We start from the raw sequence: 49,492 nt of genomic DNA on the forward strand, positions 1-49,492 counted from the left end.
CGGGTTGGGCGTCGAGGCCTCGCCGATGATCAGGCCGGCGGTGGCGCGCTGGGCGTAGTGGGTGACCATCAGGTCGGTCGGGGTGCCGTCGGCCTCCGCGCGGTTGCGGGTCAGCGGCGCCATCACGAGGTGGTGGGGAAGCTCGAGCCGGCCAAGGCGGGCCGGTGCCAGGAAGTCCGTTGTCTGCCTCATGGCCGTACGCTAGAACCTGACATCAGTGTCAGATTCAAGCCCGGACCGAGCGGGGGGCAGTGGCATGCGGATCGGTGAACTGGCCCGGCGCACCGGCGTGAGCGAGCGGTCGCTGCGCTACTACGAGACCCAGGGGCTGCTGCGCGCCGACCGCACCCCCGGCGGGCACCGCGACTACCCGGGGGCGGCCGTCGACCGGGTCATCCGGATCCAGGAGCTGTTCGCCGCCGGGCTGCACAGCAGCAGGATCGCCCAGCTGCTGCCCTGCATGCGGGACACCGACGGCGGCCCCTCCGCCGTCGCCACGCCCCGGCTGGTCGAGGACCTCACCGCCGAGCGCGACCGCATCGACCGCATGATCGCCGACCTCGTCCGCTCCCGCGACACCCTGGACCAGGTGATCGAGGCGGCCCGGGAACGCTGACCGGCACCCCCGTACTCCCGCCGCCCCCGTACCCCCGAACGCACCGCCCACCAGGAAGCCGCTCCGGGTCCGTGCGACGGTGAACCGTACTGCTGATCAGGATCCCGAGCACGTACGGAGACCGCCATGGCAGACCTCAGGGACGAACTGGACACCAGCTCCGAGGTCGGCGGACTCGACGGCCTGCCCGACCCGCTCCCCGCAGAGCCGTCCGAACCGGTCACCGGCCCGGCCGAAGGCTCCGACACCGGCCTCCTCGACCGCGCACATGCCCTCCTCGACGCCCATCCCGTCGCCGACGGCTACAGCGGACTGCCGTCGGCGCTGCGTGACCTCCCAGGGGTCGACCTGGAACTCGGCGAGGGCGCCGTCGACACGGACGTGCCGCGGATGCGCGAAGGCCACGTCACCGCGTTGTTCTGGGCGCTCCACCTGCCCGAGGAACCGGCCGGTGACCGGGCCGTCGCCGCCACGCTGGACCAGCTGGACCTGGTGAAGACCGTCGTACGGGGCCACCCCGAGAGCCTGCGCCTCGCCGACGCCCCGGGGCCGATCACCGACGCCCGCCACACCGGCCGCATCGCCGTCCTGCTCGGCCCCGCCGCGGGCGCCGCCCTCGGCGACTCGCTCGCCATCCTGCGCTGCCTGCACGCGCTCGGGCTGCGCGCCCTCACCCTGTCCGGCACCTCCTGGGCGGGCGAGGCGGGGCTGACCCGGTTCGGCGAGGAGGTCCTGCGTGAGATGAACCGCCTCGGTGTGCTGGCCGACCTCTCCGGCGCCTCCGCCGACACCGTCCGCCGCGCGTGCGCGGTCTCCAAGGCCCCGGTCGTGTGCGCCCGCTCCGCCGCCCGCGCTCTGCGCGCCCACCCGGCCAACCTCCCCGACGACCTGCTCGCCGTGCTGGGCGCCGCACGTGGCCTGTGCCTGGTGCCGCTCACCGCCGAGCAGACCGGCCCGTCCGTCCGGGACGTCGCCGACCATCTCGACCACGTCCGCGAGGTGGCCGGCCCGGAGTGCGTCGGCCTCTCCGGCGCGTACGACTCCGGCACCGCCCACCCCCAGGACCTCGCCGACGCCTCCCGCTACCCCCACCTCATCGCCGAGCTACTGCGCCGGGGCTGGACAGAAGCCGACATCGCGCTGCTGACCTGGGGCAATGTCCAGCGGGTGCTGCGCGAGGCCGACTTCACGGCGCGGGAGGCGCAGCGGCGCCGGGAGCCGTCGACGGCGAAGATCGCGGACCTCGACGGGTAGTGGTTGTCGGTGCCGGACCCCTCGACGGACAGCCGTTGCCGGTGCCGGATCAGGAGTGCTCGATCCGGCAGAGGCAGAACGGATGCCCCGCCGGATCGGCGTACACCCGGAAGTCGTCCTTGTCCTGAGCCTGCAGCAGCCGCGCGCCCAGCCCCAGCACCTTCTCCTGAGCCGCGTCGACCTCCTCCCAGGTGGACCCGGCGTCGAAGTCGAGGTGGAACTGCTGCGAGTTGCGGTCGGCCCGCGGCCACTCCGGCGGGGTGTACCCGGGCGCCGGCTGGAAGGCCAGCCGTGGCCCGTCCGGGAGCTGGAGGACGACCCACTCGGGGTCGTCCTCCTCCGGCGTACCGCCGCCGACGCCGGCGTAGAAGCGGGCGAGGGCGCGCGGGTCGGGGCAGTCGATGACGACGGAACGCAGACGGGTCACGGCGGCCATAGGGTCCTCCCGGCGGTCAAGGCATGATCAGCAGGCGCACAGGCAGAACGGGTGCCCCGCCGGATCCGCGTAAACCCGGAAGGTCCGCGAGCGGTCCTCGGCGTCCAGCGGCTTCGCACCCAGGGCCAGTACCTCTGCCTCGGCCGCGTCCAGATCCTCCACGGTCAGGTCCAGGTGGAACTGCTGCGAGTGATCGGGCGCGGGCCACTTCGGCGGTACGAACCCGGGGGCGGCCTGGAACGCGAGCGACTGCCCGCCGGGCACCTTCAGGTCCACCCAGTCTCCCTCCCCCTCGACGCTGCCGCCGAGCACGCGCGCGTAGAAGCCGGCGAGGGCGCGGGGGTCGGGACAGTCCACGACGACGACGCCCAGTTCGGCAATGGCCATGACTTCCTCCTTGAAGTCCGTGTTACCCATACCGTGCGGCAAGAGGTAACTCCGTTACCGCATACTCCCTCATTGGAGGTAACGTCGCAAGGGGAGCAGCGGGAGGTAGCGTGCAGCCATGAGTGAGCGATCGCCCGCGCCCGGGGGCCTGGAGCTGGTCCAGTCCCTGGTCAACACGCTGGACATCGAGTCGGGCGCCGACTCGCTGGACACGGCGGAGGGCCGGGCACGCTTCGGGCTGGCCGAAGCGGACGTGCCGGGGGCGCGGGAGCTGCGGGAGTCCCTGCGGGTGGCTCTTCTCGCACATGCCGGGCATCCGCCGCACCGGGTGGTGACGCCGTTGGGGGAGTTGCTGAGGGAGGGGCCGTTGGTGGTCGCGGTCGACGCGGCCGACGGCTCGGCCGGCCTCGTCGCCGCGGACGGGGGCTCGCTGACATCCCGGGTGGCGGTGGTGATCGCCCGGGCCCTGGTCGAGGGCTCGTGGAATCGGTTGAAGGCCTGTGAGGCCGTCGACTGCCACTGGGCGTACTACGACCGCAGCCCGGCGGGGCGGGGGCGGTGGTGCTCGATGCAGGTGTGCGGGGCGCGGGCGAAGATGCGGCGGTACCGGGCCAAGGACGCCGGCTAGTCCGCCTCCGCTTCCTCGCGTGTGCGGGACGCCCGCGACCCCACGAGCAGCAGGCACAGCACCGCGACCCCCGCGACGATCCCGGTCAGGACCAGCAAGGGGTCCAGCGGGCGGGTTGTCGACGCGGTGACCTGGGTCCGAGGCGCCGCGGTCGGTGTGGGCGCCGACTGCGGTACGGCCGCCGCCGACGAGGTGGGCGGCTGCCGTACGGAGGGAGAGGGAGACGAGCGGGTGGGGGACGGCGAACGAGTCGGCGCCGTCGGCCGAGCGGGCACGGTCGCATGATGGCCCGAGGACGACCCTGGTCCCGCGTGCTCGTGCGTCGGTTCGGGCGCCGACCTCGTCGGTGCCGCCTCGACCACGATCCGGGCCGTCATGCTCGGGTGGACGGTGCAGTAGTAGGCGTACGTCCCCGGCGTCGTGAACGTGAAGCTCCAGCTGCCGCCCTTGTTCAGCATGGGGGAGTGGAAGGCGGCCGGGGCGGACGTGGTCTTCACGTCGTGCGGGGCGGTGTCCTGGTTGGTCCAGGTCACCGTGGCGCCCGCGGGGATCGTCAGGGTCGCCGGGCGGTACGCGTACCCGCTCATGGCCACCCGGTACGTCGCCGCCGACGCGCTATCGCCCGGCACCGCGAACAACAGCCCGAGCAGGACGGACAGGACGAGTACGGCCCCCTGGACCGCTCGCCGGGCCGCCCTCACGCGAACTCCCCGGCGACCAGCAGCCGCAGCCGGGTGGTGGGACGCAGCCTGCCGAACCGGAAGCCGGTCGCGCGCCGCAGCAGCCGGTACGGCAGCCGGGCCACACCGACGCCGAGCAGCCGGTCGTCGGCGCGCTCGACGACCCGCAGCCGCAGCAGCACGGGGAAGTCGGTGCCGGCGATGGCGAGGTCGCCGGTCAGCTGGACCGTATCGGCGCTCTCATGGGCGTGGTCGAGGGTGAGGACGCCCTTGAGGTGGGCGTCGTCGAACTCGAAGCGGAGGGTGGAGTGTTCCTCGGGGTGTTCTTCGGTGCCCGGCACCGTGAGTGACGCGTCCGCGAGGGTGAGGCGGCGACGGCGTACGGGCAACGGGCCGCACAGGGCGGTGAGTTCCACGAGCGAGCGGCCGGGTGCCACGGTGTAGCGTCCGGGCAGCGGCAGCCAGGGGGCCGGACCGGGCGCCCCGGACGGGGGCGGGTCGACGGGCAGGGTGACGGTTGTCATCCCGGTCTCCTTGAAAGCGGTTCCGGAAGGGCGGCGGTGACGGGGACAATGGGGGGAGCGCCGGTCCGGCCGACTGAGCCTCGGCCGGACCGGCGTCCGTCTTCCGCGCGGGTGATGTCAGCAGCGGGCGGTGTCAGCAGCTGTCGGTCAGGAAGTCCTCGGTGGGGGCGAGCAGGTGCTCCGCCCAGACCGTGTGCATCTGCACGTAACTGTCGGCGTTCAGCAGATCGGCGACCTGCTGCCCGGGCGACTCCTCCAGGTGCGCCTTGTTGATGTGGTCGAGGAGCACGCTGAGCGTGTCGTCGAGGACCGTGCCACCGCCGTCGGTGGCGGGAGTCAGGATGCTCTCGATCCATACCGTGTGTGTCTTGATGTACGCGTCCAGCGCGAGCGCGTCCTGCACCTGCTGACTCGGGGACCGCTCCAGGTGCGCCGCGTTGAGGTGCTGGAGGATCGGCAGCAGCACGTCCCGGGCGCTGGTGCACTGCTCGTCGTCGTCACCGGAGCCACCGCCGGACGTACCGCCCGACGCGCCACCGGACGTACCGCCCGACGAACCGCCGGTAGTGCCACCGGACGTACCGCCCGAGCCGCCTCCGGAGCCGGATCCACCGGAGGAGCCGCCGCCGGAACCGCCCGAGGTACCCCCGGACGAACCGCCCGACGACCCGCCGTCGTCGGCGGCCACGACCTTCACGGACGCGACCATGTCGGGGTGCACCGCGCAGTAGTACTCGTACGTCCCGGCCGTGGTGAAGGTGTACGACCACGAGTCGCCCTGCTCCAGCGTGCCCGAGTCGAACTTCTTCGGCCCCTTGGTCGTGGTGACCGTGTGCGGCACGCTGTCGTGGTTGGTCCAGCGGACCGTGTCGCCGACCTCGACGACGAGCTGCTTCCCGTCGCCGAACTTGTTGTTCATGATGTCGACCTGGTGGTCCGGCGCCGCATCGGCGGCCGGCCGGGCCTGGGCCGCGGCGGCAGCGGGCGCCTGAGCCGCGCCCGCGTCCGCCGTGGAGGTCCCGGAGGCCGAGGTGCCCGAGGCGGCCTGGAGCAGCCCCAGGCTGAGCACCGCGGTCAGTGCCGCACCGAGCCCGGCGACCAGCAGACCCCGGTTGCCCGAGGGCGCCCGGCGGCGTGGTCCCGCGTCGCTCTCATTACGTCGTTTCACCACAACTCCTTTGATTTTCCTGGGAGTTCACTGGCCAGGATTGGTCGTGACCAGCAGACTCGTCACGGCGAGCACGACGAGGACGAGCCCCGTCTCGGCCGCGACCGAGTAACCGAAGGGCCGCACGGTGGCGGCGTCGCCGCGCAGCAGCACGGCGAGATCGAGGCGGGTGCGCACCCACTGACGGCCGGCGAGGGCGGCGAGCAGGACGACCGCGAGCACGGCTGTCTTCAGGAGCAGCAACCGCCCGTACGAGGTGTGCAGCAGGGCGTCGTACGACCCCACGACCTGCCACGCCAGCACCAGCCCGGCCGCGACGATGCCCGTCACGCTGACCGCCGCCAGCCGTGAGTAGCCCGGCACCACCGCGGCCAGCTCACCGGTCCGCCGCCGCGGCAGTACGGCCACCGCGAGCATGACCAGCCCGCCGGTCCACAGCGAGACACCGAGCAGATGCACGAGGTCGGCGATCGCGCCCCAAGTGGGCTCGCTGCCCTCGGCGTTGTGGCCCGCCATGCCGGTCGCCCGCAGCAGCCCGAGGCAGACGGCGAGCGCGCCGACCCGCCAGCCGGGGGAGCGGGAGGTGCGGGGCCCGCCCTGGAGCAGTGCGGCCAGCACCACCGCCGCGAGCACCCACAGCAGGACGCGGGCGGCGAGCACGACGCCGGGCCCGGTGGTCAGGACGTCCGCGTACGTCCCGGCGTGCAGGGCGTCACGCAGGCCACCGAGCGACGCGTAGGCGCCCTGGAGGCCGATGCCCGCCACCGACGCCAGCAGCCCGCACGTCCAGGCCAGGCCCAGCAGCGCCCGGGCCCGCGGCTCGTGCGCGCCGCGCGGCCACAGCAGCGTGACGAAGGCGAGGCCCCCGACGAACAACGCCAGCGACAGATAGCCGGTCCAGCGGGCGGCGACGAGGCCCTTCCGCACCAGGGGGGACGCTGCGGGCGCGGCCTCGTCGCCGCGGTCAGGGGTGGTGGGCACCGCGGAGAGGCCGAAGTCCAGCCGCCCGGACGAGGCATGCCCGTCCTCCTCGTCGACGACCGACCAGACGACGGAGAAGGCCCCGTCCGCCGGGTGCCCGAGGGCGGCCCGAACGACTTTCCCTTTGTGCCCGGGCACGACGGACACCGGCAGCCGGTCGCCGTCCAGGGTCATCACGCGTACGTCGCGGGGATCGACCGGCTCGTCGAAGGTGAGGGTGAGGTGCTCGGGGGCCCGCTTCAGCTCGGCGCCGTTCGCCGGGCTGGACGTGACCAGCTCGGTGTGGGCGGAGGCCTGGGTCGTGCCCGGCAGGACATAGAGGAGCGGGGTGAGGACGAGGAGGACGAGGACTCGGCGCAGGCTCATGGCGTCGCCTCCGGGGAGGGGCCGATGCCGCCGAGGAGGGAGGGCAGCGGGGCGAGCCCGAGACAGGGGGAGGGCTGCGGTTCGGGGGCCTCGGTGTCGTCGTCCGCCGGGTTGAGGAGCCCGAAGACGGGCTCGGTGAGGCCGGTCAGGAGGGGGCGGGCGAGCCGGACCTCGCCGTCCGTACAGGCGGCGTCGTCGGTGGGCGGGGTGGTCCCCGGTGTGGAGGGAGAGGGCGGGGGCGCGGAGCCGGAGGGCGTCGGTGTGGGTGAGCCGCCATGGTCGCCATGGCCGGTGTGGTCGGTGTGGTCCATGCCCGTGACGCCGGGATGGGCGACGCCGGTGACGGGCAGCCCTCCGGCCCCTGCCGCCCCGCTCCCTGAGGCGTCGCCCGGGGTCTGCGGTGGGGCGGTCCCGTCCGGGGACGAGGGTGAGGTGGCCGCGGGCGGCGGGGTGGCGGTCGTGGCGGAGGAGGCGGCCGGGGCGCCGATCCCCGACGCATACCCCAGCACGACCACCACGGCGCCGACGAGCGCGCCCGCGACCAGTTCGTCGCGGTGGTCCTGCGGCCACAGAGCCCGGCGGAACAGGGGCATGATCACTCCTGGCATGGTCCGTTCAAACGGGCGAACGCCGACCAGTGGAGTGGCGCGCGAATTCCGCGCGGCTACGCGTCAGTTAAACGGCTGTTGCGGTGCCTCTCTTTCGGGGGGACCCCCACTGTGAGACCGGCTGAGATCGCCGCTATTCCGCGCAATGCGGCCTGTGGAGAATTCGCGGACGGCCTTTTCTGTTCCCTCACGCTACTCGAATAGAATTCGGCGGCGGGTGGGGATTTCAAGGAGAACGGCATATGTCGTCGCGCGGGCCCGGCAAGGGCTGGGCGTGGGCGTCGCAGGCAGCATTCGGTCCCTCCGCCGAAGGGAGGGGCCATGCGGATGTTGCATTCTCCTGCCGAAGAGCCGGCCGTTTTCAGGCCGTCGGCCGCCCCATCGCCCGATAAGTCCAGCCGGCCTTCCGCCACAGCTCCGGGTCCAGGGCATTGCGTCCGTCGAGAATGACCCGCGCCGCCGCGGCCTCACCGAGCGCCGCCGGATCCAGCTCGCGGAATTCCCGCCATTCCGTCAGATGCAGGACGACATCGGCGCCCCGCACCGCGTCGATCGCGCTGTCGGCGTAGCCGAGGGTGGGGAAGAGACGGCGGGCGTTCACCATGCCCTTGGGGTCGTACACCGTGACCTGGCCGCCCTGTAGGTGGATCTGCCCGGCGACGTTCAGCGCGGGCGAGTCCCGTACGTCGTCCGAGTCGGGCTTGAAGGTGGCGCCGAGCACGGCGACCCGCTTGCCCAGGAAGGGCCCACCGCCCAGCGCCTGCCGGGCGAGCTCCACCATCTGGCCGCGCTGGCGCATGTTGATGGAGTCGATCTCGCGCAGGAAGGTCAGCGCCTGGTCGGCACCCAGCTCACCGGCCCGGGCCATGAAGGCACGGATGTCCTTGGGCAGACACCCACCGCCGAAGCCGATCCCGGCCCGCAGGAACTTCCGGCCGATCCGGTCGTCGTACCCGATGGCCTCCGCGAGCTTGGCGACATCGCCGCCGGCGGCCTCGCAGACCTCCGCCATCGCGTTGATGAAGGAGATCTTGGTGGCGAGGAAGGAGTTGGCGGACGTCTTCACCAGCTCGGCGGTGGGGAAGTCGGTGACGACGAAGGGGGAGCCGTCGGCGACCGGCGTGGCGTACACCTCGCGCAGCAGCTTCTCGGCCCGCTCGCTGCGGACGCCGACCACGATCCGGTCCGGCTGGAGCGTGTCCTCGACGGCGAAGCCCTCGCGCAGGAACTCCGGGTTCCAGGCCAGCTCGGCGTCCTCGCCGGCCGGCGCGTGCTCGGCGAGGTACGCGGCGAGGCGGTCGGCGGAGCCGACGGGGACGGTGGACTTGCCGACGACGAGGGCGGCGTTCTTCAGATGCGGGGCCAGCGAGGCGAAGGCGGCGTCGACGTACGACATGTCGCAGGCGTACTCGCCATGGCGCTGCGGAGTGTTGACGCAGACGAAGTGCACATCACCGAACTCCCCGACCTCGGCCCAGTCCATGGTGAACCGCAGCCGCCCGGTGGACCCCTCGATGCCGGCGACGTGCTTGCGCAGCAGCTCCTCCAGCCCCGGTTCGAACATCGGGACCTGGCCCCGCTGAAGCATCTCGATCTTCTCGGGGACGACATCGAGCCCCAGGACCTCGAACCCGAGCTCGGCCATGGCCGCGGCGTGTGTGGCGCCGAGATAGCCGGTACCGATCACGGTGATCTTCAGGGCCATGGAGACTCCAGAGAACGAGGACGGGGCAGTGCGGGCCTGAGCATAGTCGGCGGGCTTGACGGGCAACTTCCCCGCTGTCGCCAAGCTCACGTATCACTCCCGTGAGCCGACCCCTAAAATTTGAGTTACTTAACGGTAATTAGCGCCAGCATCGCACTTGCAACCCAGCGTCCTTGGAGCGTGAGAGACCTTGGCCGGATCGGCTGACTTCGACCTGTACCGCCCGTCCGAGGAGCACGACATGCTCCGTGACGCCATCCGCTCGCTGGCCGAGGCGAAGATCGCGCCGTACGCCGCCGCGGTGGACGAGGAGGCCCGCTTCCCGCAGGAGGCGCTGGAGGCGCTGGTCGCGAACGACCTGCACGCGGTGCACGTACCCGAGGAGTACGGCGGCGCGGGCGCGGACGCGCTGGCGACCGTGATAGTGATCGAGGAGGTCGCGCGGGTCTGCGCGAGCTCCTCCCTCATCCCGGCCGTGAACAAGCTCGGCTCCCTGCCCGTGATCCTCTCCGGCTCCGAGGACCTGAAGAAGAAGTACATGACGCCGCTCGCCAAGGGCGAGGGAATGTTCTCGTACTGCCTCTCCGAGCCCGACGCCGGTTCGGACGCGGCCGGCATGAAGACGAAGGCGGTCCGCGACGGCGACCACTGGGTGCTGAACGGCGTGAAGCGCTGGATCACCAACGCGGGCGTCTCCGAGTACTACACGGTGATGGCGGTCACGGACCCGACCAAGCGCAGCAAGGGCATCAGCGCCTTCGTCGTCGAGAAGTCCGACGAGGGCGTCTCCTTCGGCGCCCCGGAGAAGAAACTCGGTATCAAGGGCTCCCCGACGCGCGAGGTCTACCTGGACAACGTTCGCATCCCGGCCGACCGCATGATCGGCGAGGAGGGCACCGGCTTCGCCACGGCGATGAAGACGCTGGACCACACCCGCATCACCATCGCCGCCCAGGCCCTCGGCATCGCCCAGGGCGCCCTCGACTACGCCAAGGGCTACGTCCAGGAGCGCAAGCAGTTCGGCAAGCCGATCGCCGACTTCCAGGGCATCCAGTTCATGCTCGCCGACATGGCGATGAAGATCTCGGCCGCCCGCGCCCTGACCTACCAGGCCGCGGCCGCCTCCGAGCGCGGCGACGCCGACCTCACCTACCTGGGCGCCGCCGCCAAGTGCTTCGCCTCGGACGTGGCGATGGAGGTCACCACGGACGCCGTCCAGCTCCTCGGCGGCTACGGCTACACCCGTGACTACCCGTGCGAGCGCATGATGCGCGACGCCAAGATCACGCAGATTTATGAAGGCACGAACCAAGTTCAGCGGATCGTGATGGCGAGGAACCTGCCCTAGCAGGGTTTTTGCAGGTCAGAAGCTGTTTCGAAGGTCCGGAGGGACACCCTCGGCTTTCTGCCCGTTGCGGCCCGATCAAGGCCGTTCCTGGGCGTCATGCTGGGGGAATCCTGGGCAGATGTCGGGCTGAAAACAGCCACTGACCTGCACAAACAACACAGCCCCCGGCGTGCTGCCGGGGGCTGTTGTCGTACGTGGATCAGGCGACCTCTGTCGCCTCCGTGGGGTCGTCCGCGCCGGGCGTCAGCATGGTTGCGATGGCTGCACGGCCGCGCTGCTCGGCCCCTTCGAAGATGTAGTGGTAGTGCTCCCTGAGCACGTCAGTACTGCTGTGGCCCATCCAGTCGGCCACGTCGTTCTCGGGGACTCCGGCGTACAGCAGACGCGACCCGTAGTAGTGCCGGAGCGAGTGAGCCTTGCAGTACTTCACCTGTCCCTTGCCCAGAGCCTCCATCCAGATCTTCGGGTAGAAGTACGACGCGTAGAGGTAGCCAGTCCTCGTCACGTTGGGGAAGAGGAGCCGTTCCGGCCCCCATACGCCGTGGTTCTTGATGTGCCGCCGAAGCTCGAACGCGACGTTCGGCGGGAGGGGGACGGAACGCCCTGGCTCGCCTTCGTCACGAGCCTTGATGTGCCGACGCTGGATCGCGCTGTTCTTCCCCGATGCGGTGTCTCCGTCCTCCGCAATCTGGAAGTCGACGCGAAGCGTCTCGGCCTTGAAGTCGATCTGATCGCGGGACACCGCCATGGCCTCACCCAGCCGCAGGCCGCACCCGGCCATGAGCCACAGCATCGCGCGGTATCGCGGAGGAGCGGCATCGAGCATCGCCAGGACTTCCCGCGTCGTGAGTCGCCGGGCGGTGCTCTTGTGCTCCCGGATCTCCTTGGCGCGGCTGCCCGCGCCCTTGACCTTCTTGCACGGGTTCCGACCGATGATCTCGTTGACGACAGCCCAGTCCATCATCCCGGAGAAGAACGAGAACCGCTGGCGTCGTGTGCGGGCCGAGAGCTTCCGGTCCCGCTCCATCCACAAGAGCCACTGCTCAACGTCGGCAACCTTCAGGGACACGATCGAACGGGCCTTGAAGAACGGCTCAATGGTCGTGTTGAGGATGGATCGGTACTGCTTCTTGGTGCTGTTCTCCAGCTTCCTTTGATTGGTCCACTGCTCCCAGACGGCCGTCACCGGCTGCTTGCCCAACCGATCGTCGAGGTACGTTCCGGCGTCGAGTTCCTGTTCCTTGCGCTTGCGCTGGTCGTCTGCCCGCGTCTTGGTGGCGAACGTCTTCTGCCGTTGCTTCCCGTCAGGGTCGTACCAGAACGTCGTCCACTTCTTCGGATCGTCCTTGGATCGCGCGACCCATGCCCTTGCCACTGAGGCGGCCCCCCTCTGTCGATGACGCACGGACGGCCCGGCGTCGTGCCGGTTGCCCGGCGTGATCCAGTCTGCGCATGGTCCACCCTGGGTTGTCAACACAGGGTGGCTCACCCTGTGTGGTACGTTCGAAAGCGTGGAAGCGAATGAGAGCGGGTTCGAGATCACCCAGGAGCAAGGGGCTTGGGTGATCCGCATGTGGTGGCCGACGGGACCGATCACCGGAGGGCCACAGCGGATCACTGTCGAGGCAGCGGAGGGCTCCGCCACGCGTGACGTGGCGCGTGGGATCTCCACCACTGTTCTGCGGAGGCTCGACCTTGCGGCGGCCATGAAGCTGGCAGAGAAGGCGCCTGAGCTTCAGCAAGGCATGGAGGAGGTGACGGCGAAGGTCGAGGAAGCGGGGTCGGCGGCGGGCCTGTTGCTCACCAACGAAGGTGTGTCAGAGCCGTACTTGGCCATGCTGGCCTCGACTTACAAGACCATGGCCGACCTGGGCGCTCAGGCTCCCGTCCCATGGCTGGCGCGGCTCATCGGCCGCCGTCCCGAAACCGTGAAGGACCATCTCAAGCGCGCGCGAAGAGAGGGCTACCTGACCACAGTTGCGGGCAAGGCTGGCGGTGAACTTACCGAGAAGACCACGCAGGTCCTTGCGGCCTTCGTTAATTCTGATGACGGCCGGAACTGACGTCCGCTACTACTGAAGCAGTACTTAATGAGCCCCCAGGCGACTGGGGGCTTTTCTTTTAGGGGGACCTATGCGCACGAAGCTGATGACCGTTGACGACGTGGCCGACTACTTGAACAAGCCCCGGTCGTTTGTGTACGGCAATTGGAAGGCCCTGAGACTGCCGTTCAGGAAGGTGGGCCAGGCGCTCCGGTGTCGACCGAGCGACCTTGACCGTTGGCTGGACGAGCAGGGGGCCGAGTGAATGAGACGAAGCCTCGCCGGTTGCTCACTGCCACTTACGACGTGAAGGAGGAATGGAGCCGTGCACTCCTTGACGCTTTCGGGCCTGGTGGGCTGATCGCCACCGAGGCTGACGATTTCCGGCGGGAACATTTGCTTTGGGCCTTGGTTCAGCTCCGATGCGTCAACGGCCGAACCGGGGCGATGTTCACGGGAGACACCGAGATAGCTCAGCGGCTTGGCTACAACACCAAGGATCATCCCGGGAAGCGATGCCGGGACGTGCTGACGCGGCTGGGGTTCTTCACTCAGCACGGGAAGAAGGGCAGGGCGGCGAATCTGCGCCTCTCTGCCTCAACTGACATCCTGGCGGATTACCCGACCTTGGCGGAGTCGGCTCATGGCGACGTACTCACCGTTACGGACACCAATCCGCCAAGGGGCAGGGGAGCGCAGGAATTTCGGACCCGAGACACCAAGACACCTCCTTGGGGATATCCCTTGCCGCCTTGGCAGCAAGGTGACCCCTTTGGGGGTCCAATTTCCCCGGTACAGCGGGGACTTAGTTAGTAGTAAGTAGCTCATAGAGCGTAGATAGTAGTGAGAAGGAGGCCCTTCCGTCGGGGCCTCCTCTCATTTCTGAGATCAGGTCCAGGACCTTTGGGGGTCCTGCACCAGCCCAGGCAAGTGGAGTTGGACTCCAACGACACATGAGATTTGTTCCGCCCCAGAGTGCGTGATCTGCACCTCGCCGCCGGCCTGGGTGTCCTGTTTCGGCGCAGAGGACACGTACATACATGGTGAGAGACGTTCTCAAGGAATTCTCTGTACTCGGCCCTGGCCTCCTCTTACCTCGGGAGGCCGGGGCTTTCTCTTTTGGTCACAGATTCGCATCCGGGCAACAGTTCGCTAGGAGAAGCATGTTCAATCGTCATCACTTCACCGCACGTCGTCTTGCTCTCGGTCTGTCTGTTGAGGAACTGGCTGATGAGCTCCAGGTATCGCCCTCAACCGTGTACCGGTGGGAGTCGGGGGCTACCTGCCCGAGCCTGCGCATGCTGGTTCCTGTCACCCGCATTCTTTGCGTTCCTCTCCTTGCCCTCGTCGAGGATGACGGCTCCGAGCATCGGCGCATTGCTGAGGCCCTGGATTCATTGCTTCGACTCGACATGCACAAGGAGATTGAGGCATGAGTGAGAGCAACACGTCAGCTGTGCAGAAACCTTCCGATGCCATCGCGGCCGAGATTCAGCGCGAGTATTCCGGGAAACTGGCACAGGCTGAACTGAAGACTCAAGCCGCCAAAGCCGGTATCACCCTGCCAGAAGGATTCACCGGTTATCTGGATGCCTCCAAGCTCCTCGGAGAGGACGGGCAGCCGTCCACCGAGGCCATAGCCCATGTTCTTGAGCCCTTCCAGCCCCGGACTCCGGGATACACACAAGGGATCGGACTTGGCCGCCAAGGCGATGAGGTTCATATCCCTCAGCGCCACGTTTCCCTTGACGCACGCAATCGATAAGAAGGAGATCCCTCTATGGCTTTCACGTATCAGAATGCCTCTACCCATACCTTTGTTCCTGAGATCTGGGATGCCGAGCTTCTGACCCAGTTCGATCCGCTGCTTGTCTGGGGCTCCCGCCTGGTGAGCAACCGGAAGTATGAGGGCACGATCAGGAAGCAGGGTGACGTTGTCCACATCAACTCGCTTCTGCGTCCCACCGTTGGTGACTACAAGTTGCCCGATGGCATGACCGCACAGCGTCCTGAGACGGTGGACCAGGAACTTCCCATCACTCAGGCGAAATATCTACAGATCTTGATCGAAGACACAGAGCGGGTGCAGCTCGCTTCGGACGACTTCAACTCCCCGATCAATAAGCAGATGATCCGCGCTCTTGCTCGTGAGGCTGACACCTTCATGGGCAATGTGATTGCTTCCGCTGCTACCACGCTTGCGAACCTCGCCCCTGTTGCGGGAAGCATCCCCCAGGCTCTCTACTCGGGAATCCTTGACATGATGCTCGCCCTAGATGACAACGACGTCCCGGAGGATGCCCGTTACGTAGTCGTCTCCCCGAAGGTGAAGCGATACCTCATCGAGCACCCGGCCATTGCGAACGCTGCGGCCTACGGTGAGGGCGGTGTGACCACCAATGGCGTTGTGGCTCGCCTGGCAGGGTTCACGGTGGCTTCCACCACGGCCATGCCCACGGGGGTAGACATCGTGGCTGGGCACAGTGAATTCGCCACCTACGCATCCCAGTTCACCGGCTTCCGTGAGGGTCAGTCGGAAAAGTACAGGGCTGACTACATCGACACCCTGCACCTGTACGGCGGAAAGATCGTGCGATTCCCGGGGATGGACACCAAGAAGACCGACAACAACTTTGACGAGACGAAGCCCACGAAGGGAATCGTCAAGGCCGCTGTTACGTGGCCTGCCTGACGTACCCGAGAACGGGGCCTCTGCCGAAATGGTGGGGGCCCTTTTTCTTTGTTTGTGAGCACAGACCCGAGACGGTCTCTGTCACTCAGCGCCACCAGAGGGCCGCAGCCGGCCCAAGCGGACAGTAATGGAAACCAACGGATGGACCCTTGGAGGCCAGTCATGCCGAAGTTCCGGAACCCCGACTCACCACACAGCCGATACAAGGGGCTGATCGATCTGCCCTGGGAGCACGGCCTTCCAGTGCCCGACATGCCATCGGGCCGGGAATGGACCGAGGCGGAGCGCGAGCAGTGGCGGCAATGGTGGAGCAGTCCGCAGGCCGCTATGTGGGATGAGTCGTTCATCCCGAGTGTGGCTGTGATGCTGACGTACTACAGCAAGATCCTGGACGGCACGGCGACGCGGGATCACCTGACCGAGTATCGCCAGCTTGCCGGAGCCCTGGGGCTCACCGCTGAGGGCATGAAGCGTCTGGGCTGGGCCTTCCAGGGTGATGCGCAGTGAGCGCCCGGCGGGCGGCCAAGGCCGGAGCTGCTGGGACTCATGACGGCGTGCACCGTCCCGGCTTCGAATGTCCCTGGGCTGAACCTCAGTGCTCATCCTGCGTGCGAGAGTTCGCCATTCACATTGGGTGGCAGTTGACGGGCAAGAAACGACCTTGGGGCGACGACTTGCGACACATTCCAGAGCGCTGCCATTCCTGCAAGACGGCGTAACACTTCCACACTCTTGACCGTTCTCGGCGCTTGGGGATTTGATTGGCAAACTTGATGGAAGGAAGGCGCCCCCGGCGGTCCCCATTCCTTTCTAATAGGCATTACCCCCGCCGTTTATAAACATTTGAGTAATGCTTCAGTTATTCGTTAGTTATCGTTCCGTGATAGGAGTGCGGAAGGATGGGGGTCAAGCGAGATGACCGTTAGAGCAACGCTCCGGCCGCTCACTGAGACTTCCGCCCGAACAAAGGAACGCAGCGCTATGCGTAAGACCGTGCTCATGCCCGTGGAAAAGGTTCTGTGCGACGCTCACATAGCGCGTGATGGCAGCGAGGAAGAGGCCAGGGACACTCTGATGCTGGGGAATCACACCTGGGACCTTTGCCTTGAACACTCCATCACCTTCGGGCGGTACCTGATGGACGCTCTTGGTGTGCCTGAGACTGCCACGGGTGCACCGGTTGAGCCTGAGCCCGTACCGGTTGTGGAGCCTGTCTCGGAGCCGGAGCCGGAGCCGGAGCCGGAGCCGGAAGCGGTGTCCGTGGCGGAGTCTGCCCCTGAGCCTGTCCGGTCCGTGATGATCGCTGGTGAGGTCCCGGGGTACGACTGGGACACCGCGCGTGAGGCAGTGCGGAACCTGGGCTACGAAGTGGTGGGCCGTGCCGACGACTCCACTGTGTTGCTGATCCTGGGTGGGGGCGGCGACCGTAACGCCACCAAGCTGCGGGATGCGTCCGAGCGTGGCATCCCCTGCATGGACGTTCGGGAGCCCGGACGCTTCAAGTCGGCCGTCCAGGCAGGTGAGTTGGTCGGTAGTGACCCGCTTCCCGAGCCTGCCGAAGCCGGTCCCAAGGTCATGTCCGAGCGGGAGCGCAACCGCGCTGTACGGGCGTGGGCACGAGAGAACGGCAACGCCGTCCCCACGAAGGGACGCATCCCCATGCACGTGCGGCACGCCTACGAACTGACGCACAAGGAAGTACCGGAGGGAAAAGCGGCAGCGGCCTGAGTGCCGCCCCCGCCAGGCCGGGCGCCGAGTGCGCCCGGCACCCCCGGCCCGAAGCAACCCAACTCACCCTTGACATAGAGACAGAGGCAGCATGAGCACCCCCGTTCTGTATGGTCCCATCGGTCGCAGGGTCCGCAGGATCGCCCCGTTCCTGGAAACGGACCCCTTGGGGGTCTACGTGGCCGCCCTGTCGATGTGGTCCGCCGCCGTCGGCGGCACGGTCAAGGTGTCCTCCCGTGGCAACGCGCGCCCCGTGCTTCTGTGGTCCGCCCTGGTGGCCGGAACGGGAAGAGGCAAGGGAACCGCACTGCGGGCCGCCCATCACGTCCTGGACAAGGCATTGGGGCGGTTCCTGGCAACACACACCACGTCCGGGATCACGTCCGGAGCGAGCATGGTCAACCACCTGTGGGAGCAGCAGGAAGCGACCGCCGAGACCGAGCACGGGCGCGACGTGCGCGCCCTGGTGGTGGAAGAGGAATGGTCGGAAGTGCTCCGCCGAGTGAAGCGGGACGCGTCGTTCACGACCAAGCTGCGGGCGGCATGGGACGGGGCCACGCTGCGCAACACGACCAAGGAAGAGGCGCAGGAAGTGCGCGACCCCGCCATAGTTCTGCATTGCCACGTCACTCCGTCCGACTGGACCAAGTACGTGGGCGAGTCGGAAGCGGCCGGAGGCTCGTACAACCGCATCCTTCCCTTCCTGCTCGGGTCTGTCCCGATGCTCGATGACGACCGGGTGAGCCTGCCGAAGGTGGATGGTTCGGAACTGTCGGACGCGTACGGGTGGGCGACCGCACGGCCCCGAGTGATCAGGCTTGCGGAGGACGCCCGGCCACTGTGGCGGATCGTGCGCCGCTACGCCCGCATCCTGGGTGAGACCCTGCCCGAGGGGCAGGCCGTGTTCATCGAGCGGACCGCAGAGCAGACCCTCAGGGTCGCGGCCTGCCTGGCCGCTTCAGAGTGTTCCGAGCGCATCACGGAAGAGATGCTGTCGGCCGCCTTCACCCTGGTTCGCCGCTCGGTGCAGGACGCCGTACGCATCACCAAGGGGATCACGTCCCCGAAGGTGAAGCGGCAGCCGCTCAGCCTTGAGGACAAGGTTCGGGCCCGGATCGAAATGCACGGCGGACGGGCCACGTCGTCTCAAGTGCTCCCGTACGTCGGAGCGACCGCAGTAGAGGTCAAGGCACTGCCCGGAATCGTCGTGACCCAGGAACGGCAGAGGGTCGGCCGTCCGGCCGTCGTGTTCTCGCTCGCGGACGACAGTGCCCGTGACACAGAGCGCATGAAACCGGAGGTGGTAGCGGCCGGCCAGCGGGCAGAACCGGACGGGACGAGAGCCAAGGTCGTTTCAATGGACGCCTACCGCCCGGAACCGAAGCAGGCCCCCGAGCGCGAGCCCGAACCGCAGCGGTCGGAACCGCTCGCAGACTCCAACCCCTTCCGCGCACTGCTCTAACCAACCAAAGACACAGCCCCGGCCCAAGTAGGCCGGGGCTTCTTTGTTGCTTCGACTACCTGGCAGGACACGCCAGTTCTGGCTTCGAGCGATTCGGGGAACACGTCACCACAGCCAGGGATAGGTACGAGGGGCGTTCGAGGTAGAAGCCGTACGACACATCGGCACCCGAGTGCAGCTGTTCGGCAGCAGCGCTCACCAACTGGGCCAGACGAGGGGTGTCCCGGTCCCTCTCCGACGCGAACCGAGGGACGTACTCGGCCAGCCGTTCACCGAGCCAGGTCGCCGCCTCCTTGGCCCCATCCCATGTGCCACGAACTAAGGAACGCGGCTTGATCAGCCAGTACGCCGTTTCGATGGGCGGTAGGTCAGATGTCGGGAACTCGGCCACCACTTCCCGATAGCGCTTGAGTAGCTGCTCTGCCTTCACGTCATCATCGGACACTGGAGCCGGTGGGGGCTCGGGGTGTGGGGGGCGCCGTAGGGCCTCATTGTCGAAGCGCTCTTTCGGGCCGGTCCATAGATAGCCGTGGTGGTGCACGAGTCGTTCCCGTTTCGAGAAGTGCCAGCCGGGCACGGGCCCAGGGACGGGGGATGGACCCGGCCCGACTGGCGGAGGGGGAGGATCAGACGTTGAGGCCGAACCGCGCCGGGTCGATCCCGGCCGCGTCCAGTTCCTCCGTGGTGAACCGCAGCGGCTGCGCGTCCGGCCGCTTGCTGTCGCCGAGGGCCCAGGCGTCGTCGCCGATCCGGGCGAGGGTCACGCACCCCTCGGTGCAGGGGCCGCCGCACGCCTTCACGAACGAGGCCCCGTCGATGTCGAGCCCGTACAGGTCGGTTCCGTTCAGCATTACTGCACCTTCCTGCTCAACTAATCGCGGCCATGGCTGACCGCCGCCGCCCATGTCGGGCGGGAGTTCATGGAGGAGAGGGAGAGACTTCAGCGCCTGGAACCTTGGCCGCGTTCCGTGCAGCGCCAGCACTCGCATGGCGGCCAAGCGCTTGTGAGCAGTGGCGGAAGATCGTCCGTCGTGGCCACGGCTTGCTCCGGCCCCCAGGTCTGCCCTGAGTCGCGAGAGACCCGCATGGTCATCAGGGGGCGGTCGGCGAAGAGCCTTGAGCCCGTTCCCTTGCTCATGACGCGTGCGCCTCTGCGTGGTGCTGGCGCATCCGTACGTTGGCGTCGGATACGGCGCTGTAGTCGAACGCGGAGCGGGCGTTCTCGCGGGCTACCGATATGGACAGGCAGTCAGCGCAACCGGGTTTGGGTGACGGCTCGCGAGGTGACTCCGACAGGCACGTCCGTACTGTCGTGTGGGTTCCAGGATCGGAAGTTCTCTCTTCGCTCTCCATGGCGCCATCTTCGGCGGGCTACGGATGCGGCTCTAGCCTGTTTCCTGTTCCCGCAAAAAGTCGTCGCGGATACCTTCGACCAGGCCCCGCATGTGGTCACCCGACAATGCCACCCGTTCGAATCCCTCGAACTTCTCGACGTAGAGACCAACGTCCCTTGGGTCCGTTACGACTACCTCAGCGTGGACGGTCTCAACCGTGACCATTCGATCGTCGCGGATGACGAACGCATGATTCGCAATGTCGCGCTGCTGAATCTGCAACGGGACTATGCGGATGTCCACATGAGACAGGCGGGAAATGGAAACGATTCGGTCGAGCTGTGCCGCCATCATCTGTGGTGGGACAATGCGCCACCGCAGGACAGGCTCTGTGATTATGAACCGCAGCGACTTGGCGTTGTCGTAGAGGACCGCTTGACGTTCAAGCCTGCCGTTGATCGTCCGGGAGACAGAGTCCTCACTCAAGTTGTGCCGTTGGAGAACGGCACGGATGTACTCCGGCGTCTGGAGCAAGCCTGGCACCAGGGCCGGTTGGAACAGCCGGAGCGTGGACATCTGGGCTTCAAGGGCCTTGGCGGCTTGCTGGCCCTTGTGGACTCCGATGCGCTTCAACAGGCGCCATGCCGTTGCCTCCGTTGCCGATGCCCGCGCAGCCTCGGTGTACTCCGCCTTGACCTCATCCGAGACCCCGATGGCGGTCAGGATGCGCTCTACGTCCGTCGCGCTGGCCGCGAGCTTCGCGTTTTCAATCTTGGACAGCTTGGACGGAGACATGAGGGCGCTGCGGGCCACCGCTTTGGCCTCCTTGCCGGAAGCTACTCGCAGGGCCCGCAGCGCGGCCCCAAGCTGTGCTCTGTTCACGCCCCGTACTTGGCCCACCATTCCGTGAACGGCTCCGCGTGGGTGAGTGCCGCGTCACGATGCCCAGCGAATTCCGCCGTTCGTTCCGATGACAGAACTTCCGAGCCCAGGTACTTTCCGGCGCCGTCGTAGTTCATCACGGCCACGGACTCGGAGTCGAAGAGCCAGAAGTCAGGTACATTCTGCAGGGGGTTCGGCCTGTCAGTGATGTCCAGAATGAAGAACTCCTCACCCCCAGACATGTTTTTCTGGTACCCCCACCCGAGTTCGAACCTAAGATAGTCCGTGAGCGGGCGGCGCAGAATGTGAACCCGGTAGACCCGTTTCCCTTTTCCGGTGTGTGAGCGGAGTTCTTCGACCCAGCCCGCGTTGTAGTCGTCCGGCTGCGGCTCCCCGGCCAGGAAGGCGTGATAGGCATCGACGTTCCCCGACTTGCTGTAGTCGTCGAGGGTTTCGAGCCGGAACGCCTCACGCTGGAACGTGTCGAAGAGGTCGCCGAGGGTCCTAGATGAGGTTGTCACGGATGGCCTTCTGGATCAGTTCCATCGGGATCTCGACCAGGGTTTCGTGAGCGGGAATCTGAAGCCCGTGGTCGGTCGGAGTCTCCCCCTGAACCAAGAGCGTGCCGCGATCCGTCGCGTAGATCGTCGGGCAGTCCTTGATGTCGCACGTGCTGACCAGCTTGGTGACCTTCATGGTCTGGGTTCCCCTCTCCCGTGCTGCTGCCAGTACCCCGCATCTGGGTTGATGCTCCCGAGGCCAGGGCGCGCGGGTCAAGCGATCACGGTTGACGGAACGGGAAACCGCGTAACCTCCCCGGAGCCTGCCGCTCCTCCGGCCGCTCGGGGAGCCTGCCGCCAGTACGGCGCCCACCTGGACAGACTCCTGACGATCATGGGGAAATGCTGGGGAGGGCAATACCAAGAGGGGTGTCCGTGCAGGTCAGCGCGGTATGACCTGTAAAGCACGCAGATCTACGAGGGCACGAACCAGGTCCAGCGCATCGTCATGGCCCGCAACCTGCCGTAACGGCCGCTGAGCCGAGTACTGAGGGGCGCCACCCACCGGGGGCGCCCCTCACTCGTCTCCGAACCTCGGTCCTCAGGCCTCAAGCCCAGCCCTCAGTCCGGGCCTCAGTCCTCGAACCCCTCCGCCAGCCGCTTCTCCCGCAGCTCCTTGATCGCCCGCCGTCGCGCCAGCCGGTGCGTCCGCCTGATCTGCGCCTCCTGGTACCGCCGCTTGTCGCGCTCGGTCTCCGGTATCACCGGCGGCACCCGGCGCGGCTTGCCGTCGGCGTCCACCGCCGCGAACACCAGGTAGGCCGAGCCGACCTGGGTGGGCGGCGCCGACTCGTTCCAGCGCTCGGCCAGGACCCGTACGCCGACCTCCATCGAGGTGCGGCCGGTCCAGTTGACCTGGGCTTTCACATGGACGAGGTCGCCGACGCGGACCGGCTCCAGAAAGACCATCTCGTCCATGGACGCGGTGACGGCGGGTCCGCCGCTGTGCCGTCCGGCCACCGCGCCCGCGGCATCGTCGACGAGTTTCATGATCACACCGCCGTGCACCGTGCCCAGAAGGTTGGTGTCGTTGTGGGTCATGATGTGGCTGAGGGTGGTGCGGGAGGCGGATGTCGGCTTGCCCGGGATCTCCGGAGTGCCCGACTCCGCGGCGGTGACCTGGTCTGTCATGGCCTCCACCTTATGCCGCGTCGACATTCGCGGACTTTGTGTTGGGTTCGCAACAGCCGTGCCCCTATTTTCCGCCGAACCTTGTAAGACACCTGGCCGAGCCCTGCATAGTGGGGCGCATGAATGACTGGCCCCAGGGATGGTCCGACAACAACCGCGGCAACCAATACGGACGCGGCAGCGCGAGCGCACAGCCCGAGGGCGCGCGCGTGATGCGGCAGGTCCGCCGCGGCCAGGCGGCACCCCCCGGCCAGGGGTACGGCGGGGTGCCCCGGCAGCCGTCGTACGTGAACGGCCAGGGCCACGGCGGCTACGGCGACGACACCGCCTACGACGACGGATACGACAGCGGCTACAACACCGGCCAGGTCTACGGCGGGGGCGGCGGCTCCGGCGGTACGGGGATGCGCGAGCCGCGGCCCGCGCCGAACTGGCGGCGCCGTATCAAGCTGACCGCGATAACCCTCGTGACGGTGCTGGTCGTGACGACCGTCGCCACCTACTTCTGGGCCGACGGCAAGCTCAACCGCGAGGTCGACCTGTCCAAGGTCATCGACCGGCCGGAGGCGGGCGAGGGCACGAACTACCTGATCGTCGGCTCCGACAGCCGGGCGGGCATGTCGGCCGACGAGAAGAAGAAGCTGCACACCGGCTCAGCCGAGGGCAAGCGCACCGACTCGATGATGATCCTGCACGTCGGCGGCAACGGCGACACGCTGATCTCCCTGCCGCGCGACTCGAACGTCACGATCCCGTCGTACAAGGGCTCGGAGTCCGGGAAGCTCTACCAGGGCACCGGCCGCCAGGTGAAGCTGAACGCGGCGTACGCCGAGGACGGTCCCGAGCTGCTGGTCCGCACCGTCGAGGCCAACACCGGTCTGCACATCGACCACTACGTCGAGATCGGCTTCGCGGGCTTCGCGAACATCGTCGACTCGGTGGGCGGTGTCGAGATCGACATCCCGCAGGACATCAAGGACTCCAAGTCCGGCGCGGACTTCAAGAAGGGCAAGCAGACCCTGAACGGCGAGGAGGCGCTCGCCTTCGTCCGCACCCGGTACGCGCTGCCCGGCTCGGACCTGGACCGCACGAAGAACCAGCAGAAGTTCCTGTCGGCCCTGGCCAACCAGGTCGCGACGCCGGGCACGGTCCTGAACCCGTTCAAGCTGTACCCGACCATGGGGGCCGGCCTGGACTCGCTGATCGTCGACAAGGACATGAGCCTGTGGGACCTGGCGTCCATGTTCTGGGCGATGAAGGGCGTCAGCGGCGGCGAGGGCAAGTCCATGAACATGCCGATCTCGGGCAACGCCGCGAACGGCAACCTCCAGTGGGACACCGCGAAGGTGAAGACGCTGGTGGAGCAGTTGAAGAACGACGAGACGGTGACCGTCTCCGGCAAGTGAGCACCACCCCCATGTCGAGGGCACCCCCCGAGGGGTGCCCTCGCGTGCTGTCCGGGCGGTCCTCACATGGTGGCGCCCGACATCGTGCGGCAGCTGTCGGCGCAGCGGCGACACGCCTCGGCGCAGCGCTTCATCTGGAGATCGTCCGGCATGGACATACACGCCTCGGCGCACATCTCACAGGCCTTGGCGCACATCGCGCACATCTCGGCCGACATGGGCGAGCGGCGCATCATCATGTCCGCGCACATGCGGGTCATCTCGGCGCAGTCCATGAGCGCCCGCATGATCTGCATCTGCGGCTGACCGCCCATCTGCATACAGGAGCTCATCGTCTCCTCGCAGACGGCGTGGCAGGACATGCACGCGTCGATGCAGTCCTGCATCTCCTTGCTCATCGCGGGCATGGTTCCGGGCTGGGTCATGGCTCCTCCTGGGACCAGAGGGACCCGGGGCGGGCCCCGTGCCTTTCCGTCCTACGCCCACTCGCAGCGCCGCGCCATCGGGCGGACGCGAACAATTCCCACCAGATGCCGCACGGGGCAACGTGCCCGGCATTCCGCCGGAGACCGCCGTACGGGGCCATTGGAGTTACGGACTGTAGGTCACTGTGATGCGGAGCGTGACTCACCGTCACGAGCACCCGGTCTCGTCCCCGCGCACCACAATGGACTCGCCCTGTGTCGGATCCTCCGACCGCACCTTGCGGACCTGCCGGAAGTCCGCCCCCACGATCACCTTCAGCGTCGGCCCCAGCCCCTTCACCGGCCGCAGCTCACTGCCCGGCAGCGCGGCCGCCAGCGACTTCGCCGAGCGGTCCCAGCGAGGGTCGTGGGCGACGACCGTCCGCTTCAGCGAGCGGTCCTCCGCGTCCACCGGCCGCCCGGTCGTACGGAACCCGGTGGCCGCCAGTGCCGTGTCGACGCGCTTGCCGAGGCCTTCCGTGTGCGTGGCGTTCTCCACCTGCACATGGATCTCCTGCGGGGCCACCTCCACCCGGACCACCTTGGTCCGCTTGCGGTGCACGGCCAGCGGCCGGTCCTCGCGCAGGGCCTGGAAGAGGCGCTCGGCCTTCGCGGAGTTCCACTTCACCGTGGAACCGACGCCCTTCACCTCGTATTCGAGCTGCCGGATGGGCACGGTCGTGAACTCCGACGACGAAGGCGAGAAGTTCCGCATCGCCCGCCCGAGGTCGAGCAGCTCGCCCGTCCCGAAGCCCTTGTCGGCCCGCACCGAGCCCAGTACCGCCCGTGTCACGTCCCGGAACCGCATCGGGTTCAGCAGGATCCCGGACGACGTCGCCCGCTCGATCAGCGCCGCCATGAACCGCTGCTGGCGCTGCATCCGGCCCAGGTCGGAGCCGCTGTCCACATGTCTGGCGCGCACGTACTGCAGCGCCTCGCCGCCCATCAGCCGGTGCGTGCCGGCCGGCAGGTCGAGTCCGGTGTACGAGTCCTTCAGCGGCTCGGCGGTGCACACCTGCACGCCGCCCACCACGTCCACCGTCTTCATGAAGCTGGTGAAGTCGACCTCCAGATAGTGGTCGATCTTGATGTGGGTCATGTGCTCGACCGTGCGCACGGTGAGGTTCGGGCCGCCCTCCGCGTACGCCGCGTTGATCTTGATGGGGTGCGCCTTGTGCCCCTCGCCGGCCGGTACCTCGGCGTACGAGTCACGCGGCAGGCTCACCACGCTCGCCCGCTCCCGGTCCTCCGAGATGTGCACGATCATGATGGTGTCGGTGCAGTGACAGGGGGCCCCGCCGAGCCGGTACTTGCGGCGCTCCTCCTCGCTGATGCGGTCGCGGCCGTCCGTGCCGACGAGCAGCACGTTCATCCCGTGCCCCGCCTGCGGCCGGTTCTTCATGTCCTTGAACGGGTCCACGCGGGCGATCTTCGCGTCCAGGCTGGTGACCACCGCGTGCCCGATCCCCGCCGAGGCGAGGACCACGACGGACAGCGTGGTCACCGCCCGCATCGCCCAGCGCGGCCGCTTCCGCCGTACCGGCGCGACCGGCCGCGCCCCGCCGCGGCGGGACGGCTGCGGACGGCGCTGCGCGGGAGGAGGGGACTGGCGGGGCGGCGTGGGCATGGGGGAGATACCTCCGCTGGGGCTTGCCCTGGGGGCCGTACGTGGGTCCGTGAGCACCGTAGGCCCATACGATCTCCTGCCCGGGGCAGCGACCCGGGCGGCGCGCAAGGGTGTCCCCCGTTCGCGGTAACGTGAGGCCCCTATGAACGCCAATCCCGACGTGCAGCTCCCCGCCGTGTCCGTCATCATGCCCGTCCTCGACGAGGAGCGGCATCTGCGCGGAGCCGTCCAAGCGATCCTCGCGCAGGAGTACGCCGGCGAGATGGAGGTCGTGATCGCCCTCGGTCCGTCCACGGACCGCACGGACGAGATCGCCGCCGAGCTCGTGGCCGAGGACTCCCGTGTGCACACCGTCCCCAACCCGACGGGCCGCACTCCCGCCGCGCTGAACGCCGCGATCAAGGCCTCCCGGCACCCGATCGTCGTCCGCGTCGACGGCCACGGCATGCTCTCGCCGAACTACATCGCCACCGCCGTACGGCTCCTGGAGGAGACCGGCGCGCAGAACGTCGGCGGCATCATGCACGCCGAGGGCGAGAACGACTGGGAGCGCGCCGTCGCTGCCGCGATGACCTCGAAGATCGGCGTCGGCAACGCCGCCTTCCACACCGGCGGCCAGGCGGGGGAGGCCGAGACGGTCTACCTCGGCGTCTTCCGGCGCGAGGCCCTCGAACAGCAGGGCGGCTACAACGAGGAGTTCATCCGCGCCCAGGACTGGGAGCTCAACTTCCGGATCAGGGAAGCGGGCGGCCTCATCTGGTTCTCGCCCGAGCTGAAGGTGTCGTACCGCCCGCGGCCGAGCGTGCGCGCCCTCGCCAAGCAGTACAAGGACTACGGCCGCTGGCGCCACGTCGTCGCCCGCTACCACGCCGGCTCCATCAACCTGCGCTACCTCGCCCCGCCGACGGCCGTGTGCGCGATCGCGGCCGGCCTCGTGGTGGGCGCCCTGGTCACCCCGTGGGCCCTGGTCGTCCCCGGCGGCTACCTCGCGGCGATCGCCGCCGGTTCGGTCCCGGCGGGCAAGGGCCTCCCCCTGAAGGCACGCCTCCAGATCCCGGTCGCCCTCGCCACCATGCACATGTCCTGGGGCTACGGCTTCCTGACCAGCCCGCGGTCCCTGGCGAAGAAGGTCATCGCCTCGCGCCGCCCGGCGGTGCTCAGGGCCGACGCGGCTTCGTGAGGGAACGGTCGCAGACACGAGTGAGGGTGGTCGCGGCTGTGCCACGACCACCCTCACTGCCCGCGGACGTCAGCCGCAGTGGAAGTAGCCCGACGGGGGCACGTGGTCCTGCAGGAAGTTGGCGCCGCCGTTCGGCTTCCACATGTCCAGCTCGAAGTTGATGCAGGTGTTCCGGCCGTACACCTTGACGGGACCGGCCTCGTAGCTGAAGTAGCCGTTGTCGTTGTCGTGTCCGCCGGCCTTCGACCAGAGGTCCAGGTTCATGCGGGAGCTGACGCCGTAGTAGGAGCCCGCCTTGACGGACCTCGCGCAGTTGTACGTGCCGTCCCAGTACAGGTAGGTGGTGGCGACGTGCGGGTGCGAGCTCACCGAGTAGTCGTAGTGCTTGATCTGGTCGATCAAGCTCCCGCTACAGGTGGCGGCGGCGGACGCCGTGGGGGCGACGGCCATGGGGACCGCGACGCCCAGGCCGAGGGTCATGGCCGCGGTGGTGATCCAACGGGCGGCTCTGAACTTCACGCGCTTGGACATCAGTTGGAGACCTCTCATCTCGAGACGCAAGGGAGCCGCCCACCTCGACATGGGATCTCGTGAAGCCCCCGTGAACGGCTTGAAAATAGTGGCATGTTCCGGTCATCAAATGATCATTTATGTTCATCGATGGCTGAAGATCGATCTCAATTGGCCGATAAAAGCGGAACCGCCCTCACGTTTGAGGGCGATTCCGCAGGTCGGCGCGGAGGCGTAGGGCCCAGGACGGACCGAAGGCCCCTTCCCGGACAGCGGGGAAGGGGCCTTCGTCATGGGCCGATGGCCGGTGGGGCTCAGCCGCAGTGGACGCCGTAGTCGATGCGCGTGTAGTTGGAGGCTGCGCGGCCGCCCCAGTCGATGCACTTGCCCGCGGCGGAGGCGTAGAGCGGGCCCGCGTAGTACTTGAAGGTGCCGGAGTCCTCCTCGGTGCCCTGCCTCCACACGGTGTCGGTGCGGTGCAGCCGCAGGTTGGCGCCCAGGACCATGGGCGTCCCCGGAGTGTCGCTGACGGTGACGACGCAGTTCTTGCCGGTGGAGCCGTTGTAGGTGAGGAAGGCGGTTCCGTCGCCGACGTCCATCGTGTCGATGACGCCGTAACCGGACCCGCAGGCGCCGTTGTAGGAGGCCGCCGAGGCGGTGCCGGTGGCGGCGATCGTTCCGGCGACGGTGAGGCCGATGATGGCCGCGACGGAGCCAAGTCGCTTGATTTCGAGCATGTTTGTGTCCCTGTCAGTGCCCTGAGCGGCGGTGGGTTCAGCCGCGGTGGAAGTGGCCGGAGCTCGGCACGTGGTCCTGGGTGATGTTGCTGCCGCTCAGGTTCCACACGTCTGTCTCGACGGCGATGCAGTGGTCCTTTGGGGGAGCCGGTTGTTCTGGTTCCGGTCGAGAACCGCTCAAGATCTTGTCACGTTCAAGTAGCCAATGTGAACGTTGTGTAAGCCAATGGCCAAAAATTGATCACGCTGGCCGAAAGTGCAATTCCGCGGTGGTCGGCGCCCCGAGCCTTTCGGCGGGTGACCCGGCCCGGGTCACCCGCCGGCGGTTCACCACTGGTACGGCTCGTACACGTCCATGCACTGACCGCTGTCTGCTCCGTTGATTTCGTCCGCGTTCTTCGGAAGGTCCCCGGCTTTCGGGGAAGACTGCTTCGGATACGTCGTACCCTCGCGCCAGTCGGCGCCGACAATGACGGTGACGCCGGAGACGTCGCTCGACTTCTTCACCGAACTCAGCGGGATCCCCAGCGACTTGGCGACCCGCTGAGCGTCGCCCTCCAGGTCCGTGCTCGGGTACTGCACCAAGGTCCTGTCCTCGGCGAGCGCCGCCGAGGTGTCTGCCGAGGCCTGGGTGAAGCCCTTCTGAACCAGCAGCCCACTGATCGTCCGCGCGCGGCCGGAGACCGCACCGAGGGTGCTGGACCTGGTGGCGTTCTGCACCACGACACCGATGCGGTCGTCGGCCGCCGCCGGATCCTTGGAGACCTTCTCCTCGGTCTTCTTCTTCGAGGCCGCCCCCTTGTCGTCGAAGGACACGTCGTCGCGGAGCATCTGCCACATCCGCTCGGCGCCCGTCGGGTCCGGGAGCAGGTGGTTCCGGTCCGCCGTGTCCTCGACGCTCGGCATCGTCGTCATGGTGATCCGGTCCGTCGGCACCGACTTGAGCTGCATGCCCAGGTCGTACAGCTTCTTCACGGAGCCGATCTCCTCGGAGACCGTCAGCGACTTCGTGGCCGCCTCGGCCAGGTCCATCAGGCGTCCGCCGTCGGTGAAGACGTTCTGGCTCTTCAGGGTGCGGATCATCGAGTTCATGTACATGTGCTGGGCCTTGGCGCGGCCCAGGTCGCTGTAGAAGGCGTGGCGCGTGCGCAGCCACTGCAGCGCCTGCTTGCCCTTGATGTCCTTCCGGCCGGCTTTCATCTTCAGGCCGGAGCCCCCGGGCGTTCCCGGCAGCGGGCGGTCCCACACGTTCTGGTTCACACAGACCTCGACGCCGCCGACGGCGTCCGCCATGCTCACCACACCCGCGAAGTCGATCGTCATCCAGTGGTCGATATAGACCCCGGTGAGGTTCTGCCAGGTGGCCAGGGTGCAGCCGGCCCCGCCGCGGGCCAGCGAGACGTTGATGATGTCGTTGGTCGCCGGGTAGGTCTTGCCCGTCTTCGGATCCGTGCACTTGGGTATGTCGACGCGGGTGTCGCGCGGGATGCTCACCACCGCGGCGTTCTTGCGGTCGGCGGACAGGTGGATGAGCATCTGCACGTCGCCCAGCGGCGGGTTGCCGCGGTTGTCCCTGCTGCCGCCCAGCGCAACGTTCTCGTCGGAGTCACGGCTGTCGGAGCCGATCAGCAGGATGTTCAGCGGTGTCTGTCCGGCCGCGTTGGGCGCCGTCTTCTCGGCCTTCGAGTCGCCGCTGCTGCGCTCGCCCTTCCCGATGTTGGCGTTCAGGTGCTGGTAGTAGAGATACCCGGCACCCGCGGTGCCCAGTATCACTACCGCCAGAACCGTCGCCGACCAGCGCAGTACCCGCCGTCTGCGACGCCTGCCGTCGGTTCCCCGGCCGCCTCTGCGTCGCCCGCCGCCGTGCCGGCCGCCCTGGTCGGCCGGCGTGTCCTGGTCGGCCTGCGGGGTGAGCGACATGGTGTCGTCCACCGCGGGGGCCTCCCCTCGCACACTGCTCTGCGCCAACTCTCCGCCCTTCCCCACCCTTGGCCCGACACACCGTCGCTCCGCGCCGGACCTCCCTGTCCGATGCGGAGCGAACCATGTCAGGCCACTCTGTCCGACACCGGTTCGCTACCTGTCAGACCACTGTGGGTCCGAACCGGGTTGGCCACGTGTCGGCAAAATCCACACCCGGCACGGCCACGCGGTGCGTCAGGCCAACGGCGCCTGACACAACCGCGTCCTGTGTCAGACCAACGAGAGTCCGGGACGGTTGCGTTCCCGGCCGGAGATCCGCTGCCGGGGCTTTCGTGCCGAAAAGGGCCTGTCCCACCGAAGTCGGCGGTGGTACAGGCCCGTTGGTGCCGCTACTTCGCGCACTCGACCTTGTCCGCCGTGGTCTTCGGGACGTTCGGAGTCGCCGCCGAGGTGGAGGTCATCTTCACCCCGGCCCCCTTGAAGTCCTCTCCGAGGGTGAGTGTCATCGTCGGCAGTCCCTGGGCGTTGGTGACGCTCTTGCCCGGCTTCATCGCGGATCCGGACAGGCCCATGATGTCGGCCAGCCTGCGTGCCTGGTCCGCCTGGTCGGGTGCGTACTCGAGCGTCGTCTTGGCCTGGCCGGCGTCCGCGTTGCCGGCGTTCTCGGACTTGGTCACGCCCGCCTCGAGCTGCAGCCAGTTGAGCTCTGCCTGGGCGCTGCCGCCCGGAGCGCCGCCGTTGAGGATCCGCACCCGGACCTCCGAGGCGTCGGCCTTGGTGCCCTTCAGGCGGGCGGCGACTGCCGCCTTCTCCTTCGCCTCCTTCTTCTTCACCTCGGTGAAGGAGGTGTCGTTCTTGATCATCTGGAAGACCTGGGGCGCACGCGACTCGTCGACGATGACCGTTTTCTTGACGGCGCCGTCGTCGGGGTTGTCGGCCACCGGCACCGTCAGGAAGGTGATGTTCTTCGTCGGCACCTTCTTCAGCTCCAGGGCCAGGTCCTTGAGCGTGCTGACCTTGCCGATGCCCTTGTCGACGGTGAGCGCATTGGTGGCCGCTTCGGCCAGCTTCACCAGCTTCGTCGGGCTGGTGAGCGTGTCGCTGGAGGACATCTTGCGCATCAGGGAACCCAGGAACTGCTGCTGCACCTTGATGCGGTCGAGGTCGCCCTGGTTGCCGAAGCTGTGCCGGGTGCGCACGAAGGCGAGGGCCTGCTCGCCCTCGATCGTGTGCGGGCCGGCCGACAGCTTGAGCTTCGACTCCTTGTCGTTGACGTCCTTGGCGAGGCAGATGTCCACGCCGCCCACTGCCGTCGTCAGCGTCTTGACCGCGTTGAAGTCGGCCATCGCGAAGTGGTTCACGTCGACGCCGGTGACCTCTTCGACCGTCTTCATGGTGCAGCCCGGGTTCCGGCCGTCCTGCCCGAGACTCGTGTTGAAGCGCTCCTTCTGCGTGCCCGGGATGATCTTCCCGTCCTTGCCCTCGCAGTCGGGGATGTCGACGACCAGGTCGCGCGGGATGCTCATCGCGGTCGCGTTCGTACGGTCCTTGGAGACGTGCAGCAGGATGTTGGTGTCGGCATGGCCGACGCTGCCCTTGTCGCCGTAGCCCTCGTTGCCGGCGCCGGTCCGCTTGTCGGTGCCGATGATCAGGATGTTGAAGGCCTGGTCCTTGCTGAAGCCGTTGTCGGCCACGTTGCCGACGTCCTCGGCGGTGACGTTGCCCTCGAGGTGCTTCAGATACCAATAGGCGGCTCCGGCGGTGCCGACCAGGACGAAGGCCATGATTCCGCCGGTCCAGATCAGGGCCTTCTTCGCCTTGTTCTTCTTCGCCGGCCGACGACCGCGACGCCCCGGCAGCGGCTCTTCGGGCGCCCCCCGGCGCCGGCGCTGCGGCGGGACCTCACGGCCCGGCGCCGGACGCGTCTCGCGCCCAGGCGCCGCGGACCGGTTGCGCACCGCATCCCCGGTGCCCCCCGCGGCCGCACCGGCTGTGCGTGAGGCGGCGCCGGCGCGGGAGACAGCTCTGCGCTGTCCGGGGACCGGTGACTGCGGTGCGGAAGTACTCAGTCGCAGTTCGTATTCGCCGGTGCTCGGATTGAGTACCCACTGGTCTGCGGGGTCGATGTCGTCCGCCCGCCCACGGCCTTGCGCGTCCACGGTTGTCTGAATCCTCCGTCGGGGCCACGCGGCGCCTTCCCCCTCCAAGGCGCTCGGGTCTCTTTCGGTCAAACAGTGCGCAAGCCTAACTACGGCCGGGTGCACCGGATCGCTCACACTATCCGGCCAGATCAGCGTCAAGCGACGACGGTGACAAATTCCACGTCCCTACAACTGGGCAATCCGACCCATTTCTTTGAATTGGGGTTCGCCGACTTGGTGAGCGTTTTACCTGCAGGGGTTCTCGGCGGCGGTGTTGCCTCGGAAGGTGGGGGGTGGAGGAGTGGGATCGGCGGCTTCGACGAGCCGCTTCGTAGCGGACGTAGGCCCTTCGGAGCCGTGGTGCATTTCGGGTGAATCGGCTACTTCCACCGGCGTGTCGGTGCGCAGTCGCTCGAAGAGCCGCTCGGCCTCCGGCTCCCTGAGTTGGTCGCGATTGGCGTTGTGCGTGTACGACTCCCGGGGCACGGTCAGGAATTGCACGCGTTCGGTGGGGATGTCGCGCACGCCGCGCACGAGTTCGTACAAACCGCGCAAGTTGGCCAGGGCGGGGTCGGTGGTGAGGGAGGACGTGGCGGCGTCCAGGACGGGGTAGAGCCTGACCGGGTTCAGCAGGACGTCGTTGCTCTGGACCTTGTTGACCAGCGCGGCGAGGAAGCGCTGCTGGCGGTGTATGCGGTCGGTGTCGCTGCCGTCGCCGAGGGACTTGCGGGCGCGGACGTAGCCGAGGGCCTGTTCGCCGTTGAGGGTCACCTTGCCGGCCGGGAGGCGCAGCTTGGCGGCCTTGTCGTTGATCGGCTCGGTGAGGCAGATCTCCACGCCGTCGAGGGCGTCGATCATCTCCTTGAAGCCGTGGAAGTCGACGACCATGTGATGGTCGATACGGATGTCGGTGAGCCGCTCGACGGTACGGATGGTGCAGGCCGAACCGCCGACCTGGAAGGCGTAGTTGAACATCGCGAACATCGGGTCGCTGCGGGTGCCGTTCTGCCGTCGGCACCCGGGGACGTCGACCATCAGGTCGCGGGGTATCGAGACGGCGGTGGCGCTGCGGCGCTCGGCGGACAGGTGCAGCAGGATGGTGGTGTCGGACCGCTCGGTGCCCGAGTCGCGCCCGTAGCGCCGGTTGGCCTTGCCCGCCCTGGAGTCCGAGCCGATCAGCAGGATGTTCTGCGCGCCGCGCACGAGTGAGGTGGGGCGCTCCTTCTCGTACCGCGCGAGTTCCGCGGCGGCGGCCTCGTCGGCGGTGATGTTGGAGTCGAGCTTGGCGTAGACGGCCCAGCCGGCTCCGGCGGCGCCCACGAGCACCAGCCCCACCCCGAGCGCCCCGCGCCGCACCCACCGCCACCTACGCCGCCGCCCGACACCGGAACCTCCGGGGCGTGGGCGTGCGATGCGGGTCACGGCTGGCTCCACTCCTCAGGGCAGCGAGCTGCGGGTGGTGTGGGCTGTTGTTACGACCATGGCCCGAGTGGGGGGTGAGGGGTGGGTGGTGATGGGCTGAACGGGTGACGGGGCCTGCGGCGGTTGGGCCGGGGTGCCGTGCGGCTTGGGTGGGGGTGCGCGTTGATGCCTGCGGCAGCCTCCGGCGGTTGGGCGGGGGGTGCCTGCGGCGCCTGTGCGGGTGGGGTGGGGGTGCGGGTAGCGCCTGCGGGCGTGTTCTGGGTCGGGGCCGTGCCGGGGGGTGTCCGTCCTCGGAGCCGGCGGCGGGACCTAGGCCGGGAGGTGCTGCGTATTGACGCCGGCCACTGCGGGCGGACACCCCCCGGCAGCCCTTCCCGCCGTGGGCGACTGCGGGCCCGTGGCGCTACGGGCCGCCATGCCGCCCCCGCTGCGAGCCGTCACGCCGACCCAGACGCAGGTCGGCACCAGCCTGCGTAGCTGCGGGCAGTCGTGCCGCTGGGGCGGCTCCGGACCCACAGAGGCGGCACCCCGCCGGCGCCGGGCTGCGCGACCCACCCCCCGGCCGGCCTCGGCGTCGGGCAAGCCACAAGCAGGCGGCACCTGGGGCACAGGGCCGCCCTCGCAGTCACCCGGCGCCGGGCTGCGTGCCCGGCGTCACCGCGCCGTGGCCGTCACCCGCTCGCTCTCGATCCGCTTCGCCAGCGCCTCCTCGCCCAGCGACTCGAGGTGCCGGCACAGGACCACCGACCCACCCGTCGCCAGCGCCGCGTACAGCCCGGCGTTGAGGCCCTCCCAGGTGTCGTACGGCAGGGCCGACAGGATCCGTGAGCCAGGTCCCGTGAGGCCGAGCCCCGTCGCCTCGGCCTGGGCGCGTTCGACGACCTCGGCGCCGCTGAACTCCCGGCCGGCCACGATCAGCGCCGGATCCTCGGGATCGACCGGCGCGTACGGCACGAAACGGTCACCCTGACTCGGCACCTCCACGGCGTAGTCGGCGAACCCGGCCGGCGCCTGCGGGAAACGGCCCCCCAGCGGTCGTAGCGCCAAGGCGACCCGCTCACCCCGGCACGCCCGCGCAGCCTCCAGCGACTCCGGCCCGCTCACGACCACGTCGGCCACCGCCGGATCCCCGCCCACGTCCGCGATCGTGCCCACCGACGAACACGCCAGCAGCCACACCGCCGTCTGCCAGTGCGCGGGCAGCAGCAACGCGACCCGGTCGCCCGGCCCGGCCCCGAGGTCGCCCTGGAGCAGGTTCGCGGTCTTGGCCACCCAATTGGCGAAGGTGGCCACGGACAATTCGACGCGTTCCCCGGTGGCGTCGTCGTAGAAGGTCACCAGGGGACGTCCGGGATCCGCGGCGAGCGCGGAACGCAGCAGGTCGGCAGGGGTGCGATCAGAGGCGTTCACCCGCGCAAGGGTACGCGGACCGGCGTACACGCACCGCCGGTTGGCGGCACCCTGGCGCCACCGTTTCGGGTGAATCGCCGACCGACACCCTGTCAATTCCGCAATGGACAGGTTTGTAAGGCTATGTCCACTATCAGGAGCATGCGTGGATTCCTTGCTTCCTCGATCGGTGTCACGTGCGCGGTCGCTCTCGCTCTCCCGCTCACCCCACCCGCCGTCGCGGCGACCGCGAGACCGGCGCTCGGCGCGGAAGCGGCCACGCGCGGGGAGACGGTGGCCACGGCGCCCGGTCCGACGGTGCGTCATGACAGCGCCGAGCCGTCCGTCCCCGGCAGCACCCAGTCGCTGCCCCTCGCCCCCCGCGGCCGTGACCGCGACGGTGCCCCCGTCGAACAGGGGCTGTCCCGCCGGGACGTACCGCACTTCTCCCTCGTCGGCGTCGTCTGGGACGACCCGGGCACCGAACTGCACGGCCGTGTCCAGGTCCGCACCCGCGCGGCCGGCACCGGCACCTGGTCCGGCTGGCAGGACCTCGAGACGCACAACGCCGAGCACGCGGCCGACCCGGATACCCCAGAGGCCCGCTCCAGCCGGGTGCGCGGCTCCACGGCACCGTTGTGGGTCGGCGAGTCGGACGGTGTCGAGGTCCGGGTCACGGCGGAGCCCGCCGAGGGCCGGTCCGAGGAGCGCACACCCGGCGCCGGCGACCCGGCCCCGACAGCCGGCACCGAGGCCTCCCCGCTGCCCGCCGGCCTCCACCTCGAACTCGTGAACCCCGGCGATCCGGCCCCCGCACCGGGTGAGCCCGGCGCCCCCCGTCCCGGTTCCCTCAAGGCCGAGACCGCCGAGACCGCCGAGGCCCTCGCCGCCTCCGCCGCCGACGCCGCCACCTCGGCCGCCAACGTCGAACTCGCGCCCCTCGGCGCCGCGGAGATCCCCGCGCTCGGCCGGGCCGAGACCGAGCGGGAGATGGTGGTCCTGCGCGGGGGCGAGTTGACGCAGGAACAGCAGGCGAAGCCGTACATCGGGCCGCGGCCGCGCATCGTCACGCGGCGCGGCTGGGGCGCGAACGAGAGGTGGCGGGAGAGGAGTTTCGCCTACACGAAGAAGGTGAAGGCGGCGTTCGTGCACCACACGGCGACCGGTGCCAGGTACTGGTGCTCGCAGGCCCCCTCGCTCATTCGCGGTATCTACCGCTACCACGTCGTGAGCATGGGCTGGCGCGACATCGGCTACAACTTCCTCGTCGACAAGTGCGGAAACATCTACGAGGGACGCGCCGGGGGAGTGGCGAAGCCGGTCCTCGGCGCGCACACTCTCGGTTTCAACTCCAACACCATGGGCATCGCCGTCCTCGGCAGCTACGGCTCCAGCAGGCCGTCCGCTGCCGCCGTGCGGGCCATCGCCCGGCTCACGGCTTGGAAACTGGGGCTCTACGGCGTCAATCCGCGTGGAAAGACATACCTGAAGTCCGGCGGTGGCAATCTCTACCGAAAGGGAAAGAACGTACGACTGAACGCGATCTCCGGCCATCGGGACGGCTACTCCACGGAGTGCCCCGGACGGCAGCTCTACCGCAAGCTCGGCTCGGCACGCGCCACGGCGGCCCGCTACCAGGGACGTTGAGGAGCGGGCGGAGTGCATCGGGGGGCATGCGGGGGCGCCACGGCGGTCGCGGGGTGCCATGGCGATGGCATGGGGACGGCCATGGCGATGGCATGGGAATGGCCATCTGGTTGGCCATGGGGTCGTATTCACCGCTGTCGGGGGACAAGTGGCGGAGGGAATGCCGCACTGCCGTCGAGGGCGCCGCACAACGGTCTGCATACACTGGCCGGCCGAAAGACAGTTCGGCCGGTCCCGGCAGGAAGCAGAGACGACAGGTGACAGAAGCGATCCTCCTGGTCGGCGGCAAGGGCACTCGGTTGCGTCCGCTCACCGTGCACACGCCGAAGCCCATGGTGCCGGCGGCAGGAGTGCCGTTCCTCACGCACCAGTTGGCGAGAGCGAGAGCGGCGGGGGTGGAGCACATCGTCCTGGCGACGTCGTACCTGGCCGAGGTCTTCGAGCCGTACTTCGGCGACGGCTCGGCGCTGGGCCTCCACCTGGAGTACGTGACGGAGGAGGAGCCCCTCGGCACCGGCGGAGCGATCCGCAACGTGGCCTCCCGCCTGCACTCGGCCCCCGACGACCCGGTCCTCATCTTCAACGGCGACATCCTGACGGGCCTGGACATCAAGGCACTGGTGCGTACCCACGAGCAGACGGGCGCGGACATCTCCCTCCACCTCACCAAGGTGACGGATCCGAGGGCGTACGGCCTGGTCCCCACGGACGAGACGGGCCGGGTGACGGCGTTCCTGGAGAAACCGCAGACCCCCGAGGAGATCGTCACCGACCAGATCAACGCGGGGGCGTACGTCTTCCGCCGCTCGGTCATCGACGCGATCCCGGCGGGCCGCCCGGTCTCGGTGGAGCGCGAGACGTTCCCGAACCTCCTGTCGGCCGGAGCCCACCTCCAGGGCATGGTCGACTCGACGTACTGGCTGGACCTGGGCACCCCGGCCGCCTTCGTCCGAGGCTCGGCGGACCTGGTACTCGGCCGGGCCCCGTCCCCCGCGGTCCCCGGCCGCTGCGGCGACCGCCTGATCCTCCCCACGGCCACGGTGGCCCCCGACGCCAAGCTGACCGGCGGCACGGTCGTGGGCGAGGGCGCGTTCGTCGCCGAGGGCGCGCGCGTCTTCGGCAGCACGATCCTCCCGGGCGCCGTCATCGAACCCGGCGCAGTCATCACCGACTCCCTCATCGGCACCCGCGCCCGCGTCGGCGAACGCTCCGTCCTCACCGGCACGGTCATCGGCGACGGCGCGGTGATCGGCGCCGACAACGAGCTGAGGGAGGGCGCACGAGTGTGGTGCGACGCGCGGATCCCGGCGGGGGCGGTGCGGTTCTCGCCGGATCTGTAGGAGCGCCGAGCACAGGCCACAACCGCCCCGACCCCCCGCCCGCAGCGTACGGTCACCACTCGACGCCGGGAACTCGGCCGCACGCACCGACGGTCACTTCCAGCGTCGGCCTGCATCTTCCAGCCGGTCCGGAGTTCGAGGCCGGGGCTGCAACCGCCCCGAGTTCCCGCCCACCCGAAGGGGGCTTCGCCTCGTGACGCGGGTCAGGGCATTCCGGCCGGTCCGGGGTCTGAGGCCGAGGCACGACCGTCCCGAGCCCCCGCCCGCCCGAAGGGGGCTTCGCCTCGTGACGCGGGTCAGGGCATTCCGGCCGGTCCGGGGTCTGAGGCCGAGGCACCACCGTCCCGAGCCCCCACCCACCCGCAGGGGGCAGCCACCTCTCGACGCCGGTCCACGTCATCCAGCCCGTCCGGCGTTTGAGGACAAGGCCCCTTCAGGGCCGGCGGGGGTCCAGGGGGCGGAGCCCCCTGGCGGGGTCGAAGGGGTGGAGCCCCTTCAGGATGGGACGGGTAGGGGCGGCGGGGGCGAAAACCGCCGCCGACGGCAACCGCAGCGCCCGCCGCCCCGTCACAGCCGCCCGATATCCCCCCGAGGCATCCGCGGCGCCCGCCGCCCCGGCACCCGCCCACTCAGCAGAATCAACCGAGCCGCCCGATGCCGCTGCCCCGCATACGGCTCCAGCAACTCCAGCATCACGGAGTCATCCGCATCCCGATCCCCCGCCAGCGCCCACCCCACGATCCCGGGCAGATGCAGATCCCCTACCGTCACCGCATCCGGCGCCCCATGACTACGCTGCACAACCTCCGCCGACGTCCACGGCCCGATCCCCGGCACAACCTCCAACCGAGCCTGCGCCTGAGCCGGAGACATCCGCACCGCCTCCTCCAGCCGCGCAGCAACCCGCACAGCCCGCAGAATCGTGGACGCCCGCTTGTTGTCGACCCCGGCCCGATGCCACTCCCAGGACGGAATCAGCCGCCAGGTCTCCGCATCCGGCATCACACACATCCGCCCGGGCGCGGGCCCCGGCGCCGGCTCCCCGTACTTCCGCGCCAGCAACCGCCACGCCCGATACGCCTCATCGGTCGTGACCTTCTGCTCCAGAACCGACGGAATCAACGACTCCAGCACCAGCCCGGTCCGCGTCAGCCGGAGCCCCGGCCGCCGATGCCGAGTGAGCGCCACCAGCCGATGCCGCGGCACGAAGGCGGACGGATCGTCGGCCGCCCCGAGCAGTTCCGGCAACTGCTCCAGCAGCCACTCGGCCCCCGGCCCCCAGGCCTCACCCCGCACTTCGGCACCCCGCGCGCTGACCCGCAACGTTCCCGGCCCGGCGGGCGTAAGAGTGGCACGCCACACGGACCCGTCCGGCATCGCCCGGAACGTCGGATCCCCAGGCCCACGCCGCAAGGGCCCGAGCACGATCCCGAGATCGAGCGGCCCGTCCGGCACCACCGTCCGCACCCTCCCCGGCGCGACAGCCTGCCGAGGGACACCCGCAGGCACAGCGACATGCCCACCTCGCACACTCGTACGCGTGGGGCGCGGAGCAAAACGTCCTGCCACGAAGAATCCCGGGAAGCAGCTAGGTACCGACGAGAGCTACGAGCCTAGGCGCTCCCACGCCATCAAAGGCGCGTATCGCGCCCTGAGGGCCTGCGGTCTGCGGGACTGCGGGCCTGATGGCCGCGCTGCTGTACGGACAGCGAACCGTATCGATACGGACAGCGAGCCGTATCGATGTACGACTCTGCCCGCGACGACACGCCCACATGCAACAGAGCCGCAGCCACCCACCCACCCACCGATCCCCTCACCAAACCGCCGTCCCCGGCCCACCCAGCAAAGCGTCACCGCACCTCGATGAACCCCCCGGCCTCCCGCTCAGGCCGCGGCCGAGGTTCCTCCGCCGGATGACCGACCGCCACCGCCCCCATCGGATCCCAGTCCTCCGGCAGCCCGAGCACCTCCCGCACCACATCCCGGCAGAACATGGTCGACGACACCCAGGCCGAGCCCAGCCGCTCCCCGGCCAGCGCGACCAGGAAGTTCTGCACCCCTGCCCCGGCGGCGACCACGAACATCTCCCGCTCGGCCCCGTCCCGCCGCGCGTCGCCATAGGTGTGCGAGCCGTCCATCACCAGACACGGCACGACGAGATACGGCGCATTCCGCAGCACATCTCCCCGCCGCACCCGCTTCGCGATCGACTCCTCGCTCTTGCCGTCCCGCCGCAGATCGGCGATCCACGCATCCCGCATCGCATCGAGCAGCCGCGTCCGCGACTCCTGAGACTCCAGCAGCACGAACCGCCACGGCGTCGTGTGATGCGGCGCCGGCGCCGTGACAGCCGCCGCGACCGCTCTTCGTACGGCCCCGGGGTCGACGGGTTCGTCAGTGAAGGCCCGTACGGTACGGCGCCGGGTGACCGCCTCCCGTACCGCCTCCGACGTCCCGAGCCGGAACATGTCGTCGCGCGCGTCGCGCACCAAGACCCGCGCCCCCTCCCCGTGCTCCTCGGCCACCATGTGCGCCAGCCCGCGCACGACGGCGACGGGCAGCCCGGCGGCCTTGCCCTTCACGAGATCACCGGCGGCGGCCAGTTCGTCCGCCGTCGCCACGACGGTCGCGCTCAGCGGATTGCCGTACGCGTCCGTGCCCCCGCGCAGATCATCGAGTACGCGCACACCGGCGGCGCCGATCGCCACGTCCGTGAGCCCCGAGCGCCAGGGCCGCCCGAAGGTGTCGGTGACGACGACCCCGACGTCGACACCGAGGGCGTCCCGCAGCCCGTCCCGGATCGCCCGCGCGGACGCGTCCGGGTCCTCGGGCAGCAACAGCACGGTTCCGGCGGGGGTGTTGGAGGCGTCCACGCCGGCTGCGGCCATCACGAGGCCCTGTCGGTTCTCGACGATGCGCAGGGCGCCGCGGCGCGCGACGACCCGTACCGTCTCCGCGTCGATGGCGGCCTCGCGGTCGGCCGCCTCGACGATCCGTCCCTCCGCCTTGGAGACGATTTTCGAGGTGACCAGGAGTACGTCCCCGTCGGCGAGGCCGGGTTCGGCGGCGGCGATCAGTTTCGCGAGGTCGTCGCCCTGCTGGACCTCGGGCATCCCGGAGACGGCCCAGACCCGGTAGCCGTCCGCGGACACGTCACCGGACACGTCGTAGGACACCTCGCTCAAGCGCCCCGCACCTCCTCCGCCAGCGCCAGCGCCTCGCGGGCCATCTGCGCGGCCGCGTCGATGTCGGTCATCATCAGCGGCACGGCCCGGCAGCGGATCCCGGCCGCCTCGACCCGCTCCACGGCGCCCGAGTCCACGGTGTCGACGAGCCAGCCGTCGAGGAGCCCCGAGCCGTAGTGCTCGGCCACCGCCGCGGCCGTCGACTCCACGCCGACCGCCGCGAGCACCTTGTCGGCCATCCCGCGCACGGGCGCGTCCCCGACGATGGGAGACAGGCCCACGACCGGCACGCCCGCGTCGGCGATCGCCTCCCGGATGCCGGGCACGGCGAGGATCGTGCCGACCGAGACGACCGGGTTGGACGGCGGGAAGAGGATGACGTCCGCCTCGGCGATCGCCTCCAGGACGCCCGGCGCGGGCTTGGCCTGCTCCGCGCCGACCGGCACGATCGCCTCCGCCGGTACGGACGCCCGCAGCCGCACCCAGTACTCCTGGAAGTGGACGGCCTTGCGCTCGCCGTCCACCTCGACCGCGACATGCGTTTCCACGCGGTCGTCGGTCATGGGGATGAGACGGACTCCCGGCTTCCAGCGGTCGCACAACGCCTGCGTCACCGCGCTGAGCGGATAGCCCGCGCCGATCATCTGCGTCCGCACGATGTGCGTGGCGAAATCCCGGTCGCCCAGCCCGAACCACTCCGGTCCGACGCCGTACGCGGCGAGCTCCTCCTTGAGGTGGAAGGTCTCGTCGGACCGGCCCCAGCCCTGCTCCTCGTTGATGCCGCCGCCCAGGGTGTACATCACCGTGTCGAGGTCCGGGCAGACCTTCAGTCCGAAGAGGTGGATGTCGTCCCCGGTATTGCCGATGACCGTGATGTCCGCGTCCGGCACGGCCCGCTTCAGACCACGCAGGAACCGGGCACCACCGATGCCGCCTGCCAGAACCACAATGCGCATGGGAGCCAGTCTTGCAGGCGGGTACGACAACGGGTCAGGCAGTCACCGGAGTCGGCTCGATACGGGTCAGGCAGTCACCGGAGTGGGCTCGATACGGGCCTCGCAGGCCCGGGCGGCGTGCATGGGCATCTCGGTCAGACCCGGGTAGTACACGTGCAGGCTGACCGCCGGCTCCAGCGCGTCGTTCGCCACTTCGTGGACATAGCCCGGCGCGAACACCCGCTGTGCGCCCGCCTTCAACGCGCGCGTGCCACGCTCCGTGCGCTCGGTCAGCGTGCCGTCCAGGACCGTCAGGACGCCGGAGGACGGGCCGTGGTCGTGCAGTCCGCTGCCCTGTCCGGGGACCCAGGACAGCAGCCACACCTCGTAGCCGGGGCCCGTGCGCAGCCGGTGGTACCAGCGCGTGGTCGCGTCGTACTGGACGAGGTGCTCCCACTGGGAGCGGTCGGCGGCGATGGAGCGGGCCAGGCCGACGAAGTCGGCGACGGTGGCGGGGTGCTCGCGCGGTGCCTGGAGGAGGTGCGGGACTTCGAGGATGTCGCCGGCGATCTGGAGGTCGCTGTCGCTGTTCATGGGGTGCGGTGGTTCCTCAGTGAAAGAAGGTCAGAGGGAACGGAAGCCGAGCGGGCGGGCGACTCGGCCTACAGCTGGAGCAGGTGTGGCTCAACAGCTGGGACAGCAACAACAGCTACAGCGACCCCGGGCAGCACCGAGGGACCCGGCGGTGCGGGTCGAGGTGAGTGCCAAGTTCGCGAGCATGCCCACAAGGACATCGGCTCACGCCTCCACTGTCAACTTGACGCCCGTCATGTGGGACGCGTTTCACCTCATCCGGTGCATCTGTGTGGCGAAAGGTTTGTCCATGGGGTGACCGGGACACATGGCGCACAACCGGGCGCACGGGCGTCGTTGTGATCCTGTGATCCGACTGTGATCCGGTTCGCTTCTACGCGTGCGTGCAACGAGATCGAACTTCTGGGCGTCCTTTTCCGTACAGGCTCTGCGGAGGGCCGGAGGCCCTCCCGGGCCTCGCCTGCTTGTCAAGGTTTATGCCGATTTGAACACTTTCCGCTAGGCCTTGGTTCCGCAGAGTGAATAAGGGGCTCAATAGCAGATCTCGGCTTGACTCGCCCGGAGCAGCACACTTGTAATTTCACTCGTGTCGTTCAGCCGAAATCGGTAACGGCAACATCACGGGGACGCGAAAGACAGACGAGGGGCGCACATGACCGAGCTGGTGCAGCAACTGCTGGTCGACGACGCGGACGAGGAACTCGGCTGGCAGGAGCGCGCGCTGTGCGCCCAGACCGACCCCGAGTCCTTCTTCCCCGAGAAGGGCGGCTCCACCCGCGAGGCCAAGAAGGTCTGCCTCGCCTGTGAGGTCCGCTCCGAGTGCCTCGAATACGCCCTCGCCAACGACGAGCGCTTCGGCATCTGGGGCGGCCTGTCCGAGCGCGAGCGCCGCCGGCTGAAGAAGGCCGCTGTCTGACGAAACGGCTCACAACCGCACGTACATACGTCTCGTACGGCCCGTCGCAGGTGGGTTATCCACAGGCGGCGGGCCGCCGTCATGCCCAGCCGATAGTGTGGTCGCTCGTCCGAGACGCCCCGTCGCCCCCTGGGGGCACAGGCGTCCACCGCAGTCCATCGAACCGGGGCCTGTACCTCGATGTCCGTGCACAGCCACCCGGCAGCCCATCACGACCCCGCTGCCGCACCTGAGTTTCCGCGTCATGTGGTGACCGCGGTGCTCGTCTCCCACGACGGAGCCCGCTGGCTGCCCGACGCGCTCGCCGGGCTGCTCGGCCAGGAGCGCCCCGTCCAGTTCGCCATGGCCGCCGACACCGGCAGCGCGGACCAGTCCGCGCAGCTGGTCACCGACGCCCTCGGCGACGATCGCGTACTGCATCTCGCCCGGCGCACCGGATTCGGCCAGGCCGTCGAGGAGGCCAACCGCTCCGCCCCCGTCCTCACCCCGGACGAGCTGACGTACCTGAAGCGGCCGAGCGGCTGGGACCCCGTCACGCGCACATGGCGCGACGACGCCTACGACCTGCCCGAACTCCCCCACGGGGAGCCGGTGCAGTGGCTCTGGCTCCTGCACGACGACTGCGCCCCCGAACCCGACGCCCTTGCCCAGCTGCTGCGCGTGGTGGAGAACGAGTACGAGCTGGACCGCGACGACGTCGCCGTCGTCGGCCCCAAGCTGCGCGGCTGGTACGACCGCCGGCAGCTCCTCGAGGTCGGCGTCACCATCGCCAACTCGGGCCGCCGCTGGACCGGCCTCGACCGCCGCGAGCAGGACCAGGGCCAGCACGACCACGTCCGGTCCGTGCTGTCCGTGTCCACCGCCGGCATGCTGATCCGGCGCGACGTCTTCGAACAGCTGGGCGGCTTCGACCGGCGCCTGCCGTTGATGCGCGACGACGTCGACCTGTGCTGGCGTGTCACGGCCGCCGGCCACCGCGTCCTCGTCGCGCCCGAAGCAGTCGTACGACACGCCGAGGCGGCCTCCCGCGAGCGCCGCACCGTCGACTGCGTGGGCCGCACCGCCGCCTCCCCGCACAAGGTCGACAAGGCGGGCGCCGTCTACACCCTGCTGGTCAACACGCGTACGGCCGTGCTGCCCTGGGTGCTGCTGCGCCTCGTGCTCGGCACGGTCCTGCGGACCCTGGCCTACCTCGTGGGCAAGGTCCCCGGGCAGGCCCTCGACGAGATCCGTGGCCTCATGGGCACACTGCTACGCCCCGAGCGGATCATCGCCGGGCGGCGCAGGCGTGGGAACCCCGTGATCGACAAGGGCGAACTGCGGGCGCTGTTCCCGCCGCCCGGAGCGACCGTGCGGGCCACCATCGAGCAGGTCGCGGGCAACCTCATGGGCAGCTCCGATCCCGAGGCGGCCGCCGGCGCCGGACGGCACGGCAGCGCGATCGAGTCCGGGCCCGGCGGCGACGACGCCGACTTCCTGGAGATAGAGCAGTTCGCCCGCCTCAAGCGCATCGCCCGCAAGCCCGGCCCGGTGCTCTTCCTGGTGCTGCTGCTCGTCTCACTGATCGCGTGCCGCGGGCTCCTCGGCGGCGGCGCGCTCGCGGGCGGCGCGTTGCTGCCCGCCCCGGCCGACTCCGGCGAGCTGTGGTCCCGCTACCTGGACGCCTGGCACCCGGTGGGCGCCGGCGGCACCACGTCCGCGCCGCCGTACCTCGCGATCGTGGCGATGCTCGCCTCCGCGCTGCTGGGCTCGACCGGACTTGCGGTAACGGTCCTGCTGGTCTGCTCGGTGCCACTGGCCGGGTTCACCGCCTACTTCGCCTCCCGCTCCCTCGTCGAGTCCCGCCTGCTGCGCGCGTGGGCGGCCGTCGTCTACGCCTTCCTGCCCGCCGCCACCGGCGCACTCGCCGGCGGCCGCATCGGCACCGCCGTCCTCGCCGTCCTGCTGCCGCTCATCGCGCGCGCGGGCATCGCGGCGAGCGGCCTGACGAGCCCCTCGGGTGCGCGCGGCAGTTGGCGCGCGACCTGGGCGTACGCGCTGCTGCTGACGATCACCACGGCCTTCACGCCGATCGTGTGGCCGATCGCGCTGGTCCTCGGGCTCGGCCTGCTGGCGGTGCGGCGCTCCGACATCACCGCCTACGGCCTGCGCTTCCTGGCCCAGTTCGGCGTGCCCCTTCTGGTGCTCGCGCCCTGGTCGCTGTCGCTGCTTCCGTTCGGATTCTTCCAGGAGGCCGGCCTGGAGTACGGCTCCTCGGCGGCCTCCGCCCTGGACCTGCTCGGCGCCAGCCCCGGCGGACCGGGCACAGTCAGCGGACTGATGCTCGTCGGCGTCGTCCTGGCCGCGCTGGCCGCCCTGCTGCGCACCGAGCGGCAGTTCGGCATCTGGACCGCCTGGGCGATCGCCCTGGTCGGCCTCGTCTTCGCCGCCCTGGCCAACAGCTCCACCTGGGCCGGCCCCGCGACCCTCGTCTACGGCATCGCCCTCCTGGCCGCCGCGCTGCTCGGCGCCGACGGGGCACGCTCGCGCGTGGCCGAGCAGAGCTTCGGCTGGCGCCAGCCGGTCGCCGCGCTGATCGCCTTCGCCGCCGCTGCGGGCCCGCTGCTCGTCGCCGCCGGCTGGATGATCCGCGGCGCCGACGGACCGCTGGAGCGACGCGACCCCGTGCAGGTGCCCGCGTTCGTCGCCGAGGACAGCAGCACCCCCGACCAGGCCCGCACCCTCGTCCTCGACAGCGAGTCCTCGGCCCAGGTCGGCTACATGCTCGTCCGCGGCTCCGGCGCCCGCCTCGGCGACGCCGAACTCGCCGCTGCCGACGGGGAGAACGCCAAGCTCGACAAGATCGTCGCCAACCTCGTCGCCGGCTCCGGCGCCGACCAGGCCGACCAGCTGGGCGCGTTCGCGGTGCGTTACGTCCTCGTCCACAAGGGCGCACCCCGCGAGGTCGCGCGCGTGCTGGACGCCACGCCCGGACTGCAGCGGCTGAGTGAGCAGAACGGCAGCGCGTTGTGGCGGGTCGACCGGCAGGTATCGCGTGCGGCCGTCGTCTCCGGGTCCGGGTCGGGCTCGGGCTCGGGTGAGCCTCAGACCGTTGCTGCAGGGCCCGTGGAGATCCACACCACGATTCCGAGCGGCGCCGAAGGGCGTGTCCTGCGCCTCGCCGACAGCGCCGACGACGGCTGGACGGCCACCCTGGACGGCAAGCCGCTCACCCCGACCACGGTCGACGGCTGGGCCCAGGGCTTCGAACTCCCGGCTTCTGGCGGCCGGTTGGACGTCGTCTACGACGACCCGATCGGCCACACCGCCTGGCTGTGGACCCAGGGCTTCCTCGCCCTCGTCCTCGTCGTGATGGCCCTGCCGGGGCGTCGCCGCGACGTCGACGACGACATGCCCGAGGAGGCACCTGTGCCGGCCGAGGCCATGGCCGGCGAGGGGCGGCGGGCCCGTCGGCTGCGCGCCCAGGCCGAGGCCGAAGAGGCCGGTCAGGCAGGGGCGTTCCCCTCTCCTCCGGAGCAGCCCCCTGCGGTGATTCCGCAGCAGCAGTCCTACGGCATGGGGGCGACCCCGGACGAGGGCACTCCCACCTGGGGGACGGACACGCCCAATTACGCCGGCGCCGAGTACGGCGGCTCCGGCGGCGAGCAGTACCAGGGCGGGCAGCAGTACCCGGCGGGCGGCGCTTACGACCAGACGTACCAAGCGGACCCGTACCAGGCGGATCCGTACCAGGGCGGCCAGTACGACCCGTACGCGTACGGCGGGCAGCCTCAGGCGGGGGCGTACGACGCCTCGTACGACCAGACCTACCAGCAGGGTTACGACGCCACCTACGACCCGGCACAGCAGCATCCGCACGGCAGCGAGCGTTCCGACGGGAGCCAGCAGTGAACCGCACGACCCTGTCCCTGATCGCCGGTGCCGGCGCCCTGGCCGCCATAACCGGGGTCGCGGCGCTCACCACGCCGGACGCGTCCGGGACGACCACCGCGAAGGCGGCCGCCGAGCTGCCCGTGGAGCGGACGAGCCTGGTATGTCCGGCGCCGAGCACCTCGGACCTCGCCGAGACGACCTACACGTCGTTCACGCCCGTCACGAAGGGGGCGGGGAGCGGTGGGAAGGCGGAACTGCGGTCCGGGGCGGAGGAGTCGGGCGACGCGGCGGACGCCAAGGGCAAGGCCGACGGCAAGGGTAAGAAGGCCGGTGACGCGGGCAAGGCCGGCAAGCCCGTCCTGGTCGGCAAGGAGCCGGGGACGCCGGTGACCGAGGACGCGTCCGGGGCCGACTCGCCGGCGCTCATCGGGACCGCCGACGGGAAGTTCGCGCCCGGCTGGACCGTGCAGCAGACCACGGAGGTCGCGGCGGGCACGGGGCGTGGTCTGCAGGGCGTCAACTGCATCGCGCCGGACACCGAGTTCTGGTTCCCGGGCGCCAGTACGGCTGCCGACCGCACGGACTACGTCCATCTGACCAACCCCGACGACTCCGCCGCCGTCGTCGACATCGAGCTGTACGGCAAGGACGGTGCGCTCGAGACCACGGTGGGGGAGGGGATCACGGTCCAGCCGCACTCGGGTGAGCCGATCCTGCTGTCCACGCTCACCAGTGAGAAGCAGGAGAACGTGACCGTGCACGTGAGTGTGCGCAGTGGTCGGGTGGGTGCTTCGGTGCAGGCGCTGGACGACAAGCTCGGTGCGGACTGGCTGGCCGCGTCCGCCGATCCCGCGGAGAGTCTGGTGCTGCCCGGCATTCCCAAGGACGCCAAGGCCGTTCGGCTGGTCGCCTTCACGCCGGGGGACACGGATGCGGATCTGAAGGTGCGGCTTGCTTCGCCCTCCGGGGAGATCACGCCTGCCGGGAACGAGACGCTGCATGTCAAGGCCGGTATGACCAGTGCGGTGGACCTCGGCGACGTGATGCGGGGCGAGGCGGGGTCGCTGCTGCTGACGCCCACGGACACGGATCGGGGCGTGCCGGTGGTTGCGGCGGTTCGGGTGGTGCGGGGGGAAGGCGCCAAGCAGGAGACGGCGTTCATCCCGGCGAGCCGGCCGGTCGGCACGCGCGCGACGGTGGTCGACAACAGGGCGAAGGGCACAACACTGTCCGTGACGGCGCCGTTCCGCTCCGCCGAGATCAAGGTGACGGCGTCGGCGGGGAGCGGGGGCGGTACGGCCACCTCGAAGACGTTCACGATCAAGTCCGGGACGACACAGGACGTGGAAGTGCCGGTGCCGAGCGGATTGAAGGGCACGTACGCGCTGACCGTGGAGTCGGTGTCGGGCGGACCGGTGTACGCGTCCCGGACGCTGACGGCAACGACGGAGGGCGTGCCCGGCTTCACGGTACAGACGCTGCCGGACGACCGGGGGATGGTGGCTGTGCCGGAGGCGGACGAGGACTTGTCCGTGCTGCAGAAGTAGGTCTTCTGGCGGTTGGGTGGGGGCGTGCGTTGATGCCTGCGGCGCCTGTGCGGGTTCGGTGGGGGTGCGCGTAGCGCCTGCGGGTGGTTTGTGGGTCGGGGCCGTGCCGGGGGGTGTCCGT

The 49,492-nt window shown here is 69.3% G+C and carries 47 protein-coding genes (1 of these 47 cut by a window edge); 19 read left to right on the plus strand and 28 right to left on the minus strand.

The features are described 5' to 3' along the window. On the minus strand, nucleotides 1–192 hold the beginning of the coding sequence (locus tag ACZ7L6_RS22950) for an alkene reductase (RefSeq protein ID WP_471926704.1). It extends 948 nt beyond the left edge of the window; only the first 192 of its 1,140 coding nucleotides appear in the window; its start codon is at nucleotides 190–192; its stop codon lies beyond the left edge, outside the window. A 64-nt stretch (nucleotides 193–256) separates the two neighbouring features. On the opposite strand from ACZ7L6_RS22950, the gene ACZ7L6_RS22955 reads away from it, so the two are divergent. Together ACZ7L6_RS22955 and ACZ7L6_RS22960 are read left to right on the plus strand one after the other, a co-directional pair. Further along, nucleotides 257–616 carry a MerR family transcriptional regulator gene (locus tag ACZ7L6_RS22955; RefSeq protein ID WP_471926706.1) on the plus strand — a complete coding sequence of 120 codons (360 nt, stop codon included), beginning with the start codon at nucleotides 257–259 and terminating at the stop codon, nucleotides 614–616. Nucleotides 617–742: 126 nt separating this feature from the next. Further along, nucleotides 743–1,870, plus strand: a complete 1,128-nt coding sequence (locus tag ACZ7L6_RS22960; protein ID WP_471926708.1) for a dipeptidase — start codon at nucleotides 743–745, stop codon at nucleotides 1,868–1,870. 49 nt (nucleotides 1,871–1,919) lie between these two features. Here ACZ7L6_RS22960 and ACZ7L6_RS22965 read toward each other — a convergent pair whose 3' ends face one another. Together ACZ7L6_RS22965 and ACZ7L6_RS22970 are read right to left on the minus strand one after the other, a co-directional pair. Then, nucleotides 1,920–2,306 carry a VOC family protein gene (locus ACZ7L6_RS22965; RefSeq protein ID WP_471926710.1) on the minus strand — a complete coding sequence of 129 codons (387 nt, stop codon included), beginning with the start codon at nucleotides 2,304–2,306 and terminating at the stop codon, nucleotides 1,920–1,922. A 27-nt stretch (nucleotides 2,307–2,333) separates the two neighbouring features. Next, on the minus strand, nucleotides 2,334–2,693 hold the full coding sequence (locus ACZ7L6_RS22970; RefSeq protein WP_471926712.1) for a VOC family protein: 360 nt from the start codon (nucleotides 2,691–2,693) through the stop codon (nucleotides 2,334–2,336). A 118-nt stretch (nucleotides 2,694–2,811) separates the two neighbouring features. Between ACZ7L6_RS22970 and ACZ7L6_RS22975 the strand changes: the two genes are divergently transcribed. Then, nucleotides 2,812–3,321 (plus strand): CGNR zinc finger domain-containing protein, encoded by a 510-nt coding sequence (locus tag ACZ7L6_RS22975; protein ID WP_471926714.1) that lies wholly within the window; start codon nucleotides 2,812–2,814, stop codon nucleotides 3,319–3,321. On the opposite strand, the gene ACZ7L6_RS22980 is transcribed toward ACZ7L6_RS22975, so the two are convergent. The 6 genes from ACZ7L6_RS22980 to ACZ7L6_RS23005 form a co-directional block, all read right to left on the minus strand. Further along, nucleotides 3,318–4,022, minus strand: coding sequence for a cupredoxin domain-containing protein (locus ACZ7L6_RS22980; protein ID WP_471926716.1), 705 nt, complete (start codon nucleotides 4,020–4,022; stop codon nucleotides 3,318–3,320). The genes ACZ7L6_RS22975 and ACZ7L6_RS22980 overlap by 4 nt on opposite strands. After that, on the minus strand, nucleotides 4,019–4,525 hold the full coding sequence (locus ACZ7L6_RS22985; RefSeq protein ID WP_471926718.1) for a hypothetical protein: 507 nt from the start codon (nucleotides 4,523–4,525) through the stop codon (nucleotides 4,019–4,021). Before ACZ7L6_RS22985 ends, ACZ7L6_RS22980 begins: the two co-directional genes overlap by 4 nt. 133 nt (nucleotides 4,526–4,658) lie before the next feature. After that, on the minus strand, nucleotides 4,659–5,693 hold the full coding sequence (locus ACZ7L6_RS22990; RefSeq protein ID WP_471926720.1) for a cupredoxin domain-containing protein: 1,035 nt from the start codon (nucleotides 5,691–5,693) through the stop codon (nucleotides 4,659–4,661). Nucleotides 5,694–5,720: 27 nt separating this feature from the next. Continuing rightward, nucleotides 5,721–7,040 carry a copper resistance CopC/CopD family protein gene (locus ACZ7L6_RS22995; RefSeq protein WP_471926722.1) on the minus strand — a complete coding sequence of 440 codons (1,320 nt, stop codon included), beginning with the start codon at nucleotides 7,038–7,040 and terminating at the stop codon, nucleotides 5,721–5,723. Further along, nucleotides 7,037–7,633, minus strand: coding sequence for a hypothetical protein (locus ACZ7L6_RS23000; protein ID WP_471926724.1), 597 nt, complete (start codon nucleotides 7,631–7,633; stop codon nucleotides 7,037–7,039). The genes ACZ7L6_RS22995 and ACZ7L6_RS23000 overlap by 4 nt, the downstream gene beginning before the upstream one ends. 376 nt (nucleotides 7,634–8,009) lie before the next feature. After that, entirely contained in the window at nucleotides 8,010–9,353 is a 1,344-nt protein-coding gene (locus ACZ7L6_RS23005; RefSeq protein WP_471926726.1) for a UDP-glucose dehydrogenase family protein, read from the minus strand. A 190-nt stretch (nucleotides 9,354–9,543) separates the two neighbouring features. Between ACZ7L6_RS23005 and ACZ7L6_RS23010 the strand changes: the two genes are divergently transcribed. After that, nucleotides 9,544–10,701: an acyl-CoA dehydrogenase family protein gene (locus ACZ7L6_RS23010; protein WP_471926728.1), complete on the plus strand. Its 1,158-nt coding sequence runs from the start codon at nucleotides 9,544–9,546 to the stop codon at nucleotides 10,699–10,701. A 199-nt stretch (nucleotides 10,702–10,900) separates the two neighbouring features. On the opposite strand, the gene ACZ7L6_RS23015 is transcribed toward ACZ7L6_RS23010, so the two are convergent. After that, nucleotides 10,901–12,190 (minus strand): tyrosine-type recombinase/integrase, encoded by a 1,290-nt coding sequence (locus ACZ7L6_RS23015; protein WP_471926730.1) that lies wholly within the window; start codon nucleotides 12,188–12,190, stop codon nucleotides 10,901–10,903. A 22-nt stretch (nucleotides 12,191–12,212) separates the two neighbouring features. Here ACZ7L6_RS23015 and ACZ7L6_RS23020 point away from each other — a divergent pair, with 22 nt between their 5' ends. The 8 genes from ACZ7L6_RS23020 to ACZ7L6_RS23055 all read left to right on the plus strand — a co-directional run bounded on the left by ACZ7L6_RS23020 (nucleotide 12,213) and on the right by ACZ7L6_RS23055 (nucleotide 18,625). Next, nucleotides 12,213–12,764 (plus strand): hypothetical protein, encoded by a 552-nt coding sequence (locus ACZ7L6_RS23020; protein ID WP_471926732.1) that lies wholly within the window; start codon nucleotides 12,213–12,215, stop codon nucleotides 12,762–12,764. 70 nt (nucleotides 12,765–12,834) lie between these two features. Continuing rightward, nucleotides 12,835–13,008 carry a helix-turn-helix domain-containing protein gene (locus tag ACZ7L6_RS23025; protein ID WP_471926734.1) on the plus strand — a complete coding sequence of 58 codons (174 nt, stop codon included), beginning with the start codon at nucleotides 12,835–12,837 and terminating at the stop codon, nucleotides 13,006–13,008. 898 nt (nucleotides 13,009–13,906) lie between these two features. Further along, a complete protein-coding gene (locus ACZ7L6_RS23030; RefSeq protein WP_471926736.1) occupies nucleotides 13,907–14,179 on the plus strand; it encodes a helix-turn-helix domain-containing protein in 273 nt (90 codons plus the stop codon). After that, nucleotides 14,176–14,508 (plus strand): hypothetical protein, encoded by a 333-nt coding sequence (locus tag ACZ7L6_RS23035; RefSeq protein WP_471926738.1) that lies wholly within the window; start codon nucleotides 14,176–14,178, stop codon nucleotides 14,506–14,508. The genes ACZ7L6_RS23030 and ACZ7L6_RS23035 overlap by 4 nt, the downstream gene beginning before the upstream one ends. Before the next feature lie 15 nt (nucleotides 14,509–14,523). Further along, nucleotides 14,524–15,435, plus strand: coding sequence for a hypothetical protein (locus tag ACZ7L6_RS23040; RefSeq protein WP_471926740.1), 912 nt, complete (start codon nucleotides 14,524–14,526; stop codon nucleotides 15,433–15,435). A 162-nt stretch (nucleotides 15,436–15,597) separates the two neighbouring features. Continuing rightward, entirely contained in the window at nucleotides 15,598–15,942 is a 345-nt protein-coding gene (locus ACZ7L6_RS23045; protein WP_471926742.1) for a phage terminase small subunit, read from the plus strand. Nucleotides 15,943–16,416: 474 nt separating this feature from the next. Next, on the plus strand, nucleotides 16,417–17,163 hold the full coding sequence (locus ACZ7L6_RS23050) for an Lsr2 family DNA-binding protein (RefSeq protein ID WP_471926744.1): 747 nt from the start codon (nucleotides 16,417–16,419) through the stop codon (nucleotides 17,161–17,163). 91 nt (nucleotides 17,164–17,254) lie between these two features. Then, on the plus strand, nucleotides 17,255–18,625 hold the full coding sequence (locus ACZ7L6_RS23055) for a DUF3987 domain-containing protein (RefSeq protein WP_471926746.1): 1,371 nt from the start codon (nucleotides 17,255–17,257) through the stop codon (nucleotides 18,623–18,625). Between the two features lie 55 nt (nucleotides 18,626–18,680). Here ACZ7L6_RS23055 and ACZ7L6_RS23060 read toward each other — a convergent pair whose 3' ends face one another. From ACZ7L6_RS23060 to ACZ7L6_RS23085, 6 genes are all read right to left on the minus strand, one after another. Next, nucleotides 18,681–19,166 carry a hypothetical protein gene (locus ACZ7L6_RS23060; RefSeq protein WP_471926829.1) on the minus strand — a complete coding sequence of 162 codons (486 nt, stop codon included), beginning with the start codon at nucleotides 19,164–19,166 and terminating at the stop codon, nucleotides 18,681–18,683. A gap of 85 nt (nucleotides 19,167–19,251) precedes the next feature. Then, nucleotides 19,252–19,476 (minus strand): DUF397 domain-containing protein, encoded by a 225-nt coding sequence (locus ACZ7L6_RS23065; RefSeq protein WP_073757712.1) that lies wholly within the window; start codon nucleotides 19,474–19,476, stop codon nucleotides 19,252–19,254. Nucleotides 19,477–20,010: 534 nt separating this feature from the next. Further along, nucleotides 20,011–20,841, minus strand: coding sequence for a helix-turn-helix domain-containing protein (locus tag ACZ7L6_RS23070; protein ID WP_406415668.1), 831 nt, complete (start codon nucleotides 20,839–20,841; stop codon nucleotides 20,011–20,013). Next, nucleotides 20,838–21,362 carry a DUF6879 family protein gene (locus ACZ7L6_RS23075; RefSeq protein WP_406201774.1) on the minus strand — a complete coding sequence of 175 codons (525 nt, stop codon included), beginning with the start codon at nucleotides 21,360–21,362 and terminating at the stop codon, nucleotides 20,838–20,840. Before ACZ7L6_RS23075 ends, ACZ7L6_RS23070 begins: the two co-directional genes overlap by 4 nt. Continuing rightward, the gene (locus tag ACZ7L6_RS23080; RefSeq protein ID WP_030298065.1) at nucleotides 21,346–21,537 is read right to left on the minus strand and encodes a hypothetical protein; all 192 of its coding nucleotides are present in this window, start codon (nucleotides 21,535–21,537) and stop codon (nucleotides 21,346–21,348) included. Before ACZ7L6_RS23080 ends, ACZ7L6_RS23075 begins: the two co-directional genes overlap by 17 nt. A gap of 437 nt (nucleotides 21,538–21,974) precedes the next feature. Continuing rightward, the gene (locus tag ACZ7L6_RS23085) at nucleotides 21,975–22,532 is read right to left on the minus strand and encodes an acyl-CoA thioesterase (RefSeq protein WP_471926749.1); all 558 of its coding nucleotides are present in this window, start codon (nucleotides 22,530–22,532) and stop codon (nucleotides 21,975–21,977) included. A gap of 119 nt (nucleotides 22,533–22,651) precedes the next feature. On the opposite strand from ACZ7L6_RS23085, the gene ACZ7L6_RS23090 reads away from it, so the two are divergent. Then, nucleotides 22,652–23,938: an LCP family protein gene (locus tag ACZ7L6_RS23090; RefSeq protein WP_471926751.1), complete on the plus strand. Its 1,287-nt coding sequence runs from the start codon at nucleotides 22,652–22,654 to the stop codon at nucleotides 23,936–23,938. Nucleotides 23,939–24,000: 62 nt separating this feature from the next. Here ACZ7L6_RS23090 and ACZ7L6_RS23095 read toward each other — a convergent pair whose 3' ends face one another. Further along, on the minus strand, nucleotides 24,001–24,363 hold the full coding sequence (locus tag ACZ7L6_RS23095; RefSeq protein ID WP_471926753.1) for a four-helix bundle copper-binding protein: 363 nt from the start codon (nucleotides 24,361–24,363) through the stop codon (nucleotides 24,001–24,003). Nucleotides 24,364–24,571: 208 nt separating this feature from the next. Further along, a complete protein-coding gene (locus ACZ7L6_RS23100; protein ID WP_471926755.1) occupies nucleotides 24,572–26,029 on the minus strand; it encodes an LCP family protein in 1,458 nt (485 codons plus the stop codon). 142 nt (nucleotides 26,030–26,171) lie between these two features. Here ACZ7L6_RS23100 and ACZ7L6_RS23105 point away from each other — a divergent pair, with 142 nt between their 5' ends. Continuing rightward, the gene (locus ACZ7L6_RS23105) at nucleotides 26,172–27,209 is read left to right on the plus strand and encodes a glycosyltransferase family 2 protein (protein ID WP_471926757.1); all 1,038 of its coding nucleotides are present in this window, start codon (nucleotides 26,172–26,174) and stop codon (nucleotides 27,207–27,209) included. A gap of 69 nt (nucleotides 27,210–27,278) precedes the next feature. On the opposite strand, the gene ACZ7L6_RS23110 is transcribed toward ACZ7L6_RS23105, so the two are convergent. From ACZ7L6_RS23110 to ACZ7L6_RS23135, 6 genes are all read right to left on the minus strand, one after another. Next, nucleotides 27,279–27,740, minus strand: coding sequence for a hypothetical protein (locus ACZ7L6_RS23110; RefSeq protein ID WP_471926759.1), 462 nt, complete (start codon nucleotides 27,738–27,740; stop codon nucleotides 27,279–27,281). A gap of 293 nt (nucleotides 27,741–28,033) precedes the next feature. Continuing rightward, complete coding sequence (locus ACZ7L6_RS23115; protein ID WP_471926761.1) at nucleotides 28,034–28,456, minus strand: spore-associated protein A; 423 nt, start codon at nucleotides 28,454–28,456, stop codon at nucleotides 28,034–28,036. Nucleotides 28,457–28,783: 327 nt separating this feature from the next. Next, the gene (locus ACZ7L6_RS23120) at nucleotides 28,784–30,376 is read right to left on the minus strand and encodes an LCP family protein (RefSeq protein ID WP_471926831.1); all 1,593 of its coding nucleotides are present in this window, start codon (nucleotides 30,374–30,376) and stop codon (nucleotides 28,784–28,786) included. Nucleotides 30,377–30,768: 392 nt separating this feature from the next. Next, nucleotides 30,769–32,538: an LCP family protein gene (locus ACZ7L6_RS23125; RefSeq protein ID WP_471926763.1), complete on the minus strand. Its 1,770-nt coding sequence runs from the start codon at nucleotides 32,536–32,538 to the stop codon at nucleotides 30,769–30,771. A gap of 228 nt (nucleotides 32,539–32,766) precedes the next feature. Further along, nucleotides 32,767–33,942, minus strand: coding sequence for an LCP family protein (locus ACZ7L6_RS23130; protein ID WP_471926765.1), 1,176 nt, complete (start codon nucleotides 33,940–33,942; stop codon nucleotides 32,767–32,769). 654 nt (nucleotides 33,943–34,596) lie between these two features. After that, nucleotides 34,597–35,352 carry a TIGR03089 family protein gene (locus tag ACZ7L6_RS23135; RefSeq protein ID WP_471926767.1) on the minus strand — a complete coding sequence of 252 codons (756 nt, stop codon included), beginning with the start codon at nucleotides 35,350–35,352 and terminating at the stop codon, nucleotides 34,597–34,599. A 141-nt stretch (nucleotides 35,353–35,493) separates the two neighbouring features. Between ACZ7L6_RS23135 and ACZ7L6_RS23140 the strand changes: the two genes are divergently transcribed. After that, entirely contained in the window at nucleotides 35,494–36,978 is a 1,485-nt protein-coding gene (locus ACZ7L6_RS23140) for a peptidoglycan recognition protein family protein (RefSeq protein ID WP_471926769.1), read from the plus strand. A 257-nt stretch (nucleotides 36,979–37,235) separates the two neighbouring features. Continuing rightward, entirely contained in the window at nucleotides 37,236–38,318 is a 1,083-nt protein-coding gene (gene manB / locus ACZ7L6_RS23145; RefSeq protein WP_471926771.1) for a mannose-1-phosphate guanylyltransferase, read from the plus strand. Nucleotides 38,319–38,885: 567 nt separating this feature from the next. Here manB and ACZ7L6_RS23150 read toward each other — a convergent pair. The 4 genes from ACZ7L6_RS23150 to ACZ7L6_RS23165 form a co-directional block, all read right to left on the minus strand. Beyond that, entirely contained in the window at nucleotides 38,886–39,887 is a 1,002-nt protein-coding gene (locus ACZ7L6_RS23150) for a DNA-3-methyladenine glycosylase family protein (RefSeq protein ID WP_471926773.1), read from the minus strand. Between the two features lie 284 nt (nucleotides 39,888–40,171). Further along, complete coding sequence (locus ACZ7L6_RS23155; RefSeq protein WP_471926833.1) at nucleotides 40,172–41,497, minus strand: coenzyme F420-0:L-glutamate ligase; 1,326 nt, start codon at nucleotides 41,495–41,497, stop codon at nucleotides 40,172–40,174. Between the two features lie 5 nt (nucleotides 41,498–41,502). Continuing rightward, a complete protein-coding gene (cofD, locus tag ACZ7L6_RS23160) occupies nucleotides 41,503–42,462 on the minus strand; it encodes a 2-phospho-L-lactate transferase (protein WP_471926775.1) in 960 nt (319 codons plus the stop codon). A gap of 66 nt (nucleotides 42,463–42,528) precedes the next feature. Then, nucleotides 42,529–43,035 carry a cysteine dioxygenase gene (locus tag ACZ7L6_RS23165; protein ID WP_471926777.1) on the minus strand — a complete coding sequence of 169 codons (507 nt, stop codon included), beginning with the start codon at nucleotides 43,033–43,035 and terminating at the stop codon, nucleotides 42,529–42,531. 652 nt (nucleotides 43,036–43,687) lie between these two features. Between ACZ7L6_RS23165 and ACZ7L6_RS23170 the strand changes: the two genes are divergently transcribed. The 3 genes from ACZ7L6_RS23170 to ACZ7L6_RS23180 all read left to right on the plus strand — a co-directional run bounded on the left by ACZ7L6_RS23170 (nucleotide 43,688) and on the right by ACZ7L6_RS23180 (nucleotide 49,371). After that, nucleotides 43,688–43,951 (plus strand): WhiB family transcriptional regulator, encoded by a 264-nt coding sequence (locus ACZ7L6_RS23170; protein ID WP_003975777.1) that lies wholly within the window; start codon nucleotides 43,688–43,690, stop codon nucleotides 43,949–43,951. 180 nt (nucleotides 43,952–44,131) lie between these two features. Beyond that, nucleotides 44,132–47,842: a glycosyltransferase family 2 protein gene (locus ACZ7L6_RS23175; RefSeq protein WP_471926779.1), complete on the plus strand. Its 3,711-nt coding sequence runs from the start codon at nucleotides 44,132–44,134 to the stop codon at nucleotides 47,840–47,842. Next, nucleotides 47,839–49,371, plus strand: coding sequence for a DUF5719 family protein (locus tag ACZ7L6_RS23180; RefSeq protein ID WP_471926781.1), 1,533 nt, complete (start codon nucleotides 47,839–47,841; stop codon nucleotides 49,369–49,371). Before ACZ7L6_RS23175 ends, ACZ7L6_RS23180 begins: the two co-directional genes overlap by 4 nt. Nucleotides 49,372–49,492: the final 121 nt, after the last annotated feature.

This window comes from Streptomyces sp. NPDC107522, assembly GCF_055657525.1.

Bases quoted from the DNA above. Each gene is read 5' to 3' on its own strand.
- ACZ7L6_RS23055 (WP_471926746.1), top strand. From the start codon at position 17,255: ATGAGCACCCCCGTTCTGTATGGTCCCATCGGTCGCAGGGTCCGCAGG.
- ACZ7L6_RS22975 (WP_471926714.1), top strand. From the start codon at position 2,812: ATGAGTGAGCGATCGCCCGCGCCCGGGGGCCTGGAGCTGGTCCAGTCC.
- ACZ7L6_RS22995 (WP_471926722.1), bottom strand. From the start codon at position 7,040: ATGAGCCTGCGCCGAGTCCTCGTCCTCCTCGTCCTCACCCCGCTCCTC.
- ACZ7L6_RS23025 (WP_471926734.1), top strand. From the start codon at position 12,835: ATGCGCACGAAGCTGATGACCGTTGACGACGTGGCCGACTACTTGAAC.
- ACZ7L6_RS23110 (WP_471926759.1), bottom strand. From the start codon at position 27,740: ATGTCCAAGCGCGTGAAGTTCAGAGCCGCCCGTTGGATCACCACCGCG.
- ACZ7L6_RS23120 (WP_471926831.1), bottom strand. From the start codon at position 30,376: ATGTCGCTCACCCCGCAGGCCGACCAGGACACGCCGGCCGACCAGGGC.
- ACZ7L6_RS23095 (WP_471926753.1), bottom strand. From the start codon at position 24,363: ATGACCCAGCCCGGAACCATGCCCGCGATGAGCAAGGAGATGCAGGAC.
- ACZ7L6_RS23030 (WP_471926736.1), top strand. From the start codon at position 13,907: ATGTTCAATCGTCATCACTTCACCGCACGTCGTCTTGCTCTCGGTCTG.
- ACZ7L6_RS23090 (WP_471926751.1), top strand. From the start codon at position 22,652: ATGAATGACTGGCCCCAGGGATGGTCCGACAACAACCGCGGCAACCAA.
- ACZ7L6_RS23005 (WP_471926726.1), bottom strand. From the start codon at position 9,353: ATGGCCCTGAAGATCACCGTGATCGGTACCGGCTATCTCGGCGCCACA.
- ACZ7L6_RS23170 (WP_003975777.1), top strand. From the start codon at position 43,688: ATGACCGAGCTGGTGCAGCAACTGCTGGTCGACGACGCGGACGAGGAA.
- ACZ7L6_RS23050 (WP_471926744.1), top strand. From the start codon at position 16,417: ATGCGTAAGACCGTGCTCATGCCCGTGGAAAAGGTTCTGTGCGACGCT.
- ACZ7L6_RS22965 (WP_471926710.1), bottom strand. From the start codon at position 2,306: ATGGCCGCCGTGACCCGTCTGCGTTCCGTCGTCATCGACTGCCCCGAC.
- ACZ7L6_RS23100 (WP_471926755.1), bottom strand. From the start codon at position 26,029: ATGCCCACGCCGCCCCGCCAGTCCCCTCCTCCCGCGCAGCGCCGTCCG.
- ACZ7L6_RS23085 (WP_471926749.1), bottom strand. From the start codon at position 22,532: ATGACAGACCAGGTCACCGCCGCGGAGTCGGGCACTCCGGAGATCCCG.
- ACZ7L6_RS23045 (WP_471926742.1), top strand. From the start codon at position 15,598: ATGCCGAAGTTCCGGAACCCCGACTCACCACACAGCCGATACAAGGGG.
- ACZ7L6_RS23175 (WP_471926779.1), top strand. From the start codon at position 44,132: ATGTCCGTGCACAGCCACCCGGCAGCCCATCACGACCCCGCTGCCGCA.
- ACZ7L6_RS23165 (WP_471926777.1), bottom strand. From the start codon at position 43,035: ATGAACAGCGACAGCGACCTCCAGATCGCCGGCGACATCCTCGAAGTC.
- ACZ7L6_RS23035 (WP_471926738.1), top strand. From the start codon at position 14,176: ATGAGTGAGAGCAACACGTCAGCTGTGCAGAAACCTTCCGATGCCATC.
- ACZ7L6_RS23040 (WP_471926740.1), top strand. From the start codon at position 14,524: ATGGCTTTCACGTATCAGAATGCCTCTACCCATACCTTTGTTCCTGAG.
- ACZ7L6_RS22955 (WP_471926706.1), top strand. From the start codon at position 257: ATGCGGATCGGTGAACTGGCCCGGCGCACCGGCGTGAGCGAGCGGTCG.
- ACZ7L6_RS22970 (WP_471926712.1), bottom strand. From the start codon at position 2,693: ATGGCCATTGCCGAACTGGGCGTCGTCGTCGTGGACTGTCCCGACCCC.
- ACZ7L6_RS22960 (WP_471926708.1), top strand. From the start codon at position 743: ATGGCAGACCTCAGGGACGAACTGGACACCAGCTCCGAGGTCGGCGGA.
- ACZ7L6_RS23065 (WP_073757712.1), bottom strand. From the start codon at position 19,476: ATGCTGAACGGAACCGACCTGTACGGGCTCGACATCGACGGGGCCTCG.
- ACZ7L6_RS22985 (WP_471926718.1), bottom strand. From the start codon at position 4,525: ATGACAACCGTCACCCTGCCCGTCGACCCGCCCCCGTCCGGGGCGCCC.
- ACZ7L6_RS23000 (WP_471926724.1), bottom strand. From the start codon at position 7,633: ATGCCCCTGTTCCGCCGGGCTCTGTGGCCGCAGGACCACCGCGACGAA.
- ACZ7L6_RS23080 (WP_030298065.1), bottom strand. From the start codon at position 21,537: ATGAAGGTCACCAAGCTGGTCAGCACGTGCGACATCAAGGACTGCCCG.
- ACZ7L6_RS23140 (WP_471926769.1), top strand. From the start codon at position 35,494: ATGCGTGGATTCCTTGCTTCCTCGATCGGTGTCACGTGCGCGGTCGCT.
- ACZ7L6_RS23115 (WP_471926761.1), bottom strand. From the start codon at position 28,456: ATGCTCGAAATCAAGCGACTTGGCTCCGTCGCGGCCATCATCGGCCTC.
- cofD (WP_471926775.1), bottom strand. From the start codon at position 42,462: ATGCGCATTGTGGTTCTGGCAGGCGGCATCGGTGGTGCCCGGTTCCTG.
- ACZ7L6_RS23105 (WP_471926757.1), top strand. From the start codon at position 26,172: ATGAACGCCAATCCCGACGTGCAGCTCCCCGCCGTGTCCGTCATCATG.